The 56863-nt window shown below is 72.3% G+C and carries 53 protein-coding genes (2 of these 53 only partly in view); 35 read left to right on the forward strand and 18 right to left on the reverse strand.

All coding sequences use genetic code 11. The features are described 5' to 3' along the window. Positions 1–350 carry the end of a DNA polymerase III subunit alpha gene (gene dnaE, locus ACIBLC_RS21360; RefSeq protein ID WP_399212635.1) on the forward strand. The gene continues 3187 nt to the left of window position 1, outside the view, so only the last 350 of its 3537 coding nucleotides appear in the window; its start codon lies off the left edge, out of view; the stop codon is at positions 348–350. Between the two features lie 155 nt (positions 351–505). Here dnaE and ACIBLC_RS21365 read toward each other — a convergent pair whose 3' ends face one another. Then, on the reverse strand, positions 506–685 hold the full coding sequence (locus ACIBLC_RS21365) for a hypothetical protein (RefSeq protein ID WP_399212636.1): 180 nt from the start codon (positions 683–685) through the stop codon (positions 506–508). A 223-nt stretch (positions 686–908) separates the two neighbouring features. On the opposite strand from ACIBLC_RS21365, the gene ACIBLC_RS21370 reads away from it, so the two are divergent. The 4 genes from ACIBLC_RS21370 to ACIBLC_RS21385 all read left to right on the forward strand — a co-directional run bounded on the left by ACIBLC_RS21370 (position 909) and on the right by ACIBLC_RS21385 (position 4919). Next, positions 909–2126 (forward strand): NYN domain-containing protein, encoded by a 1218-nt coding sequence (locus ACIBLC_RS21370; RefSeq protein ID WP_399212637.1) that lies wholly within the window; start codon positions 909–911, stop codon positions 2124–2126. A gap of 205 nt (positions 2127–2331) precedes the next feature. Next, positions 2332–3306: an ABC transporter ATP-binding protein gene (locus tag ACIBLC_RS21375; RefSeq protein WP_399212845.1), complete on the forward strand. Its 975-nt coding sequence runs from the start codon at positions 2332–2334 to the stop codon at positions 3304–3306. Positions 3307–3415: 109 nt separating this feature from the next. Then, positions 3416–4237: an ABC transporter permease gene (locus tag ACIBLC_RS21380; RefSeq protein WP_399212639.1), complete on the forward strand. Its 822-nt coding sequence runs from the start codon at positions 3416–3418 to the stop codon at positions 4235–4237. 34 nt (positions 4238–4271) lie between these two features. Continuing rightward, positions 4272–4919 carry an AAA family ATPase gene (locus tag ACIBLC_RS21385; RefSeq protein WP_399212640.1) on the forward strand — a complete coding sequence of 216 codons (648 nt, stop codon included), beginning with the start codon at positions 4272–4274 and terminating at the stop codon, positions 4917–4919. Between the two features lie 271 nt (positions 4920–5190). Here ACIBLC_RS21385 and ybaK read toward each other — a convergent pair whose 3' ends face one another. The 4 genes from ybaK to ACIBLC_RS21405 form a co-directional block, all read right to left on the reverse strand. Continuing rightward, positions 5191–5691 carry a Cys-tRNA(Pro) deacylase gene (gene ybaK, locus ACIBLC_RS21390; protein ID WP_399212641.1) on the reverse strand — a complete coding sequence of 167 codons (501 nt, stop codon included), beginning with the start codon at positions 5689–5691 and terminating at the stop codon, positions 5191–5193. Positions 5692–5708: 17 nt separating this feature from the next. Continuing rightward, the gene (locus tag ACIBLC_RS21395; protein WP_399212643.1) at positions 5709–6449 is read right to left on the reverse strand and encodes an LON peptidase substrate-binding domain-containing protein; all 741 of its coding nucleotides are present in this window, start codon (positions 6447–6449) and stop codon (positions 5709–5711) included. Between the two features lie 11 nt (positions 6450–6460). Beyond that, positions 6461–7480: a hypothetical protein gene (locus ACIBLC_RS21400; RefSeq protein WP_399212644.1), complete on the reverse strand. Its 1020-nt coding sequence runs from the start codon at positions 7478–7480 to the stop codon at positions 6461–6463. A 170-nt stretch (positions 7481–7650) separates the two neighbouring features. Beyond that, positions 7651–9231: an oxidoreductase gene (locus ACIBLC_RS21405; protein WP_399212645.1), complete on the reverse strand. Its 1581-nt coding sequence runs from the start codon at positions 9229–9231 to the stop codon at positions 7651–7653. Between the two features lie 212 nt (positions 9232–9443). Between ACIBLC_RS21405 and hisD the strand changes: the two genes are divergently transcribed. The 11 genes from hisD to ACIBLC_RS21460 all read left to right on the forward strand — a co-directional run bounded on the left by hisD (position 9444) and on the right by ACIBLC_RS21460 (position 20829). After that, complete coding sequence (gene hisD / locus ACIBLC_RS21410; RefSeq protein ID WP_399212646.1) at positions 9444–10766, forward strand: histidinol dehydrogenase; 1323 nt, start codon at positions 9444–9446, stop codon at positions 10764–10766. Next, positions 10745–11872, forward strand: a complete 1128-nt coding sequence (locus ACIBLC_RS21415; protein ID WP_399212647.1) for a histidinol-phosphate transaminase — start codon at positions 10745–10747, stop codon at positions 11870–11872. Before hisD ends, ACIBLC_RS21415 begins: the two co-directional genes overlap by 22 nt. Further along, on the forward strand, positions 11869–12462 hold the full coding sequence (gene hisB, locus ACIBLC_RS21420) for an imidazoleglycerol-phosphate dehydratase HisB (protein ID WP_399212648.1): 594 nt from the start codon (positions 11869–11871) through the stop codon (positions 12460–12462). Before ACIBLC_RS21415 ends, hisB begins: the two co-directional genes overlap by 4 nt. Beyond that, positions 12459–12623, forward strand: coding sequence for a hypothetical protein (locus tag ACIBLC_RS21425; protein WP_383687021.1), 165 nt, complete (start codon positions 12459–12461; stop codon positions 12621–12623). Before hisB ends, ACIBLC_RS21425 begins: the two co-directional genes overlap by 4 nt. Next, complete coding sequence (hisH, locus tag ACIBLC_RS21430; protein ID WP_399212649.1) at positions 12614–13261, forward strand: imidazole glycerol phosphate synthase subunit HisH; 648 nt, start codon at positions 12614–12616, stop codon at positions 13259–13261. Before ACIBLC_RS21425 ends, hisH begins: the two co-directional genes overlap by 10 nt. A gap of 3 nt (positions 13262–13264) precedes the next feature. Continuing rightward, a complete protein-coding gene (gene priA, locus ACIBLC_RS21435) occupies positions 13265–13993 on the forward strand; it encodes a bifunctional 1-(5-phosphoribosyl)-5-((5-phosphoribosylamino)methylideneamino)imidazole-4-carboxamide isomerase/phosphoribosylanthranilate isomerase PriA (protein WP_399212650.1) in 729 nt (242 codons plus the stop codon). Next, entirely contained in the window at positions 13990–14388 is a 399-nt protein-coding gene (locus ACIBLC_RS21440; RefSeq protein ID WP_399212651.1) for a RidA family protein, read from the forward strand. Before priA ends, ACIBLC_RS21440 begins: the two co-directional genes overlap by 4 nt. Continuing rightward, positions 14385–15140, forward strand: a complete 756-nt coding sequence (gene hisF, locus ACIBLC_RS21445; protein WP_399212653.1) for an imidazole glycerol phosphate synthase subunit HisF — start codon at positions 14385–14387, stop codon at positions 15138–15140. Before ACIBLC_RS21440 ends, hisF begins: the two co-directional genes overlap by 4 nt. 368 nt (positions 15141–15508) lie before the next feature. Then, positions 15509–16471, forward strand: a complete 963-nt coding sequence (locus ACIBLC_RS21450; protein ID WP_399212654.1) for an alpha/beta hydrolase family protein — start codon at positions 15509–15511, stop codon at positions 16469–16471. A gap of 573 nt (positions 16472–17044) precedes the next feature. After that, positions 17045–19297 carry a LuxR C-terminal-related transcriptional regulator gene (locus ACIBLC_RS21455; RefSeq protein ID WP_399212656.1) on the forward strand — a complete coding sequence of 751 codons (2253 nt, stop codon included), beginning with the start codon at positions 17045–17047 and terminating at the stop codon, positions 19295–19297. Between the two features lie 122 nt (positions 19298–19419). Beyond that, positions 19420–20829 (forward strand): PucR family transcriptional regulator, encoded by a 1410-nt coding sequence (locus ACIBLC_RS21460; RefSeq protein WP_399212657.1) that lies wholly within the window; start codon positions 19420–19422, stop codon positions 20827–20829. A gap of 439 nt (positions 20830–21268) precedes the next feature. Here the strand turns inward: ACIBLC_RS21460 and ACIBLC_RS21465 are convergent, their stop codons facing one another. After that, positions 21269–21904 (reverse strand): TIGR03085 family metal-binding protein, encoded by a 636-nt coding sequence (locus tag ACIBLC_RS21465; protein WP_399212658.1) that lies wholly within the window; start codon positions 21902–21904, stop codon positions 21269–21271. 154 nt (positions 21905–22058) lie between these two features. On the opposite strand from ACIBLC_RS21465, the gene hisI reads away from it, so the two are divergent. From hisI to lgt, 11 genes are all read left to right on the forward strand, one after another. Further along, positions 22059–22472, forward strand: a complete 414-nt coding sequence (gene hisI / locus ACIBLC_RS21470; protein WP_399212659.1) for a phosphoribosyl-AMP cyclohydrolase — start codon at positions 22059–22061, stop codon at positions 22470–22472. 11 nt (positions 22473–22483) lie between these two features. Then, positions 22484–23962, forward strand: a complete 1479-nt coding sequence (locus ACIBLC_RS21475; protein WP_399212660.1) for an anthranilate synthase component I — start codon at positions 22484–22486, stop codon at positions 23960–23962. A 52-nt stretch (positions 23963–24014) separates the two neighbouring features. Beyond that, positions 24015–24668 carry a TIGR02234 family membrane protein gene (locus ACIBLC_RS21480; protein ID WP_399212661.1) on the forward strand — a complete coding sequence of 218 codons (654 nt, stop codon included), beginning with the start codon at positions 24015–24017 and terminating at the stop codon, positions 24666–24668. A 180-nt stretch (positions 24669–24848) separates the two neighbouring features. Continuing rightward, entirely contained in the window at positions 24849–25088 is a 240-nt protein-coding gene (locus tag ACIBLC_RS21485) for an HGxxPAAW family protein (protein ID WP_399212662.1), read from the forward strand. 92 nt (positions 25089–25180) lie between these two features. Further along, positions 25181–25636, forward strand: a complete 456-nt coding sequence (locus tag ACIBLC_RS21490; RefSeq protein WP_399212664.1) for a DUF2752 domain-containing protein — start codon at positions 25181–25183, stop codon at positions 25634–25636. A 175-nt stretch (positions 25637–25811) separates the two neighbouring features. Further along, positions 25812–26621 (forward strand): indole-3-glycerol phosphate synthase TrpC, encoded by an 810-nt coding sequence (gene trpC / locus ACIBLC_RS21495; protein ID WP_399212665.1) that lies wholly within the window; start codon positions 25812–25814, stop codon positions 26619–26621. Positions 26622–26811: 190 nt separating this feature from the next. Beyond that, the gene (gene trpM / locus ACIBLC_RS21500; RefSeq protein ID WP_399212846.1) at positions 26812–27003 is read left to right on the forward strand and encodes a tryptophan biosynthesis modulator TrpM; all 192 of its coding nucleotides are present in this window, start codon (positions 26812–26814) and stop codon (positions 27001–27003) included. Between the two features lie 210 nt (positions 27004–27213). After that, positions 27214–28500 (forward strand): tryptophan synthase subunit beta, encoded by a 1287-nt coding sequence (trpB, locus tag ACIBLC_RS21505; RefSeq protein ID WP_399212666.1) that lies wholly within the window; start codon positions 27214–27216, stop codon positions 28498–28500. Further along, a complete protein-coding gene (gene trpA, locus ACIBLC_RS21510; RefSeq protein WP_399212667.1) occupies positions 28497–29312 on the forward strand; it encodes a tryptophan synthase subunit alpha in 816 nt (271 codons plus the stop codon). Before trpB ends, trpA begins: the two co-directional genes overlap by 4 nt. A gap of 102 nt (positions 29313–29414) precedes the next feature. Beyond that, positions 29415–30191 (forward strand): DsbA family protein, encoded by a 777-nt coding sequence (locus ACIBLC_RS21515; protein WP_399212668.1) that lies wholly within the window; start codon positions 29415–29417, stop codon positions 30189–30191. Positions 30192–30310: 119 nt separating this feature from the next. Next, positions 30311–31360 (forward strand): prolipoprotein diacylglyceryl transferase, encoded by a 1050-nt coding sequence (lgt, locus tag ACIBLC_RS21520; protein ID WP_399212669.1) that lies wholly within the window; start codon positions 30311–30313, stop codon positions 31358–31360. Between the two features lie 374 nt (positions 31361–31734). On the opposite strand, the gene ACIBLC_RS21525 is transcribed toward lgt, so the two are convergent. Genes ACIBLC_RS21525 through ACIBLC_RS21555 form a run of 7 tightly spaced genes read right to left on the reverse strand, consistent with a single transcriptional unit; the run spans position 31735 to position 39773 of the window. Further along, positions 31735–32568, reverse strand: a complete 834-nt coding sequence (locus ACIBLC_RS21525) for an HpcH/HpaI aldolase/citrate lyase family protein (protein ID WP_399212670.1) — start codon at positions 32566–32568, stop codon at positions 31735–31737. Next, positions 32565–33767: a CaiB/BaiF CoA transferase family protein gene (locus ACIBLC_RS21530; protein ID WP_399212847.1), complete on the reverse strand. Its 1203-nt coding sequence runs from the start codon at positions 33765–33767 to the stop codon at positions 32565–32567. The genes ACIBLC_RS21525 and ACIBLC_RS21530 overlap by 4 nt, the downstream gene beginning before the upstream one ends. Beyond that, on the reverse strand, positions 33764–34675 hold the full coding sequence (rbsK, locus tag ACIBLC_RS21535) for a ribokinase (protein ID WP_399212671.1): 912 nt from the start codon (positions 34673–34675) through the stop codon (positions 33764–33766). Before rbsK ends, ACIBLC_RS21530 begins: the two co-directional genes overlap by 4 nt. After that, positions 34672–36051, reverse strand: coding sequence for an ADP-ribosylglycohydrolase family protein (locus tag ACIBLC_RS21540; RefSeq protein WP_399212672.1), 1380 nt, complete (start codon positions 36049–36051; stop codon positions 34672–34674). Before ACIBLC_RS21540 ends, rbsK begins: the two co-directional genes overlap by 4 nt. Next, positions 36048–37202 carry an ADP-ribosylglycohydrolase family protein gene (locus tag ACIBLC_RS21545; RefSeq protein ID WP_399212673.1) on the reverse strand — a complete coding sequence of 385 codons (1155 nt, stop codon included), beginning with the start codon at positions 37200–37202 and terminating at the stop codon, positions 36048–36050. The genes ACIBLC_RS21540 and ACIBLC_RS21545 overlap by 4 nt, the downstream gene beginning before the upstream one ends. Before the next feature lie 7 nt (positions 37203–37209). Beyond that, positions 37210–38508 carry an ADP-ribosylglycohydrolase family protein gene (locus ACIBLC_RS21550; protein WP_399212675.1) on the reverse strand — a complete coding sequence of 433 codons (1299 nt, stop codon included), beginning with the start codon at positions 38506–38508 and terminating at the stop codon, positions 37210–37212. Continuing rightward, a complete protein-coding gene (locus ACIBLC_RS21555; protein ID WP_399212676.1) occupies positions 38505–39773 on the reverse strand; it encodes an ADP-ribosylglycohydrolase family protein in 1269 nt (422 codons plus the stop codon). The genes ACIBLC_RS21550 and ACIBLC_RS21555 overlap by 4 nt, the downstream gene beginning before the upstream one ends. Positions 39774–40074: 301 nt before the next feature. On the opposite strand from ACIBLC_RS21555, the gene ACIBLC_RS21560 reads away from it, so the two are divergent. The 3 genes from ACIBLC_RS21560 (at position 40075) to ACIBLC_RS21570 (ending at position 47255) form a co-directional block, all read left to right on the forward strand. After that, positions 40075–40806, forward strand: a complete 732-nt coding sequence (locus tag ACIBLC_RS21560) for a VIT1/CCC1 transporter family protein (protein WP_399212678.1) — start codon at positions 40075–40077, stop codon at positions 40804–40806. A 400-nt stretch (positions 40807–41206) separates the two neighbouring features. Further along, positions 41207–45802 carry a glutamate synthase large subunit gene (gltB, locus tag ACIBLC_RS21565; RefSeq protein WP_399212679.1) on the forward strand — a complete coding sequence of 1532 codons (4596 nt, stop codon included), beginning with the start codon at positions 41207–41209 and terminating at the stop codon, positions 45800–45802. Continuing rightward, on the forward strand, positions 45795–47255 hold the full coding sequence (locus ACIBLC_RS21570) for a glutamate synthase subunit beta (RefSeq protein WP_399212680.1): 1461 nt from the start codon (positions 45795–45797) through the stop codon (positions 47253–47255). Before gltB ends, ACIBLC_RS21570 begins: the two co-directional genes overlap by 8 nt. A gap of 140 nt (positions 47256–47395) precedes the next feature. Here the strand turns inward: ACIBLC_RS21570 and ACIBLC_RS21575 are convergent, their stop codons facing one another. Both ACIBLC_RS21575 and ACIBLC_RS21580 read right to left on the reverse strand, forming a co-directional pair. Next, positions 47396–48235: a chitosanase gene (locus ACIBLC_RS21575; protein WP_399212682.1), complete on the reverse strand. Its 840-nt coding sequence runs from the start codon at positions 48233–48235 to the stop codon at positions 47396–47398. Positions 48236–48324: 89 nt separating this feature from the next. Then, the gene (locus tag ACIBLC_RS21580; RefSeq protein WP_399212683.1) at positions 48325–49236 is read right to left on the reverse strand and encodes a rhomboid family intramembrane serine protease; all 912 of its coding nucleotides are present in this window, start codon (positions 49234–49236) and stop codon (positions 48325–48327) included. Positions 49237–49457: 221 nt separating this feature from the next. On the opposite strand from ACIBLC_RS21580, the gene ACIBLC_RS21585 reads away from it, so the two are divergent. After that, positions 49458–50177, forward strand: a complete 720-nt coding sequence (locus ACIBLC_RS21585; protein ID WP_399212684.1) for a vWA domain-containing protein — start codon at positions 49458–49460, stop codon at positions 50175–50177. Continuing rightward, positions 50174–50719: a HutD family protein gene (locus ACIBLC_RS21590; RefSeq protein WP_399212685.1), complete on the forward strand. Its 546-nt coding sequence runs from the start codon at positions 50174–50176 to the stop codon at positions 50717–50719. The genes ACIBLC_RS21585 and ACIBLC_RS21590 overlap by 4 nt, the downstream gene beginning before the upstream one ends. Before the next feature lie 34 nt (positions 50720–50753). Here the strand turns inward: ACIBLC_RS21590 and ACIBLC_RS21595 are convergent, their stop codons facing one another. Together ACIBLC_RS21595 and ACIBLC_RS21600 are read right to left on the reverse strand one after the other, a co-directional pair. Beyond that, entirely contained in the window at positions 50754–52118 is a 1365-nt protein-coding gene (locus ACIBLC_RS21595) for an acyl-CoA dehydrogenase family protein (RefSeq protein WP_399212687.1), read from the reverse strand. Next, on the reverse strand, positions 52118–53263 hold the full coding sequence (locus ACIBLC_RS21600) for an acyl-CoA dehydrogenase family protein (protein WP_399212688.1): 1146 nt from the start codon (positions 53261–53263) through the stop codon (positions 52118–52120). The genes ACIBLC_RS21595 and ACIBLC_RS21600 overlap by 1 nt, the downstream gene beginning before the upstream one ends. 73 nt (positions 53264–53336) lie before the next feature. Here ACIBLC_RS21600 and ACIBLC_RS21605 point away from each other — a divergent pair, with 73 nt between their 5' ends. Genes ACIBLC_RS21605 through ACIBLC_RS21615 form a run of 3 tightly spaced genes read left to right on the forward strand, consistent with a single transcriptional unit; the run spans position 53337 to position 55975 of the window. Further along, positions 53337–54128 (forward strand): SDR family oxidoreductase, encoded by a 792-nt coding sequence (locus ACIBLC_RS21605; protein ID WP_399212689.1) that lies wholly within the window; start codon positions 53337–53339, stop codon positions 54126–54128. Between the two features lie 30 nt (positions 54129–54158). After that, positions 54159–54785, forward strand: a complete 627-nt coding sequence (locus tag ACIBLC_RS21610; RefSeq protein WP_399212690.1) for a TetR/AcrR family transcriptional regulator — start codon at positions 54159–54161, stop codon at positions 54783–54785. 32 nt (positions 54786–54817) lie between these two features. Further along, on the forward strand, positions 54818–55975 hold the full coding sequence (locus tag ACIBLC_RS21615) for an acetyl-CoA C-acetyltransferase (protein WP_399212691.1): 1158 nt from the start codon (positions 54818–54820) through the stop codon (positions 55973–55975). Here the strand turns inward: ACIBLC_RS21615 and ACIBLC_RS21620 are convergent. Further along, on the reverse strand, positions 55959–56863 hold the 3' portion of the coding sequence (locus ACIBLC_RS21620; RefSeq protein ID WP_399212692.1) for an NAD(P)H-dependent flavin oxidoreductase. It continues 154 nt past the right edge of the window; only the last 905 of its 1059 coding nucleotides appear in the window; the start codon falls outside the window, past its right edge; its stop codon occupies positions 55959–55961. The genes ACIBLC_RS21615 and ACIBLC_RS21620 overlap by 17 nt on opposite strands.

The raw sequence follows: 56863 nt of genomic DNA on the forward strand, positions 1-56863 counted from the left end.
TGTCGACCCAACTCGTCGAGGACGCCGTGGTGTTCGTCAAGGGGCGCCTCGACAAGCGCGAGGACGTGCCGCGGCTCGTCGCGATGGAGCTCCAGGTCCCCGACCTGTCGAACGCGGGCACCAACGCGCCGGTGATCCTCACCATCCCGTCCGTGAAGGTCACCCCGCCGATGGTGAGCCGGCTCGGTGAGATCCTCAGTCACCACAAGGGCGAGAGCGAGGTCCGCATCAGGCTCCAGGGCCCGCTCAAGACGACGGTGCTGCGGCTCGACCGGCACCGGGTGAAGCCGGACCCGGCACTCTTCGGTGACCTGAAGGTGCTCCTCGGACCGGCCTGTCTGGCCGGCTGACACAACGGGCGGAGAACAGGCGGACAACAGACGGACATTGGCGGGCGACCTGCCGACCGACGTACGCGAGGGGCGCATCCGGATCCGGATGCGCCCCTCGGCGTGTGCACGGGCCTCGACGGCCCGTTCGGGCTTCAACAGCCCGGCGCCGGGTTCTAGTTGTGGCCGAAACGCTTCTGGTGCTTACGGGCGACATCCGCCGGGCTGCCCTGGATCTGCGGCATCGGCGACTGCTGTGCCTCTGTCGAGGACCGGTCGGCCTGCTCCTGCGCACGCTCGGCCTGCGAGGAACGGTCCTGTTGGCCGCCCTGCTTGCGGTTCTTGTTCTTGGCCATGGTGATTGCCTCCCGCGGGGGTTCTAGGGGCCAGGGCCGGAATCAGATTCACATAGGCTGAGAAGTAGCGCATTTCGGAGAATTACCGTGCGTAATAAGCCCTGTCGGAGGGTGATCCCCGGATACGCCACGCCGAAGATCGAGTTCCGGCCGTTAACCTCCGCGTGGTCGGGCAGACTCGAAGGAAGCCCGTAGCAAACCTCCCGGAAAGAGGGTGGACCGCGTGGACCGCTGCATCGTCCTGGTGGACGCCGGGTATCTGCTCGGGGCTGCCGCCAGCCTCCTCGCCGGGGACTCCTCCCGATCCCGGATCACCGTCGACCACGCCGCCCTCATCCAGGGCCTGCGCGAGCGCGCCGAATCCGACACGGAGCGGCCGCTGCTGCGCATCTACTGGTTCGACGGTGCCCCCGACCGCGTACCACAGCCGGAGCACCGCAGACTGCGCGTGATGCCACGTGTCACGGTGCGGCTGGGCGCTCTGACCCGCAGCGACGGGCGGTGGGCCCAGAAGGGCGTCGACGCCGCCATGCACGCGGAGCTGACCGAGCTGGCCCGCAACCGGGCCTGCTCCGACGTGGTCCTGGTGACCGGCGACGGCGATCTGCTGCCGGGCATGATGGCGGCCAAGGAGCACGGGGTCGCCGTACACCTGTGGGCCGTGCAGGCGGCCGACGGGGACTACAACCAGTCCGAGGACCTGGTGGCCGAGGCCGACGAGCGCCGGGTGCTCGACCGGGCCTGGATCACCAAGGCCGTACGCGCCAAGGAACTCGGCGGGATCTGCGCGCCGTCGCCGGTGCCGCGCCCCGAGATCGCCGCGATCCTCTCCGCGCCGCTGCCCGAGTCGGCGCACGCCGCCGCGGCCGAGCGGTCCGCGCCGGAGACGGAGCACACCTCGGCGGACACGTCCGCGAACGGCGCCGAGGAGCGGACGCCCGCGTCCAAGGGCGTACCCACCCCTAAGGATCTGGCCGCGCTGCGTGGGCCCGGCACACAGCCCGCCCAGCACCCCGCGAGCGCGACCCTGCGCTGGTCGTCCGACAAGGGCTGGGTCGAGCGCCCCGGCGGCGCCGCCGAGTCCGCGGAGGCCGCCTCGCTGCCCACCCTCGCCCAGCTCACCTCCGCCGAGCAGCGCTGGGCGGACCGTGAGGAGGACATCACCACGGTCGGCGGCGATCCCTACGAGGTGGGGCAGGTCTTCGCGCGCCGCTGGATGGGCCGGCTCACCGACCAGAGCCATCTCCAGAAGCTGTCCACGATGTACCCCCGCGTTCCGCACCGGGTGGACGGCGAACTGCTGCGCTACGCGGCCCGCTTCGGGCTGCTCGCGCACAAGGACGACCAGATCGACGAGCACGACCGGTACGCGATCCGGGCGGGCTTCTGGCGCGAGATCGACGTGCGGACGGCGGCGGAACACGCGCCGGCGGGGGACTGAGCGCGAGACGGTGGGCCGCCCCCGCGACGAGTGGGCCACGGGCGCGGAACGGGCCTCCCGTGGGCCGGTCACAGGCCCGCGAGCGGTCTCGCGGCGGGGTGAGCCGAGGCCCCGGGCTCATATCGGGGCATCGGACCCCGTAGTCTCGTCCTTCGTGAGTACGCGCAGGGCAGGGGCAGTCCGCAACGGGCACAGGGGTGATGTCGTGTGCGCGGTGCGCGGGCTCACCAAGACCTACCCGGCCGTGCGCGGCCGGCGCGGTACCCCCGCCACCCCGGAGATACGGGCCACCGACGGGGTACGTCTGGACATCCGGCGCGGTGAGATCTTCGGGCTGCTCGGGCCGAACGGCGCGGGCAAGTCCACCGTCGTACGGCAGCTGACCGGGCTCCTGCGTCCCGACAGCGGCAGCGTGGAGATCCTCGGGCACGACATCGTGCGCCACCCCGAGCGGGCGGCGCGGATCCTCGCGTACCTCGGCCAGGAGTCCACCGCCCTCGACGAGATGACCGTGTCGCTCGCCGCGGAGACGACCGCGCGGCTGCGCGGGCTCGAACTCCGCGCGGCGCGGACCGAGCGGGACGCCGTTCTGGAAGAGCTGGGTCTCACCTCGATCGCCGCCCGGCCTCTGAAGAAGCTGTCCGGCGGACAGCGGCGCCTCGCCTGCGTCGCCGCCGCACTGGTGGGGGAGCGGCCGCTGCTCGTCCTCGACGAGCCGACCACCGGCATGGACCCGATGGCCCGCCGCGCAGTCTGGGCCGCCGTCGACCGGCGCCGGGCGGAGCGCGACACGACCGTGCTGCTGGTCACCCACAACGTCATCGAGGCCGAGACCGTCCTCGACCGGGTAGCCGTCCTCGACCGGGGCCGGGTCATCGCCTGCGACACCCCGGCCGGGCTGAAGGAACAGGTCGCCGGGGAGGTGCGCGTCGAGCTCGTCTGGCGCGAGCGTGCCCCGCTGCACGTCCCCGAGGTCGCCGCGCTGCGTGAGCGCGCCGTCGAGTCCGGCCGGCGCTGGACCCTGCGGCTGGGCCCCGAGGAGGCCCGCGCGGCCGTCGCCACGGTCACCGGCGGAGCCGCCTTCGCCGCCCTGGACGATTTCACCCTGGCCACGCCGAGCCTGGAAGATGTGTATCTGGCGCTGGGCGGCGCCGCCACGCAGGGACTGGTGAAGGCGTGAGCGACCTGAGTGTGCGGAGCGACCTGAGTGTGCGGAGCACGGAATCCGTACGGACTGTCATGGGCCGTGAGAGCAGGACTGCTGCCGGAGTGAAGAGGAGCAGCTCGACGTGAGTGTCGTACCCGCTGAGGTGCTGCCGGGCAGTGTGCTGTCCGTGGCCGAGGACGTCTCCGATGCCGCGGAACTGGGGCCTCGGGCGCGGCTGTGGCCGTCGCTGGCCGCCGTGTACCGGGCACAGCTGTCCCGGGCGCGCGTCGCGCGGATCCCGCTGCTGTTCGTGGCCACCTTCCAGTCCGTCGGGATCATGATCCTGATGCGTGGCGTGGTGGACGGCGGGGGCGAGGCCCGGGCCGTGGTGGCCGGGTCGTCGGTCCTCGTGGTGGCCTACGTCGGCCTCAACCTCCTCGCCCAGTACTTCGGGCAGCTCCGCGCCGACGGCGGGCTCGACCACTACGCGACACTGCCGGTGCCGCCGGCCGCCGTCGTGCTCGGCGCGGCGGGCGCGTACGCGTCCTTCACGGTGCCGGGGACCGTCTTCACCGCCGTGTTCGGCTGTGTGCTCTACGGGCTGCCCCTGACCAACCTCTGGGTGCTCGTCCTGGTGATCCCGCTCGCGGGAGCCGCGCTCGCCGGGCTCGGCGCGGCGTTGGGGCTGCTCGCGCCGCGCCCCGAACTCGCCACGCTGCTGGGGCAGTTGGGCATGTCGGCGGCGCTGCTGCTGGGGGTGCTGCCGGCGGACCGGCTGCCGACGGTGGTGCAGTACGGGCGTGACCTGGTGCCCTCGACGTACGGGGTGGAGGCCTTCGCGCGGACCTTCGGGGACCATCCCGACTGGGCCGCCGTCTTCGGGAACCTCGCCGTCTGCGCGGGCGTCGGGGTGGCCTCGCTGGCTCTGGCGACCTGGGCGTACCGCCGGGCGGCCGTCCGGTGACGCGGCCGACAGGCGGGCCTGGCACGATGTCAGGGTGACCGCTCCGCTGACTCCGCCTCCGCCGCCGCACCATCAGCCCTCGCACGACGCCTGGCAGGTTCCGCCCGCCCATGGCGCGGCGGGGGCGTCCGAGTACGACCAGGACGGCCCCGGGATGAAGACCGAAGTGCGTGAGGCCGCCGTGATCGCGGTGGCCGTGGCGCTCGGCGGGGTGCTGCTCGGGCTGCTGTGGTGGTGGCTGGCGCCGTCGGTGCCGCTGATCGCGGACGACAGCGCGGTGTACCTCAAGGACAGTGAGGGCGAGCAGGCCATCGGAGTCGACGGAACGTTCACTCTGCTGGCACTGGCGTTCGGGGCGGTGAGTGCGCTGGTGGTGTTTCTGCTGCGGCGGCGTGGGGGTGTGCCGCTGGTGGTCGGTCTCGCGGTCGGGGGGCTGCTCGGGTCGTTGCTCGCGTGGCGGATCGGGATGTGGCTCGGGCCCACGTCGGATGTGGTCGCGCACGCCAAGGAAGTGGGGAAGGGGGTTGCCTTCTCCGCGCCGTTGAAGCTGGGGGCCAAGGGGGCGTTGCTGGCGTGGTCGTTGGCGGCGCTGGTGGTTCATCTCGGACTCATGGCGCTGTTCGGGCCGCGGGATCCTGATCCGTTTCTCAGCCCTTACGAGGATGCGCCGCCGGCCGTCTAGGGGCCGCGGGTGGGGCGGGCCTTGTTTCCTTCGCCCCCTCCGCCCCTTCCCGTCCCGTTCCTGGGGGCTGCGCCCCCAGACCCCCTGTCGCGCTTCGCGCTCGTCCTCAAACGCCGGACGGGCTGAAAGAGCTCCCCGGACGCGCTGAAAGATCTCTACGCCGGGCGCCTCCCGTGGTTCGCTCGGCCCTTCCTGGTGCGCCACTTGCGTTTCCGGGTTCTCTTCGACATGTCTCTCGTGCTTAACCGAGGACGGGGGAAACGTCGAGGGGTCAGGCACGGCCGATGGGGGCGGAGACCGCGTCGGTGAGGGTGCGGAGGTCGTCGGGGGCGAGTTCGACCTCCAGGCCGCGGCGGCCGGCGGAGACGCAGATCGTGGGGTGGGCGGACGCCGAGGCGTCCAGCACCGTGGGGAGTTTCCTGCGCTGGCCCAGGGGGGAGATGCCGCCGCGGACGTATCCCGTGGTGCGTTCGGCCGCCGCCGGATCCGCCATCGTCGCGCGTTTGCCGCCCACCGCGGTGGCCAGGGCCTTCAGGTCGAGGGTGCCCGCGACGGGGACGACCGCGACGGTCAGCGTGCCGTCCACGTCCGCCACCAGCGTCTTGAAGACCCGCTCCGGGGAGACCCCCATCGCCTCGGCGGCCTCCTCGCCGTAACTGGGGTGGGCGGGGTCGTGCTCGTAGGCGTGCACCGTGAACGGGACGCCCGCCGCGGTGAGGGCCACGGTCGCCGGGGTGCCCCCGGCCTGCTGCTTCTTCGACTTCTTCGCCATCGGCCTTCTCGGATGCGTCAGTTGAGACTCGTCGGGCCGCGTGTCAGTTCCGCCGCGGGCAACGACGGCAGGTTGCGGATGATCGCGGTCTCCGTGCGCAGGAGTTTCAGCTCCTCGCGCAGCCGGGCGGCCGTGTCGGGGGCCTGGAGCAACTGCTGCTTCGCCGGGATGTCCAGCATCGCGGCGGCCGCGACGAGGTAGGAGACGACCGACGGCTCGTCCGGAAGGTCGGCTCCGGTGGTCAGGGAACGCTCCCGGGCCCCCGCCAGTCGCTTCTGGTACTGCCGGAAGGCCCGCAGGACGCCCTCAGCGAGCGCGCCGGCCTCCTCGCCGGGGTCCTCGGGCAGTTCCTCCAGTTCGGCCGTGAGGAACGCGCCGGTGGCGTCGACCGAGAGCAGCCGCACGCGGGTCGTCCCCGTCGCCAGCACCTCGAAGCTGCCGTCGTCGCGCTCCCGGACGGTCGCCGCGTCCGCGATGCAGCCCACCTCGTGGAAGGCCTTGGCCGGGTCGTCGCCGAAGCCGGCCCCGGGCCCGCGCTGGGGTTCCGCGGTCTGGTCCGGCATGCCGGGTGCGGTGGGCGCGACCTCGTGGCCGTCGCGGATGGCGACGACGGCGAACCGGCGCGGTTCGTCCTCCGGGGTCTTGAGCAGGTCGCGCATCATGGCGCGGTAGCGCTCCTCGAAGATGTTCAGAGGAAGCACGAGCCCCGGGAACAGAACCGAGTTCAGGGGGAAGAGCGGGAGCCGGACGGTGGTCACGACGGGAGAGCCTAATGGTCGCCGGAGCGAGCGCGTCCGCCGCGCTCACTCCGTGGATGCAGGGGCATACCCGAAGCGACCTCGAGACGGACCCCGTCACGCAGCTCCAGGAACTGCCCCAGGGGGTCGTCCGAGACCCGGTCCCAGGGGAACGAGGTCGCGTACGGGCCGATCGCGCGCAGCTGTTCCAGGGCGTCCTCCCAGCGTTCCAGCCTGACCAGGACGTACGTGAGGAGGTTGCGGACCTCCGCGGGCCAGGCGTCGCCCGCGCCGTACGTCGCCGAGACCCCGATCGCGAGGCCGGCCGCCGCGTCGAGGCGCTCGCGCGGCACCGGGGCGCCGCCGCCCTCGGTCAGATACGCGAAGGCGGCCCGCACCGGCAGGGCCTGCACCAGGGAGCCGGGCAGCGCGTCCTGGGCGGCCCGCTCGGCGAAGTCGAAGCACTCGCGGTGCGAGCCGTACCAGGCGGCCGACAGATACCGCAGGGCGGCCACATGGCAGCCGTAGTGGTGCGGGGAGCGGCGTACTGCCTCGCCCCACAGCTGCTCGAACTCGGTGTGCCCGGCGTTCGTGCCGCGGGCCTGGTCGAGCGCGATCCGCCAGGGCACCGGGTCGCGCGGGTCGCCCTCGGCGGCGGCGGCGATCAGCGGGCCCACCTCGCGCAGCAGTTCGACGCGGGCCGGGGACTCCCAGCCCCGGGACACCGCGAGCTCGGCCTTGACCAGCAGGGCGTCCGGGTCGTGCGGGGAGGCGGCCTGCCATTCCCGCAGCCACTCGTCGCGGGAGCGCGCGAAGAGGGCGAGGCGCGTCGCGTACCGGTCGCGGTTCTCCCACTCGGCCGCCTCGCGCGTGGTCGTGAGCAGTTTGGCCGCGGGGGCGTACTCTCCGCGGCCCGCCGCCACCAGCGCGGGACCGAGCCGCTCGTCCGGGACGTCGAGCAGCACCTCCTCGTCGGCCGGCAGCCCGGCAGCGAGGCGCGAGGTGTGTGCGGCCATCCGGGCGGCCCGGATGAACGCGCGTAGCATTGCCATGGTGGAGACCATTGAAAGCAGCGTTTCGGGGCGGTGACAGGGAGACGCGGTGAAGCTTTCGTAACCCCCGATTGGTTGTACGCCCCTTGGTCAAGGGGAAGTAAAATGTGACTGTTGTTCTACTGTCGGTCAGCTGTCGGGCCGGCCGACCGGGTACGGCGCGCGGCCCGTCAGCCGCGCCGCAGCAGCCGGGTCGCCCCCGCCGCGACCGTCGTCGCCAGGATCCAGCCCAGCAGGATCACCACGGCGGCCAGCCACTGCCAGCCGCCGCGCAGCTGCCAGAAGCCCACCTGGCCCAGGTCGATCACCGGAAGCAGCAGGTCCAGGGCGAACAGCGACGGGTTCCACGGCGGGTGCTCGCCGTTCTTGAGCGGGGGATGGTCGGCGTGCCGGAAGGCGATGGACGTCGCCGCCCACAGCACCGCCATCCACAGGGCGGCCCGCCCCGGCCGGTACCCGTAGGCGACCGTCCAGTCCTGCGCGTAACCCCAGAGCTTGGCGGCGAGCGGCAACGTCTCGCGCCGGCGGCGCTGCTTGGCGAGCAGTACCTCGCGGGCGTCCTCGTCCTCGCCGGAGTTGCGCAGCACGGTGGCCAGCCGCTCGTACGGCTCCGGGTTGTACTCGGCGGTCGCCGCGGCCACCCACTCCAGGCGCCGGGTCAGCGGGAACGCGCCCTGCGGCACGAGGTTCTCGTAGCCGAAGCCGCCCATGTGGAGGCCGCCGGGCCCCGGCCAGCTGGCCGCGCTGTCGACCAGGTTGACCACTTTGGCGCCCGACAGCACCACCTTGCCGCGCTCCGGTCTCTCCCCGAGGAAACGCAGCTCGGGCGTCTGGACCCGGCGCAGCGACAGCTCCTGGTCGTCGTCGAAGGTGAAGCGAGCCCGCTCCAGGTCGAGCGCGTCGCCGAACCGCCCGTCGTCCAGGCGTATCCCGCCCCGGCACTCGAACCGCTGCACCACCGTGCCGCGCGCCGGGGTCGTGCCGCTGGTCAGCGGCGGATTGCTGACGCCCGCCGGGGTCATGTAGAGCGTGCGGTTGACGGTCAGCTGGGGCGCGTTCAGCGCGAGGCGGGTGTAGGGGTTGCTCAGCCTGCTGCCGCGCAGGCTGAGCGAGACGCCGACGCTGGCCCCGCGCAGGCTCAGCTCGCCGTGCGATTCCAGCATCTCCGCCTGGAGGTCCTGCCCGACGGTCATGCCGTCGCCGGTGATCGAACGCCCGCGCCGGTCCCGGTAGACCACGGCCTGGTTCAGCAGCAGGTCCGTGCCGATGTGCGCGTCGGTGAGGCGTACGCCGTTGTGGAAGCGGCAGCGCGGCAGATGCAGGTCGCCCTCGGTGTGCAACCGGGCCGCCTCCAGCCGCGGCACCGAGCAGTTCACCAGCCGTACGGTCCGGAACCGGGCCTCCGGCAGCAGGACCTCCTTCTCGAACCGGCACTCCTTCAGCTCGACGTACGGCTCGACGCTGCCGCCCGCGAGATCGAGCACGTCGGTGATCTGCACGCCGGTCAGCTTCAGGGAGGCGACGCGGCCCTGGAGGGCGGGCGGTCCGTCGAGCAGCAGCCACGCCACGATCCGGGCCCGCACACTGCGCTCGGGACCCCAGGGATGGCCGCCGTGCGGATCGTCGGCGAGCGTGTCCCCGCCCCGCAGGTCGTACACGCTGCCGTTGCGGAAGGACTGCCACATTCCGGCCTCGGCGGCGGTCAGCTCGTCCGGCAGTTCCCCGCCTCGGATGCCGGCACCCTCGCTCACGGCTCTTCCCTTCCTCCCCGGCTACTGGCGTCATCCCCAGCCACTCGCGGGTTTCGGACAACCGTTCAATGCCCGCTCGGTGACGTCCCGAACGCTAACGGTGCTGTGGTCTCCGGGGGGACACCTCCCGGACCCCCCTGATCTTCCATGGCTTGTATCAGCCATTGATACGGGCGTCCGACGCCCATTCGCAGTCTGAGAGAATTGGCCCCGTGATCTCCCGAATCGACCTGCGCGGCGACGCCCTCCCCGAGGGTGCCGCCCTGCGCGACCTGCTGCCCCGAGCCGACTTCGACGTCACGGCCGCCCTGGAGAAGGTGCGTCCGATCTGCGAGGCCGTCCATCATCGGGGAGACGCGGCACTGATCGACTACGCGGAGAAGTTCGACGGCGTACGGCTGGAGTCCGTACGGGTTCCGGCGCGGGCGATCACGGACGCGCTCGATCAGCTCGACCCGGCCGTGCGCGCGGCACTGGAGGAGTCCATCCGCCGGGCCCGCCTGGTCCACCGCGAACAGCGCCGCACCACGCACACCACCCAGGTCGCGCCCGGCGGCTCGGTCACCGAGAAGTGGGTGCCGGTGGAGCGTGTGGGGCTCTACGCGCCCGGTGGCCGGTCCGTGTACCCCTCGTCCGTGATCATGAACGTGGTCCCGGCGCAGGAGGCGGGCGTCGAGTCGATCGCCCTCGCGTCCCCGGCGCAGTCGGAGTTCGGCGGTCTGCCGCACCCGACGATCCTCGCCGCCTGCGCGCTGCTCGGCGTCGACGAGGTGTACGCGGCAGGCGGCGCGACCGCCGTCGCGATGTTCGCCTACGGCACCGAGTCCTGCCCGCCCGCCAACATGGTCACCGGCCCCGGCAACATCTGGGTCGTCGCCGCCAAGCGCTACTTCACCGGCAGGATCGGCATCGACTCCGAGGCCGGCCCCACCGAGATCGCCGTCCTCGCGGACGAGACCGCCGACCCGGTGCACGTCGCCTCCGACCTGATCAGCCAGGCCGAGCACGACCCGCTGGCCGCCGCCGTCCTCGTCACGGACTCCGTGGCGCTGGCCGACGCGGTCGAGAAGGAACTGGAGCCGCAGGTCGCGGCGACCAGGCACATCGAGGACCGGATCGTCCCGGCGCTGGCGGGCAGGCAGTCCGCGATCGTGCTGGTCGACGGCATCGACGAGGGTCTGCGGGTGGTCGACGCGTACGGAGCCGAACACCTGGAGATCCAGACGGCCGACGCGGCTGCCGTGGCCGACCGGGTCAAGAACGCCGGCGCGATCTTCGTCGGCCCCTGGGCGCCGGTCTCCCTCGGCGACTACGCGGCCGGCTCCAACCACGTACTGCCCACCGGCGGGTGCGCCTGCCACTCCTCGGGGCTGAGCGTCCAGTCCTTCCTGCGCGGGATCCACATCGTGGACTACACGCGCGACGCCCTCGCGGACGTGGCCCACCACGTGGTGACGCTCGCGGAGGCCGAGGACCTGCCCGCACACGGGGCGGCGATCAAGGCACGGTTCGGATGGAAGGTGCCGGGTCAGTGACCTTCGGAATCGACGACCTCCCCGTACGCGACGAGCTGCGCGGCAAGACCCCGTACGGCGCGCCCCAACTCGACGTCCCCGTACGCCTCAACACCAACGAGAACCCGTACCCGCTGCCCGAACCGCTCGTCGAGCGGATCGCCGAGCGGGTCCGCGAGGCCGCCCGGAACCTCAACCGCTACCCCGACCGCGACGCGGTCGAGCTGCGCACCGAGCTGGCCGCATACCTGACGAAGACCGGCAAGCACCCGGTCGGCGCCGAGAACGTCTGGGCGGCGAACGGCTCCAACGAGGTCATCCAGCAACTGCTCCAGACCTTCGGCGGACCCGGCAGGACCGCGATCGGTTTCGAGCCCTCGTACTCGATGCACGCGCTCATCGCGCGCGGCACCGGGACGGGCTGGATCTCCGGCCCGCGGAGCGCGGACTTCACCATCGACCTCGCCGCCGCCGAGCAGGCGATCGCCGCGCACCGGCCTGACGTCGTCTTCATCACCACCCCCAACAACCCCACGGGCAACGCGGTCCCGCCCGAGACGGTCCTCGCGCTGTACGAGGCCGCGCAGGCGGCCAAGCCGTCCATGGTCGTGGTCGACGAGGCGTACATCGAGTTCAGCCACGGCGACTCGCTGCTGCCGCTGATCGAAGGTCGGCCGAATCTCGTCGTCTCCCGGACGATGTCGAAGGCGTTCGGCGCGGCCGGACTGCGCCTCGGCTATCTCGCCGCCCACCCCGCGGTCGTCGACGCCGTCCAGCTCGTACGGCTGCCGTACCACCTGTCGGCCGTCACCCAGGCGACCGCGCTGGCCGCCCTGGAGCACACCGACACCCTGCTGGGATACGTGGAGCAGCTCAAGGCCGAACGGGACAGGCTGGTCGCCGAACTGCGCGCGATGGGCTACGAGGTGACCGAGTCGGACGCCAACTTCGTACAGTTCGGGCGGTTCGCCGACGCCCACGAGGCCTGGCGGAAGATCCTCGACCGGGGCGTCCTGGTCCGGGACAACGGCATCCCGGGACGGCTCCGGGTCACCGCCGGAACTCCCGCCGAAAACGACGCGTTCCTGGACGCGGTACGTGAACTGAAGAAGGAGCAGAGCGCATGAGCCGCGTCGGAAGAGTGGAGCGGGTGACCAAGGAGACGTCGGTCCTCGTCGAGATCGATCTCGACGGAACCGGCAAGGTCGACGTGTCGACAGGGGTCGGGTTCTACGACCACATGCTCGACCAGCTCGGCCGGCACGGTCTGTTCGACCTGACCGTGAAGACCGAGGGCGACCTGCACATCGACTCGCACCACACCATCGAGGACAGCGCCCTCGCGCTCGGCGCCGCCTTCAAGCAGGCGCTCGGCGACAAGGTGGGGATCTACCGCTTCGGCAACTGCACGGTCCCGCTGGACGAGTCGCTCGCCCAGGTCACCGTCGACCTCTCCGGCCGCCCCTACCTCGTGCACACCGAGCCCGAGAAGATGGCGCCGATGATCGGCGAGTACGACACGACGATGACCCGGCACATCCTCGAGTCCTTCGTCGCGCAGGCCCAGGTCGCGCTGCACGTGCACGTCCCCTACGGGCGCAACGCGCACCACATCGTGGAGTGCCAGTTCAAGGCGCTGGCCCGCGCCCTGCGGTACGCCTCCGAGCGCGACCCGCGCGCCGCCGGCATCCTCCCCTCCACGAAGGGCGCGCTGTGACCGGCCTGTCGAGCATCCTGATCGTCGTCGGACTCTTCCTGCTCGGCGGGGTGTACTCCTTCGTCAAGCAGAAGATGCCGGCGAGCCTCATCGTGCTGGTCTCGATCGGCGCCGCGATGTGTCTCGTCGCGGGTGTGATGCGACTGGCGGTGTGGAGTTGACCGCCCCCAAGAAGGTCGTCGTCTTCGACTACGGCTTCGGAAACGTGCGTTCCGCCGAGCGGGCCCTCGCGCGCACGGGCGCCGAGGTCGAGATAACGCGTGACTACGACAAGGCCATGAACGCCGACGGGCTGCTGGTCCCCGGTGTCGGCGCGTTCGCCGCCTGCATGAAGGGCCTGCGAGCGGCGCGCGGCGACTGGATCATCGGCCGGCGGCTGGCCGGCGGCCGCCCGGTGATGGGCATCTGCGTCGGCATGCAGATCCTCTTCGCGCGCGGCATCGAGCACGGCGTGGAGACCGAGGGCCTCGACGAGTGGCCCGGCGCGGTCGAGCCGCTCCAGGCCGACATCGTGCCCCACATGGGCTGGAACACCGTCGAAGCCCCGGCGGGCTCCCGGCTCTTCGCCGGGCTCGACACGGACGCGCGCTTCTACTTCGTGCACTCCTACGCCGTCCACGACTGGTCCCTCGAGGTCGGGAACCCGGCGCTGCGGGCGCCCCTGGTGACCTGGTCCACGCACGGCAAGCCCTTCGTGGCGGCGGTCGAGAACGGCGCCCTGTGGGCCACCCAGTTCCACCCCGAGAAGTCCGGCGACGCCGGAGCCCAGCTGCTCACCAACTGGATCGGAACCCTGTAGACAATGGCCAAGCTCGAACTCCTCCCCGCCGTCGACGTCCGTGACGGCCAGGCGGTCCGCCTCGTCCACGGCGAGTCCGGCTCGGAGACCTCGTACGGTTCCCCCTTGGAGGCGGCCCTCGCCTGGCAGCGGTCGGGCGCCGAGTGGCTGCACCTCGTCGATCTCGACGCCGCGTTCGGGACCGGTGACAACCGCGAGCTGATCGCCGAGGTCGCCGGCGCCATGGACATCAAGGTGGAGCTGTCCGGCGGCATCCGCGACGACGGCACCCTCGCCGCCGCCCTCGCCACCGGCTGCACCCGCGTCAACCTCGGCACCGCCGCCCTGGAGACCCCCGAGTGGGTCGCCAAGATCATCACCGAGCACGGCGACAGGATCGCGGTCGGTCTCGACGTACGCGGCACGACGCTGCGCGGCCGTGGCTGGACCCGCGACGGCGGCGACCTCTACGAGACGCTGGAGCGCCTCGACTCCGAGGGCTGCTCGCGGTACGTGGTGACGGACATCGCCAAGGACGGCACCCTCCAGGGCCCGAACCTGGAGCTGCTGCGCGGTGTGTGCGCGGCGACCGACCGTCCTGTCGTCGCCTCGGGAGGCGTTTCCTCCCTGGACGACCTGCGCGCCATCGCCGAGCTGGTGCCGCTCGGCGTCGAGGGCTCGATCGTCGGGAAGGCGCTGTACGCGAAGGCGTTCACCCTGGAAGAGGCGCTGGAAGCGGTGGCTGCCCTGTGAGCGGCGTACGACGTATCCAGACCGGCGCGCCCTGGGAGGAGGCCTTCGGGTACTCCCGCGCGGTGGAACTGCCGAACGGCCTGGTGCTGGTCGCCGGATGCACCTCCGTGATCAACGGGGAGATCGCCGCCGGCGACCCGTACGAGCAGACGGTCAACTCCTTCAACGTGGCGTTCGCGGCGCTGGAGCAGCTCGGTCTCGGGCGCGACGACGTCGTCCGTACGCGCATGTACATCACCCACGCCCGGGACGTGGAGGACATCGGCCGCGCGCACAAGGAGCTGTTCGACTCCGTGCGCCCCGCGGCTTCGATGATCATCGTCTCCGGTTTCGTGGACCCGAGTCTGGTCGTCGAGGTCGAGGTGGAGGCGTTCCGGGGGGAGTCGGCGTCATGACCCTGGCGGTTCGAGTCATCCCCTGCCTGGACGTCGACAACGGCCGGGTGGTCAAGGGCGTCAACTTCCAGAACCTGCGCGACGCGGGCGACCCCGTCGAGATGGCCAAGGTGTACGACGCCGAGGGCGCCGACGAGCTGACCTTCCTGGACATCACGGCGTCCTCCGGCAACCGCGGGACCACGTACGACGTGGTGCGCCGTACGGCCGAGCAGGTGTTCATCCCGCTGACCGTGGGCGGCGGTGTCCGCACCGCCGAGGACGTGGACAAGCTGCTGCGGGCGGGCGCCGACAAGGTCGGGGTCAACACCGCCGCGATCGCCCGGCCCGAGCTCATCCGGGAGATCGCGGAGCGGTTCGGGCGGCAGGTGCTGGTGCTGTCGGTGGACGCGCGCAGGACCGGGAGCGGCTCCTTCGAGGTCACCACCCACGGCGGGCGCACCGGCACCGGCATCGACGCCGTCGAGTGGGCGCACCGGGCCGCCGAGCTGGGCGCGGGGGAGATCCTGCTCAACTCGATGGACGCGGACGGCACGAAGGACGGCTACGACATCGAGATGATCGAGGCCGTACGCAAGCACGTGACCGTTCCGCTGATCGCCAGCGGCGGTGCCGGCCGGCTCGACCACTTCCCGCCGGCCATCGCGGCGGGCGCCGACGCGGTGCTGGCCGCTTCCGTCTTCCACTTCGGCGATCTGCGGATCGGCGAGGTGAAGGAGACACTGCGGGGGGCGGGGCATCCCGTCCGCTGAGCTTTCCGCGCCACCGTCCACGGCCCGCCCCCGGCAGCTTTCGTCTCCGGGGGCGGGCCGTGTTCTGTGTGCGGGGGTGCTTCGCGGGTGCTTCGTGTGTGGTGCCGGGGGTGCTTCGCGTGTGGTGCCGTGTGGGCGGTGCGGCGGTGCTTCGTGTGTGGTGCCGCGTGGGGCGGGGGTCCGGGGGTGTCGGGGCGACACCGGTGATTTTGCCGATGTACGGGGTCGGGGTCGGGACGGACAGTTGCCAACGCAACCACCGAGACGGACCCCGCCGCTTCGCAGCGTGCGTCTTCCACCCTCATGCCATGGCGGCGTTACGGCCGCGGCGCGGGTCCGTCGCCCCTCACCGAGAGGATGCACCCGCCGTGCAGCAGTCGAACCCCGCAGTCCCCGCCACACCCACCCCCCACCGCCCGCACCGGCTCACCGGCCGTCTGGCGCGGGCCGGCCTCGCGACCCTGCTGGCCGCGGGCGGTCTCGTCGCCGCGCAGGCCGCCGGAGCGCAGGCGATCACCGCCCCGGTCACCAAGGCGCAGGCCGCCGCGAACCCCTACGAGCGTGGCCCCGCCCCCACGGTGTCCAGTATCGAGGCGTCCCGTGGGTCCTACGCCGTCTCCCAGACCAGCGTCTCCTCGCTGTCCGTGAGCGGGTTCGGGGGCGGCACGGTGTACTACCCGACCTCGACCAGCGACGGCACGTTCGGCGCGGTGGTCATCTCGCCCGGGTACACCGCGTACCAGTCGTCCATCTCCTGGCTCGGGCCCCGGCTGGCCTCCCAGGGCTTCGTCGTGTTCACCATCGACACCAACACCACCCTCGACCAGCCCGACAGCCGCGGGCGGCAGTTGCTCGCCGCGCTCGACTACCTGACCCAGAGCAGTTCCGTGCGGACCAGGATCGACAGCAGCCGGCTCGGCGTGATGGGTCACTCGATGGGCGGTGGCGGCACGTTGGAGGCCGCGAAGAGCCGCCCCTCGCTCCAGGCGGCGATCCCGCTCACCGGGTGGAACCTGGACACCACCTGGCCGGAGGTCAGGACGCCAACCCTGATCGTGGGCGCCGACGGCGACACGATCGCACCGGTGGCCTCGCACTCCGAGCCGTTCTACCGGAGTCTGCCGAGCTCGCTCGACAAGGCGTACCTGGAGCTGAGGGGCGCCACCCACTTCACGCCCAACAGCTCGAACACCACGATCGCGAAGTACAGCATTTCGTGGCTCAAGCGATTCATCGACAATGACACCCGCTACGAGCAGTTCCTCTGCCCGCTGCCGCAGGCGTCGCTGACGATCGCCGAGTACCGGGGCAACTGCCCGCACACCTCCTGACCGCGCGCGGCACGGTCTGATCCCGTGCGTGAGTGACGGCCGCCGTTCTGGCGGCCGTCACCTGCGTGCGGGTTGCGGCTCCGGCTTGTGCGGGCGCACAAGCCTTGCCCGCCGAGTCTGGGAGCCCGCCCATCCGCTTCCTCCGTGAGGGCGGTCTTCGCGCTGGTCACCGGGGGTGCCGGGGTGTGCGGGGGCATGCGAACGCAGGGCTTCCGCCTTCGTTTACGCGGAAGTAACCTGACGGTCGTGACGGGAAACGCGACTGTGCGAAGTCCACTCCGGACGGTGCCCCGGAGCGCATCACCGCCGCCCTCCCGGGGGGTGTCGACCGAGCAGGGCCGGAGCCGCGCGCCCGCTCGGCCACCGTCCCCGGGACGCGCGCCGGACACCCTCCCCGCAACGGGTTCCGCGACTCTGCCGCCTGCCCCGACCGGATCAGCGGCGGTCCCCGGAACCGACCCGGTCGGCGACGGGAGTCCGGGCCGGCGGCTGAAGAGGCTGGAGTATCCGGAGGCCGGGGACGGCGGCGACGCCGGGATCGTCGTATACGACGTTGGTGCGACGGACGTCGGTGTGACGGGCGCCGGCGTGACCGGCATCGGGGTGACCGACACCGAGGTGACGGACGTCGGTGTGTCCGGCGTCGGCGGCGCGTGGGTGTCGCAGGCCGGGGAAGGGGCGGGGCCCTGCGGGGCGCCCGCTCCATCGTCCGGCGCCGGTGAGTACCCGGTCGGTACGCCAGCTGTCCTTCAGCCGTCCAACTCGGCGGGCCACGGCGGCGGTTCGCCGGGATCGGGGTCGGGGTCGGGGTCGGCGACGGCGCAAGTCGCGGCCGACCTGCTGCTGTTGGTGGCGGTCGAGCGGGAGCGGGATGCGAGGGGTGTCGGGGCGGACGCCGCGGTGGTGCTGCGGGCGGCCGGGGCGGGCGGAGTCGACGCGGGGGCACTCGACGCCGCCGAGGCCGCTGGGCTTCTCCGGCTCACCGGAGGCCGGATCGGCATCGTCGACGCCTACCTGGCCCGCACCCTCTACGGAAACGCCCCGCGCGCTCGACGACGTGCGGCCCACCGGCTGCTGGCCGACGCCCACACCGGTGACCCGACCGCCCTGCCCGCACTGTTCCACCGGGCCTCGGCGGCCACGGCTCCCGCGCCCGGTCTCGGCGACGCACTCGCCACCGCCGCCGCGGCATCGACGCGGGGGAGCGGGCCGACCCCCGCGGAGCGTTCGGCGGCCTGGGCGCGGTCCGCCGAACTCGCCGCCGACCAGGGGCTGCGAGCCGTCCGCCTGATCAACGCCGCCGATCAGGCCAGGCTGGCGGGACTGCCGTACCGCGCACGGGAGTTGCTCGCGCAGGCCGGGTGCGAGGGTGTGCAGGACGCCGTGCGCGGAGCGGCCCAACTGGTGAGCGGGCAGCTCGCTCTCCAGGACGGCCCGGTCGCCGACGCCCGCGAAGCGCTGCTGCTGGCCGCCGAGTTGCTGGCCCCGGCCGACGCCCCGCGGGCGCTGGCCGCACGGCTCGCCGCCCTGGACGCGGCCTGGGCGATGGGCGACGCGGCGGCGTACCTGGAAGCCCTGGATCACACTCCGGAGCAGCCGGAACCGGACACGCGGCTCGCGGCCTACCGGGCGGGGATGTCCGCGGTGATGCACGGCCGGCTGGACAGCGGACGACAGCTGTTGCGGGAGGTGGTCGCCGGGGCGGGGGCGGAAGGAGTCCCCGACGGTCCGGACGTCCTCCTGCGGGCCGGGGGTGCCGCCCTCGTCGCCGGTGACCTCCCCGCCGCGGGCCGGGCCAACTCCCGTGCGCTCGCCGTCGCCAGAGCCCGTGGCCCGTACGTCCTGGTCGCCCAGGCGTTGGAACGCCTGGCCTACGGAGAACTGCGCGCCGGCCGGCACGCCCGTGCCCGCGCCCACGCCGAGGACGGCCTGCGCACCGCCCTCGGCGCGGGCCAGCACAACCTCGCCGCCCACCACCACGCGATCCTCGCTCTGGTGGCGTCGGTCGAGGGGTCCTCGGAGGCGGTCGCGGAGCACGCGACCGCCGCCGAACGCGTCGCCGCGCCGCACGGCCTCGCGCAGGCGGCCACACTGTCCCAGTGGGCGAGGGCCCGTGCCGACCTGGCCCGCGGCAGACTCCCCGAGGCCGCCGCCCGGCTCGGCCCGCTGGTCGGTGCCGGCCCGCGCGGAGGGCACTTCGCGGTACGGATGCTCGCCGTTCCCTGCTTCGTGGAGGCGGCGGCCCGCACCGGCCAGGCGGCGGCCGCACGGTCGGCGGTGGCCGAGTTCGCCCACTGGGCCGCGCAGGGCGCCGATCCGCAGGCCCCCGCCCAACTCGCCCGCTGCCGTGCGCTGTTGAGCGACCCCGAGGACTGCGAGGCGCTGTTCATCACCGCGCTCGCCCGCCACGACGACGCGGCCGGGGACTTCGAACGCGGCCGCACCCAACTCCTGTACGGCGCCTGGCTGCGGCGGCAGCGCAGACCGGTCGAGGCCCGCGGCCGGCTGCGCGACGCGCTGATGTCCTTCGAACGCGGCGGCGCCCTCGGCTGGGCCACCCAGGCGAGGGCCGAGCTGCGGGCCTCCGGGGACGCCGGAGCGGCTGAACCGGCCGGTCCGCTGCGGCTCCTGACGCCCCAGCAGCTGCGCATCGCCCGCTGCGTGGCCGAGGGAGCCACCAACCGAGAGGTGGCGCTGCGCCTGTCCGTGAGTACCCGCACCGTGGACCATCACCTGCGGAATGTCTTCGCCGCGCTCGGGGTCCGCTCCCGTGTCGAGCTGTCCCGTTGGGTGGACCGGGCGGAGAAGACCGACGCACACCCCTAGGTACCGACTGGGCGGTATGTCATCCTGCGGGATCAGGAGGTCCGGAGTGCCCTGTGTGCCGCGCGTCCGCGCGTCGGCCGACCGGGCCGGCCGGATTGAGCCGACTCCGGTGGAGGACAGCGATGCAGCACCTCGTACCCGCCCATGTCCGTACCCTGCCCGGACCGCGGCCCCTGGTACCGGCCGTCCGTCCGGCCGTCGACGCGGAGGCCCTCTTGGTCCTGCACCGCGCCGCCCGGGCGCTGATGGCGGGGCTGCCCGAACTCACCGAGCGGCTGATGGTCCTCCTGAGGGAGCGCGAACCGGCGTACCGCACCGCCATGGAGGCCGACGTCGACAGCGTGCGCGACGAGGTGCAGCGCTCGCTGCGGCTCAACGTCGGCTCCCTGATCCGGCCCGGTGAACTGCGCGAGGCGGCGCACCGCTGCTCCTGGGCCATCGGCAGGGCCAGGGCCGAACGCGGCCTGCCGCTCGACGCGTTGCTGCGCGCCTTCCGGCTGGGCGGCGGCATGGTCTGGCAGGGACTCGTCGACGAGACGACCCGACGCCACCCCTCCGACGCGCGGCTGCTCATCCATGTGGCCGCCGACGTGTGGAACTTCGTCGACGACCACTGCACCGTCGTCGCCGACGCCTACCGGCAGACGGAGCGCGAGCTGATGTGGCGCCGGGAGAACCGGCTGCGGCTGATGACGGCCGCGCTGCTCGACGGCACCGCGCGTATCGCCGACCTGCCGGCCACCGCGGCCGCCCTCGGGCTGCCCGAACGGGGCCGGTACGCGGTCGTGCTGGCCCGGCTGCCCGTCGGCCAGGCGTTCACGGACGCGCGGAGTCAGGTGCACCTCTCCGGCCTGCGGGTCCTCTGGTACCGCGACGCCGACCGCGACAGCGGCGGGAGCTACGGCATCGTGCTGCTCGGCGGTCACCCCCATGACGGGGACGAGCCCGGGCACGGCCACGAGAACGGTCTCGTCGATGAAGGCCTCGGCCTCGGCGCCGGTGCCGAACCGGTGACCGGCGCCGACGGCCGTGAGGGGGAGCATCCCAGGACGCACGGGTTCGACCTGGACGCCGGGGAGATCGCCCGCCGGCTGACCGCCCCGTCCGTGGCACGGGTCGGCGTGAGCCCGGTGGTGGACGGGCTCGCGGCGATCGGTGACGCCCGCCGCCTGGCGGACACGGCGCTGCGGGCCTGTCCGCGGTCCGGGGGGACCGTCGTACTGGAGGAGCATCTGCCCGCCGCGCTGGTCGTCTCCGCTCCGGTCCTCGGGGCGGCGCTCGCCGAGCGGGTGCTCGGGCCCCTGCTCCGGCTCGACCCGTCCGACCGGGACGTCATGGTGGACACGCTGACGGCCTGGCTCGCCTGTGACGGTTCCGCCCAGCGGGCCGCCGGGCGGCTCTACTGTCACCGCAACACGGTCCTGAACCGGCTGCGCCGCTGCGAGCAGCTCACCGGCCGCTCGCTCACCCGCCCCGCGGACGTGGTGGAACTGTCGCTCGCCCTGGCCGCCCATTCCCTGCTCGACCTGTAACCGCCCGGCCGCGACGTCCGGCCGGACGTCGCGGAAGAGAAGTTGCGCGAGACCGGCGCCGCCGTCCTCACGGTGGCCGCGCCACTGTTCGCGACCGCGCGGTGGCGATCGGGGCGCTCGTGTACGTCACCACGGTCGCCGTCGGGGTCGCCCTCCGCGTCGGACTGCCGGCGGGACTCAGCGGAGCCCTGTGCGCCGCGTTGCTCCAGACCTACGTGCACCCCGCCCACCTCGGGCGGGTCAGCTCCGTGTCCGGCATCGTCAGCTTCGGCCTCGCCCCGCTGAGCATGCCGCTGACCGCCGCCGGGATCGGCTGGTGGGGCACCGGGCCCGTCTTCGCCGCCGGCGCGGTCGTCCGAGGCCTCGGCGGGGTGCTCGCCCTGTGCGTCGCCCCGCTGCGCCGCGCCGGACTCCCGGCGCGGCGATCAGATCGCGGTGATCAGAGCCCGAGCTGCTTCGTCTCGTGCAGCTTGGCGATCGCGTCCTTGTCGCCCTCCAGCTCGACATCGGCCGCGCTCTGCCGCCCGAACGCGAACATCAGCAGCTCCGAGGGCTCGCCGGTCACCGTCACGACCGGTGTCCCCTTGTGCGCGACCGCCGTCTGGCCGTCCGGCCGGCGCAGCACCAGGCCGGTCGGCGCCCCCCGCCCCGTCAGCCGGGCCGTGCGCTCCAGCCGGGACCACAGGGCGTCCTGGAACACCGAGTCCAGCACCCGGGGCGTCCAGTCGGGCCGCGCACGGCGTACGTCCTCGGTGTGGACGTAGAACTCGACGGTGTTCGCCGCCTCGTCGATCTGCTTCAGGTTGAACGGGGAGAAGCGCGGCGGCCCCGTACGGATCAGCTGGATCAGCTCCTCGTACGGCTTCTCGGCGAACTCCGACATCACCCGCTCGAGCCGCGGCGCGAGCTGTTTGATCCACGTCCCGCCGGCGGCGTCGGCGCGGCGCTCGCGCACCACCACGTGCGCGGCGAGATCACGGGTGTTCCAGCCCTCGCACAGGGTGGGGGCGTCCGGTCCCTCGGCCTCCAACAGGTCGGCGAGGAGAAGTCGTTCACGCTTTGCATGGGTCGACATACCAGCAAGCGTACGACCGCCCCACCCGTCCGCCCAGTGGACGTCGGCCAGTAGGGCCGGGCGGCCCGCCCCTGTGGACAACGGCCGGACCGTACCCGGTCCGGCCTGTGGACAACCGCGGGGCGTGTCCCACCGGCGCGGCACAATGGACCGCATGACCAGTACGCCCCCGCCCAGCAGGCCCAGCAGCCTGGACCCCGAGATCGCCGCGCGCCTCAAGCGCGGGGCCGACGGGCTCGTCCCCGCCATCGCCCAGCAGTACGACACCGGTGAGGTGCTCATGCTCGGCTGGATGGACGAGGAGGCGCTGCATCGCACGCTCACCACTGGCCGCTGCACGTACTGGTCGCGCAGCCGCCAGGAGTACTGGGTCAAGGGCGACACGTCCGGCCACTTCCAGCACGTGAGGTCCGTCGCCCTGGACTGCGACGCCGACACCGTCCTGGTGAAGGTCGACCAGGTCGGCGCGGCCTGTCACACGGGCGCCCGCACCTGCTTCGACGCCGACGTGCTGCTCGACGTACGCCTCGAGGACGCCGATTCCGGCGTACCCGCACTGGATCAGTAAGGTCAGCCGCCATGGACCTCGAGACGTTCCGCAAGCTGGCCACCGACCGCCGTGTGATCCCCGTCAGCCGCAAGCTCCTCGCGGACGGCGACACGCCGGTCGCGCTCTACCGCAAGCTGGCCGCGGAGCGCCCTGGCACCTTTCTGCTGGAGTCCGCGGAGAACGGCCGGTCCTGGTCCCGCTACTCCTTCGTGGGCGTCCGCTCGGCCGCGACGCTCACCGAGCGGGACGGGCAGGCGCACTGGCTCGGCACCCCGCCCGTCGGCGTCCCCGTCGACGGGGACCCGCTCGCCGCGCTGCGCGCCACCATCGAGGCCCTGCACACCCCCCACGGCGAGGACCTGCCCCCGTTCACCGGCGGCATGGTCGGCTATCTGGGGTACGACATCGTGCGCCGGCTGGAGAAGATCGGCCCCGGCGAGCGCGACGACCTCAAGCTCCCCGAGCTGACCATGCTGCTCACCAGCGACCTGGCGGTCATGGACCACTGGGACGGCTCGGTCCAGCTGATCGCCAACGCGATCAACCACAACGACCTCGACACGGGGGTCGACGAGGCGTACGCGGACGCCGTCGCCCGCCTGGACGCCATGGAGGCGGACCTCTCGCGCGCGGTCTCCCAGCCGCCCGCCGCGCTGCCGCCCTCCGAGCTCCCCGAGTACACCGCGCTCTGGGGCGGCCCGGACTACCAGGACGCCGTCGAGGACATCAAGGAGCGCATCCGGGCCGGGGAGGCTTTCCAGGTCGTCCCCTCCCAGCGCTTCGAAACGCCGTGCACGGCAAGCGCGTTGGACGTGTACCGAGTCCTGCGGGCGACCAACCCCTCCCCGTACATGTACCTCTTCCGCTTCGACGGATTCGACGTCGTCGGCTCGTCCCCCGAGGCCCTCGTCAAGGTCGAGGACGGGCACGCCATGGCGCACCCCATCGCGGGCACCCGGCCGCGCGGCGCCACCGTCCAGGAGGACCAGGCCCTCGCCGACGAGCTGATCGCCGACCCCAAGGAGCGCGCCGAGCACCTCATGCTCGTCGACCTGGGGCGCAACGACCTGGGACGGGTCTGCGAACCGGGCTCCGTCGAGGTCGTCGACTTCATGTCCATCGAGCGGTACTCCCACGTGATGCACATCGTCTCGACGGTGACCGGCCGGGTCGCGGCGGGACGTACCGCCTTCGACGTCCTGACCGCCTGCTTCCCCGCGGGCACCCTCTCCGGCGCGCCCAAGCCTCGCGCGATGCAGATCATCGACGAGCTGGAGCCCTCCCGAAGAGGGCTGTACGGCGGCTGCGTCGGCTATCTCGACTTCGCGGGCGACTCCGACACCGCCATCGCCATCCGTACGGCGCTGCTGCGGGACGGCACCGCCTACGTACAGGCCGGGGCGGGCGTGGTCGCCGACTCCGACCCGGTCGCGGAGGACAACGAGTGCCGCAACAAGGCGGCGGCGGTGCTCCGCGCGGTGCACACGGCGAACCGGCTCGGGCAATAGGACAAGACTCACGTGAACCCCGGGTGACGTATCGCCCGGGGTTCAGGCGATAGTGGAGTACGTGACTGCTGTTCCGCACCCCCGATCCGAAGCCGCGGGACCCACCGGGTCCGGCCGCCGCAGCCTTGCCGCAGCCCTGCTCAGCGGCGCCCTCGGCGCGGCCATGGCGCTGCTGTCGACCCGGCAGAACTGGGCGTCGGGCACCGCCTCGGTGGCCGGTGGCGACTTTCCGCTGACCGCCTCGGGCAGCGACGTCACGGGCGTGCCCGCGGCGCTCGCGATAGTGGGCCTCGCCGCGCTCGTCGCCGTCTTCGCGGTCCGCCGCTCCGGCCGCTCCCTCGTCTCCGCGCTGCTCGCGCTCGTCGGAGCGGGCATCGTCGTCGCGGCCGTGCTCGGCGCCGGTGACAGCTCGGCCCTCGACGAGAAGGCCGCGGCGGCCTCCGGCGACACCGCCGCCACCGCCGCCGCGCTCAGCCACACCGCCTGGCCCTACGCCGCCGCCGCGGGCGGCGTCCTCATCCTCCTCGCGGGGCTGCTGGCGCTGCGCTACGGCCGGCTGTGGCCCACGATGTCGGGCCGCTACGAGCGCGACGGGACCCCCCGGCCGCGCAAGGCCAAGCCGGTCGACCCGGACCGCCCGGAGGACATCTGGAAGGCGCTCGACCGCGGCGAGGACCCGACGGGACCGGACCCGGCAGGGACCTGAACTCCGCGCGGACCGGGCCCCCGAGGGCCTTCGGCCCCGGGACCTTCGTCAGGGATCCGGCGCAACCGACGCGCAGGAGTGACCCCCGCTCACGGCCGTCCCGTGAGTACGGGACAATGGCCCCAGAGCCTCCGACCCACCACACGTACGCAGCACATACACAGCAACGAGGAGCAAGTCATGGCGGGCAGCAGCCACGGTCACACCCCGGCCGCCTGGACCGGTGTCACAATCGCCTTCATCGGTTTCTGCGTCTCCGGTGCCTTCACGGTGCTGGCCGACCCGCTGGGCTTCTGGGCCGGTCTCGTCATCGTCGCCCTCGGCGGCGTCGTCGGTCTGGTCATGCAGGCGGCGGGCCTTGGCAAGTCGAAGACCAAGCCCGCGCACCCGGTCCGCGAGACCGTGGGCGTCGAGGGCTGAGCAGTCCCGTAGAGCCTGTGGGAGGCGGTTCCGGCGCGTTCGCCGGGGCCGCCTCTCGCGCGTACGGGCGTTCCGGGCGGGCGGGGGGCACAATGCGTGGGGTGAACGCCGAATCCCAGAGGGTGACACAGGGCGCCGAGTCCGGAGCGGGCACCGTCCTACGCCGGGTCGCCGTACCCGGCGGGGTGCTCGCGGCCGTCGTCGGCGCCTTCGCCTACGTCGGGGCCGTCGACCCCAACCAGCCGGGCCACTACCCCGTCTGCCCGCTGCTGCGGCTCACGGGTGCGTACTGCCCCGGCTGCGGCGGTCTGCGCAGCGCGCACGCCTTCGTGCACGGTGACTTCGCGGCGGCGCTCACGGACAACGCGCTCGCCGTCGTGGCGTTCCTGGGCTTCGCAGTGGTGTGGACCGTCTGGGTGGTCCGGTCGGCGCGCGGGCGCCCGGCACGGATCGAACTGGGACGAGTCCACCTGTGGACCATCGGCACATTGGTGCTGGTCTTCACGGTTGTCCGGAACCTGCCCTTCGGTGGCTGGCTGCACCCTTGATCAAATGGCAAAGGTCCAGGTAGTGGGACCGGCGTCAACCGGATGCGAGGTCCAGGCCTTCCTCCGGATACCATCGCAGTGACGCGTCTGACACGTCCCAACCGTCCGAGGCGGTGAACCCGGGTCAGCCGCTCGACCGCTTCAACTCTTCACCGCAGGGAAGGGGGCCGCTCGCGTGAGTGTGCTCGACGAGATCATCGACGGAGTCCGGGCCGACCTCGCGGAGCGGCAGGCGCTCGTCAGCCTCGACGAGCTCAAGGAGCGCGCGGCGAAGGCTCCGGCTGCCAGGGACGGCGTGGCGGCCCTGCGTGGCGACGGCGTCAAGGTCATCTGCGAGGTCAAGCGCTCCAGCCCGTCCAAGGGCGCGCTCGCCGCGATCGCCGACCCGGCCGGGCTCGCCGCGGACTACGAGGCGGGCGGCGCGGCCGTCATCTCGGTCCTCACCGAGCAGCGCCGCTTCGGCGGTTCGCTGGCCGACCTGGAGGCCGTCCGGGCCAAGGTCGACATCCCCGTACTGCGCAAGGACTTCATCGTCACGTCGTACCAGCTGTGGGAGGCCCGTGCGTACGGCGCCGACCTCGCGCTGCTGATCGTGGCCGCCCTCGACCAGCCCGCCCTGGAGTCCCTCATCGAGCGTGCCGAGTCCATCGGGCTCACGCCGATCGTCGAGGTGCACGACGAGGACGAGGCCGAGCGGGCGGTGGGCGCCGGCGCGAAGGTCATCGGTGTCAACGCGCGGAATCTGAAGGACCTCAAGGTGGACCGCTCCACCTTCGAGCGCGTCGCCCCCGAGATCCCGGCCGGCGTCGTCAAGATCGCCGAGTCCGGCGTCCGGGGTCCGCACGACCTCATCGCGTACGCCAACGCCGGCGCCGACGCGGTGCTGGTCGGCGAGTCGCTCGTCACCGGCCGCGACCCCAGGACCGCCGTCTCCGACCTGGTCGCGGCGGGCGCCCACCCCGCCCTGCGCCACGGACGGGGCTGACCCGCCGGTGCCCGCCTCGCCCCACGCTCCCGCCGCTCTCCGTCCGGGCCTGTGCCCCGACGGGGGCTCGGCGCGCGTGGGGCCGGCCGTGCCGCCGGCGGACCGGGGTGACCTCCCCGTCGCGCGCCCCGGCCGGGGGACCGCTGTGCGGCTCCCGGGCCGCGTCGGCTCGCACGCCGTGCCGGCCTGTGTGCGGTCTGCCGCGCCGCTCCCGGTTGCCTCCGCGGCCAGGGACGCCTACGCCCGCCTCGCCCGGGGCTGCCGCCCGCGCGGCTGCCGGGCACCCGCGCGCCGGGTCCACGGCCGCCGGGTCCGCTATGTGATCGGCGATGAGCCGGGCCAGGTCAACGGCATGCGATGGCGCCTCGCCCACGCACGCTGACGCCGTCTCCCGCCGGTTCCGCCCTCCGGGCGACCTGCCACCCGGCACGGCCGGATCACGCCGGGGCTCTCCGCCTTCACGGCTGAGGAACTCCGGCTCCGGCAAAGGGCTTCCCCGCGCGGCCAGTTGCCGCGGGCGTGCGTGCGTACGCGGATAACGTGACCTCTGTCCGACCTGTAACCGGGGCCGACGCCCCTGCGAGGTAGCAGCATGCCCAGCGAGTTCTTCATTCCCGACCCCGAGGGTCAAGTTCCCAGCGCCGAGGGGTACTTCGGCGCGTACGGCGGCAAGTTCATCCCGGAGGCGCTGGTCGCCGCCGTGGACGAGGTCGCCGTCGAATACGACAAGGCGAAGTCGGATCCCGAGTTCGCCCGCGAGCTCGACGATCTGCTCGTCCACTACACCGGGCGGCCCAGCGCACTGACCGAGGTGCCTCGGTTCGCCGAACACGCCGGTGGCGCAAGGGTGTTCCTGAAGCGGGAAGACCTCAACCACACCGGATCCCACAAGATCAACAACGTCCTCGGGCAGGCACTGCTCACCCGGCGGATGGGCAAGACGCGCGTCATCGCGGAGACCGGGGCGGGCCAGCACGGCGTCGCCACCGCCACCGCCTGCGCGCTGTTCGGCCTCGAATGCACCATCTACATGGGCGAGATCGACACCCAGCGGCAGGCACTCAACGTCGCGCGGATGCGCATGCTGGGCGCCGAGGTCGTCGCCGTGAAGTCCGGCAGCCGCACCCTCAAGGACGCCATCAACGAGGCCTTCCGCGACTGGGTGGCCAACGTCGACGGCACCCACTACCTCTTCGGGACCGTGGCCGGACCGCACCCCTTCCCCGCGATGGTCCGCGACTTCCACCGGGTCATCGGGGTCGAGACACGCCGGCAGATCCTGGAGCGCGCCGGACGCCTCCCCGACGCCGCCGTCGCCTGCGTCGGCGGCGGCTCCAACGCCATCGGGCTCTTCCACGCCTTCATCCCCGACACCGGCGTACGCCTGGTCGGCTGCGAGCCCGCCGGGCACGGAGTGGAGACCGGGGAGCACGCGGCGACTCTCACCGCCGGTGAACCCGGCATCCTGCACGGCTCGCGGTCCTATGTCCTCCAGGACGAGGAAGGGCAGATCACCGAGCCGTACTCCATCTCGGCCGGACTCGACTACCCCGGCATCGGACCCGAGCACGCCTACCTCAAGGACAGCGGCCGCGGCGAGTACCGCGCGGTCACCGACGACGCGGCGATGCAGGCTCTGCGCCTGCTCTCCCGCACCGAGGGCATCATCCCGGCGATCGAGAGCGCCCACGCGCTGGCCGGCGCCATGGAGGTCGGCAGGGAGCTGGGCAAGGACGGCCTGATCGTCATCAACCTGTCCGGCCGCGGCGACAAGGACATGGACACGGCCGCCCGCTACTTCGGCCTGTACGACACCGACGCGTCCGTCGCCGCGGACGCCGAGGCCGAGAACGCCGAGATCGAGGGGGACGCCAAGTGAGCGGCAACATCGGGCTGTTGAGCGACACGCTCGCCGGCACCAAGGCGGAGGGCCGGGCCGCGCTCATCGCGTACCTGCCCGCCGGGTTCCCCACCGTCGACGGCGGGATCGCCGCCGTCAAGGCCGTCTTCGACGGGGGCGCCGACATCGTCGAGGTCGGTCTGCCGCACAGCGACCCCGTCCTGGACGGTCCCGTCATCCAGACCGCCGACGACATCGCCCTGCGCGGCGGAGTCAAGATCGCCGACGTGATGCGGACGGTCCGCGAGGCGCACGGGGCCACCGGCAAGCCGGTGCTCGTGATGACGTACTGGAACCCGATCGACCGCTACGGCGTCGAGCGCTTCACCGCCGAACTGGCCGAGGCGGGCGGCGCCGGGTGCATCCTGCCCGACCTGCCGGTACAGGAGTCGGCGCTGTGGAGGGAGCACGCGGAGAAGCACGGGCTCGCGACCGTCTTCGTCGTGGCGCCCAGCAGCAAGGACCACCGGCTCGCCGAGATCACCGCGGCGGGCTCCGGCTTCGTGTACGCCGCCTCGCTGATGGGCGTCACGGGCACCCGGGCGTCGGTGGGCGCGCAGGCGCAGGACCTGGTGGCGCGCACCAAGGCCACCACCGGACTGCCCGTCTGTGTCGGCCTCGGTGTCTCCAACGCCGAGCAGGCCGCCGAGGTGGCCGGCTTCGCCGACGGAGTGATCGTCGGGTCCGCCTTCGTGAAGCGGATGCTGGACGCGCCCGACGAGCCGGCGGGCCTCGACGCCGTACGCGCGCTCGCCGCCGACCTCGCGAAGGGTGTGCGAGGAGCGCGGTAACAGACGGCGTCTATATGTACGAAGGGGACAATCCACTCACTCGAACGGGTGGACCTGGGACCGGGGAGGCGCGCTGCGCCTCCCCGGTTCGTTCTGCCGGATGTGAGCGAGAAGAACCGTGACGGAAAGCGCAATGCCCGCGAGCGGCTGGCAGTCGAGCGAGAGAAGCAGAAGACCGCGGAGAAGCGCCGGCGCGCGCTGATCGTGGGGGCTTCGGTGGTCTGTGTCCTTGGCCTGGCCGCGGTGGTGGGCGTCGTCGCCGCCAACTCCGGCAAGGACAAGAAGAGCGATGCCTCCGGCCCGGTCGTGACGCCCTCGGGCGCGACCGGCAAGAACAGCCTCGCCATCCCCGTGGGGAAGGACAGCGCCAAGTCGACCCTCACGGTGTGGGAGGACTTCCGCTGCCCGGCGTGCAAGTCCTTCGAGAGCGCCTACCGTTCGACGATCCACGAGCTGGTGGACGCCGGCCGGCTGAACGTCGAGTACCACCTCGTCACGATCATCGACGGGAACATGGGGGGCAGCGGCTCCCGCAAAGCCGCCAACGCCGCGGCCTGCGCCCAGGACGCCGGAAAGTTCACCGCGTACCACGACGTGCTGTACGAGAACCAGCCCGAGGAGACCGACGACGCCTTCGCCGACAACGGCAAGCTCATCGAGCTGGCGGGCAAGGTCGACGGTCTGGACACACCCGCGTTCCGGAAATGCGTCAACGACGGAACGCACGACAGCTGGGTCGCGAAGTCGAGCGCCGCTTTCCAGACCAGCGGTTTCAACGGCACGCCGACCGTGCTCCTCGGCGGCACGAACATCTACGCGGACCAGTCGATGACCCCGGCGAAGCTGAAGCAGATGGTGGAGGCGGCGAACAAGGGCTGAGCCCTTCCCGCGGCGCGGGTGCCCCCGGCTTCTCGCAGGCCGGGGGCACCGCTCGTTATGGAGCCGTTGCCGGGCCGCCCGCCGTGGGCCGCGTTCGGCACGGTAGCGTCGACCCTGCCATGGAAATTGCCTTCATTCCCAGTCCGTCGCAGGGTGTGCTGCATCTCGGCCCCATTCCGCTGCGCGGCTACGCGTTCTGCATCATCATCGGCGTCTTCGTAGCCGTCTGGCTCGGCAACAAGCGCTGGATCGCCCGCGGCGGGCGGCCCGGCACGGTGGCCGACATCTCGGTCTGGGCCGTGCCGTTCGGCCTGGTCGGCGGCCGGCTCTACCACGTGATCACGGACTACGAGCTGTACTTCAGCGAGGGCCGCGACTGGGTGGACGCCTTCAAGATCTGGGAGGGCGGGCTCGGGATCTGGGGCGCGATCGCACTCGGTGCGGTGGGTGCGTGGATCGGCTGCCGCCGGCGCGGCATCCCGCTGCCCGCCTGGGCGGACGCCCTCGCTCCCGGCATCGTCTTCGCGCAGGCCATCGGACGCTGGGGCAACTGGTTCAACCAGGAGCTGTACGGCAAGGCGACGGATCTCCCCTGGGCGCTGAAGATCACCTCGGGGACGGACGGGCGGCTGCCGGGCACGTACCACCCGACCTTCCTGTACGAGTCCCTGTGGTGCGTCGGTGTCGGCTTCCTGGTCATCTGGGCGGACCGCCGCTTCAAGCTCGGGCACGGACGGGCGTTCGCGCTGTACGTCGCGGCGTACTGCGTCGGCCGTTTCTGGATCGAGTACCTGCGGGTGGACGACGCCCACCACATCCTGGGCCTGCGTCTGAACAACTGGACCGCGATGGTGGTGTTCGTCCTCGCGGTGGTCTACCTCGTGCTGTCGGCCCGCATGCGGCCCGGACGCGAGGAGGTCGTGGAACCTCTCGCCGAGGGCGAGGGCGAGGGCGACGCGGCGGACGCGGTCGACCTGGAGAAGGGCGAGCCCGCGGAGTCGGCCGACACCGAGGCCGAGGCCGCGGAGCCGGTGGATTCCGAGGAGTCGACGAAGCCCGGGAAGCCCGCGGAGATCGCGGATCCGGAGGAGTCCTCCGACTCCCCGGAGTCCGGCAAGGTCTCGGAGGCCGAGGCCGAGGCCGAGGCGGAGTCGGCCAAGAAGGCCTGACGGGTTTCTGTACGACGAGAAGGGCGCCGAATCCAGGATTCGGCGCCCTTCTCGTCGTGCGGGCGACGAGTTCCGGCAGGCCCCGCCGGAACCCAGCGCGGGGGTGCCCGCTGTCGCGGCGGGAGTCGGAGGTGCCGCCGTTCGCCGTGGTGGGTGGAGTCGGCGGCGCCGCCGGAGTGAGCCGGGACCTGCCGTGGGAGTGCGCGCGGGTTCGGCGGACTCGGCGGTCCCGCCGGAGCCCGCGGGTGGCGTCTTCGGGGTCGCCGGTTCGGCGTCGGCGGCTCCGTCGGGCATCCGCCGCGCGAGTGCTCGACGGTGCGGCGGGCTCGGTGAATCCGCCGAAGCCCCGCGGGTGGCTGCTTCGGGGCGCCGGTTCAGCGGCGGCGGGCCAGGGTCAGGGTGCGGTGGGCGGCGGCCACGACCGCCGCGTCCACGAAGCTGCCGTCGGGGAGGGCCTGGGCGCCCGGGTCGGCGGCGGCTGCTTTGAGGATGGCCTCAGCGGTCTCGATCTCCTCCGGGGCCGGGAGGTAGGCCCGCTCGATGACCGGGAGCTGGCGGGGGTGGATGGCCGTGCGGCCAAGGAAGCCGAGGTCGCGGCCGTGGGCGCAGGAAGCTGCGAGGCCTTCGAGGTCGCGGATGTCGGGGTAGACGGACTGGGCGGGCGGGGCCAGACCGGCGGCGCGGGCGGCCACGACCACCCGGGCGCGGGACCAGTCCAGGCCCGCGTCCCCCCGTACGCCCAGGTCCGCCCGTAGGTCCGCCTCGCCGAGCGCGATGCCGCGCAGCGCCCGGTGGGAGGCGGCGATGGCGAAGGCCTGTTCCACACCGAGGGCCGTTTCCAGGAGGGCGTACAGCGGGATCGCACCTCCGCCGGAGGAGGGCGCGCCCTCCGCGACCCGTACGACCTCGGCCGGCGAGGTCACCTTGGGCAGGCGGAGTCCCGCCAGGCCGGGCAGCGGGGAGAGGGTCCTGAGGTCGGCCTCCGCGTAGGGGCTGTCCAGGGCGTTCACGCGGACGTGGACCGGTACCGGCGGGGAGTCGGAGAGGAGTTCCGCGGTGGCCGCGCGGGCGTACTCCTTGCGGTCCGGGGCGACCGCGTCCTCCAGGTCGACGAGGACGACGTCCGAGCCGGACACCAGCGCCTTGGCGACGGTCTCCGGACGGTCGCCGGGAACGTACAGCCAGGTCAGCGGGAGGGGGGCGGTCACAGGGCGCCCTCCGATCGCAGGGTGTCGATCTCCCCTTCCGTCAGGCCGAGTTCGGTGAGGACCGTCTCCGTGTCGGCGCCGTGCGGGCGGCCCGCCCAGTGGATCGCGCCGGGGGTGGAGGAGAGCCGGAAGAGGACGTTCTGCATGCGGAGGGGGCCCAGCTCGGGGTCGTCGACGGTGGTGAGGGTGCCCAGCGCCTCGTACTGCGGGTCCGTCATCACGTCCCGTACGTCCTGGATCGGAGCCACCGCCGCCTCCGCCTTCTCGAAGGCCCCCAGGACCTCCGCGCGGGTGCGGCCCGCGATCCACGTGCCGACCGCCTCGTCCAGGACGTCCGCGTGACGCGCGCGGTCCGCGCCGGTCGCGAACCACGGCTCGTCGATCAGCTCCGGGCGGCCGACCAGCCGCATCAGGCGTTCCGCGATCGACTGGGCGGAGGTGGAGACCGCGACCCAGGAACCGTCCGCCGTCCGATAGGTGTTGCGCGGCGCGTTGTTCGCGGAGCGGTTGCCGGTGCGGGGCTGGACGTGGCCCAACTGGTCGTACCAGAGCGGCTGCGGGCCGAGGACGGTCAGGATCGGTTCGATGATCGCCATGTCGACGACCTGGCCCTCGCCGGTGCGCTCGCGAGCCGTCAGCGCGGTCATCACGGCGTACGCCGTCGCCAGGCCCGCGATCGAGTCGGCCAGGCCGAAGGGCGGCAGGGTCGGCGGTGCGTCCGGCTCGCCGGTGATCGCGGCGAAACCGCTCATCGCCTCCGCGAGCGTGCCGAAGCCGGGGCGGTGCGCGTACGGGCCGAACTGGCCGAAGCCGGTGACCCGGGCGAGCACGAGACGGGGGTTCGCCGCCGAGAGCTCCTCCCAGCCGAGGTCCCACCTCTCCAGCGTGCCGGGGCGGAAGTTCTCGATGACCACGTCGGCGGTGGCGGCGAGGCGGAGCAGGGTCTCGCGGCCGCCCGGCTTCGACAGGTCGAGGGTGATGGTGCGCTTGTTGCGGCCGAGGAGCTTCCACCAGAGGCCGACGCCGTCCTTCGACGGGCCGTGCCCGCGCGACGGGTCGGGCTTGGCCGGATGCTCGATCTTGATGACCTCCGCGCCGAAGTCGCCGAGCATCGTCGCGGCGAGCGGGCCGGCGAAGAGGGTGGCGAGGTCGAGAACGCGCAGGCCGGTGAGGGGTGCCTGCCCCGGGTGCGCGGTCATGAGGCGGGCCACGGATGCAGCGCGGCCTGGGCCTCGATCTCGGAACGGTAGGGCATCGAGGACGAGGCCCCGATCCGCTGCACCGACAGGGCGGCGGCCACCGACGCCCAGGCGAGGGCCTCCGGCATCTCCCGGCCCTCGGCGAGCGCCACCGCGAGGGTGCCGACGAAGGTGTCGCCCGCGCCGGTCGAGTCCACGGCGGTCACCGAGGGCGCGGGCACGCTCAGGGGCTCAACGCCCCGGGCCGCGTACAGGCTGCCCGCCGCTCCCAGGGTGATGACGACCTCCGGGACCTGGTCGAGCAGCGCGACGGCCGCGGCGCGGGGGTCGGTGGCGCCGGTGAGTGCGGCGGCCTCGTGTTCGTTGGGCACCAACAGGTCGATGGCGGAGAGGAGTTCGGGTGGCAGTGGCTGGACGGGGGACGGGGTCAGGATGGTGCGTACGCCGTGGCTGCGCGCGGCCTCGGCGCCCGCGAGGACCGCGGAGCGCGGGATCTCGAGCTGGAGGAGAAGCGCGTCGGCGGTGGCGATGAGCCCCTCGTCGCCGGGGGCGAGCGCGGTGACCGTGCTGTTCGCGCCGGGGATGACGACGATCGCGTTGCCGCCCTCGTCGTCGACGACGATGTGCGCGGTGCCGGACGGGCCCTCGGTGGTGCGCAGATGATCGGTGTTCACCCCCGAGTGCTCCAGCGTGGAACGGAGTTGGCTGCCGAAGGCGTCGACGCCCACCGCGCCGATCAACGAGACGTCGGCACCCGCGTGCACCGCGGCCACCGCCTGGTTGGCGCCCTTGCCGCCGGAGATCGTCCGGAACTCCCGTCCGGTCACGGTCTCTCCGCGCTGCGGGGCCTTGGCGACGTATGCGACGAGGTCCATGTTCGTGCTGCCGAGCACGGCGATATGGGTCATGGGCGGGGTGCCTCCCGGCGGGTGAGCAGGTGCGTCAGTCGGGCGAGGTTGTCGAAGCCGGTGCCGTCGAAGTCGGCGACCGAGGTGGCCAGACGGTTCTTGAGCGGGCTGGTCCAGCGGTCGGGCAGTGCGGCGGGGTCTCCCGCGAGCAGACCCGCGACGCTTCCGGCCGTCGCGCCGTTCGAGTCCGTGTCCCAACCACCCGACACCGCACGGCAGATGGAGCCGGAGAAGTCGCCGTCGGCGTGGGTGAGGGCCGCGGCGATCAGGGCGGTGTTGGGGATGGCGTGGACCCAGTGGTAGGTGCTGTGGACGCTGTGGAGTTCGTCCACGACCGCGTCGAAGTCGTCGGTGGTGCAGGCGAGTTGGACGGCGTGGTGGATCGCCTTGGCCAAGCGGGAGGCGGGGGGTACGACGGTGAGTCCGGTGCGGAGACAGGCGTGGATGTCGCTCGTTCCGGTGGCCGCCTCGGCGATGGTGGCGGCCGTGAACATCGCCGCGTAGACGCCGTTCGCGGTGTGGGTGAGGGTGGCGTCGCGGTACGCCTGGTCCGCGGCGGTCGCCGGGTCGCCCGGGTTGGTCCAGCCGTGTACGTCCGCGCGGATCAGGCCGCCGATCCATTCGCGGAACGGGTTGCGGTGGCGGGCCGTCTCCGGCGGTTCGACGCCGGTGAGGAGGTTGCGGTAGGCGACGCGTTCCGCGGTGAACGTACGGCCCGCGGGGAGTTCGTCCAGCCAGAGCCGGGCGACGTCCGCGGTCGTGAAGTCCCTGCCGTTCCGCTGGAGCAACAGGAGGTTCAGGAGCGGGTAGTTGAGGTCGTCGTCCTCCGGCATGCCGTCGATGTTCTCGGCGAGGGAGGTGGGGGCGGAGCGCCTGTTCCAGGGGTGGGCGCGGGTGAGCTCCCCGGGGACGCCCCGGGCGGTGAACCAGGTGCGCAGCGGCCAGTTGCCGGCGGCTCGGGCGAGGTCCCGGATCCCTCGCAGGGGGAGCTTCTCCACCGGTTTGCCGAGCAGGCAGCCTGCGGCTCGGCCCAGCCAGGCGGCTTCCAGGCGGGCCTGGGCGGGGGCGGGCGCGGGCACGGCGGGGGAGGGCCAGTTCGGGCAGAGGGCCTTGATCTCGGCCGGGCCCGTGGGTTCTGTGTCCCCCAACTCGCCCGGCAGGCGCGCCAGTTCGTCCAGTAGGTCTTCCGCCAGTGCCCGGAGGCGCGGTGCAGCCGGAGACGGGGACGCTCCCGCCCGGGACGGGGCTTCCGCACCGCCCGCCGCGCGCCAGCGTGCCGCGATCGCTGACGGGTCGCGGCCGTCCTGGGTGGCCTGGGCGAGTTCGTGGCCGAGGAGGTCCTCGGGCTGGACCCAGGTGAGGCGGAGGGCGGTCACCGTCGGTCCGCCAGCACGGCGTACGCCGACTCGTGCGCTCGCCTGCGCCGTACGTCCCGTTCGAAGATCTCCTGGGTCACCTCGGTGAGCGACCTCGCGGGAGCGTCGAGGTCGAGGCGGCTCGACTCCGCGACCGTCTTGGCCCAGTCGCGGGGGATCTCCGAGCCGAGGGCGCCGGCGATGGCGCCGGACATGGTGGCGATGGAGTCGCAGTCGCGGCCGTAGTTCACGGAGCCGAGGACCGCGTGGCCGTAGTCGCCGCCCGCGATGACCAACATGCCCAGGGCGATGGGGAGTTCCTCGATGGAGTGCAGCCGGGAGGGGCGGCGGGCGCCGAGGGAGGGGGACCGGTAGTCGGGGCCCACCGTGTCGTACGGGGCCACCGCCTCGCGGAGCGGGTCGAGCGCCGACTCGAAGTTGGTGTGGCGGGCGGCGACTTCGCAGACCGCCTCGATGGCGGTGCGCGTGCCGTCCTTCGCCAGTTCCAGACACGCGGCGACGACCGAGTCCGGCGTCGCGCCCGGTACGCAGGCCGCCGCCACCGCCGCCGCGAAGACGCCGGCGGCCTCGCGGCCGTACGACGACTGGTGGGCGCCCGCGATGTCGAGTGCCTCGGCGTACGCTCCCGCCGGGTTGGCGGCGTTGACCAGGCCGACCGGGGCCATGTACATCGCGGCACCGCAGTTGACGATGTTGCCGGTGCCCGCCTCCCGAGGGTCGATGTGTCCGTAGTGGAGGCGGGCGACCAGCCACTTCTCCGCGAGGAAGATCCGTTGGAGGGGGAGAGCCTCGGCCTCCAGCTCGGGGATCCAGCGCGGGGTGCCCATCAGGTCGGGGACCAAATGCTCGGCGACGGCGTACGCGTCGAGGTGGTCGCGGACCGTGGCGTACACACGTACCAGCGCGTGGGTCATCAGGGTGTCGTCGGTGACGTGTCCTTCGCCCTTGTGGTACGGCGCGATGGGGCGGGCGGTGCGCCAGGAGTCACCGTTCCAGGGGCCGACGATGCCGCGCACCCGGCCGCCGTGCCGTTCCACGATCTGCGCGGGGGTGTAGCCCTCGACGGGGCCGCCGAGGGCGTCACCCACGGCGGCACCGACGAGGCTTCCGGTGATCCGCTCTTCCAGACTTGCTGCTCCTTTGGGCGTCATGCCCGAATCATCCCTCTGGGGCGGCCAGTTCCGTCGCTTCGAGGAGATCGGCGAGTCCGATCAGATCGGTGCCGGTCAGCCGGGGCAGGGCGCAGCCGGAGAGGGTGCGGCAGGCGTCGCGCCAGGCGGCCGGGATCGCGGCCCCACCGCCGAGGGCACCGGTGAGTGCGCCGGCGAGGGCGGGGGCCGAGTCGGCCACCCGGGACAGACAGGCGGCGGCGGGCACCGCCTCGGCGATCCGGCCTCGCGCGGCGGTGGCGAGGGCGAGGGCGACGGGGACGGTTTCCGCCGCCGCGATGCCGTAGCTGTACACGTGATCGACGATCTGGTGTTCCAGTAGGGGGATCAGGGCGAAGGTGCCCTCGCTGGCGCGAGCCAGCTTCAGCGCGTGCCGGGCGTTGCGGCCGATCTCCGTCGACTCGGGGAGTTCGGCGAGTGCGGCGTCCGCGCAGGCGTCGACGTCGGCGCCTGCGAGGGCGAGCGAGATGGCGGCGGCCATCGCGCGGGCGCCGTGCACGCCGTCGCCGTCCTGGGTGTAGCGGGCGTCGAACTCGGCGAGTTCGGCGGCGATTCGGGGGTCGCCCGGGTGGGCGACCGCGAGCACGCAGGCCCGTACGCAGGCCGCGTCGTCGAAGTAGTGGGGGTTGTCGTGGCCGGTGGCGGGCGGGCGCAGGCCGGTGGCGAGGTTGCCGAGGCCGGCCCGTACGGAGATCCGGGCGCGGAGGGGGAGCAGGGCGGACTCGACCTCGGGGGCGCGGTCGGCCGCGGCGGCGACCTCGCTGGCGATCGCGTTCCACGACAGGTCGATGGACGCGCGCATCCGCCGCTCCCGGCTCAGGTCCCCGAGCGCGCTCGCGTCCCCGGCCCGCAGTACCGCCTCCGCCGCGAACGCCGCCCACTCCGCGTCGTCCGACGGACCGAGCCGGAGCGGCTCCGGCGGCTGGTTCAACGCGATCGGCACCGGCAGCGTCGTCGTCGCGTTCTGCTCCGCGAACGTGTCCAGCTCCCGTGTCAGCCGCCGCGTCCACTCAGGCATCCGCGCCGCCCGATGCCGCGCCGCGGGCCACCCCGCGGCGTCCCCCGCGGCAAGCCCGAGAAGGAGGCCTTCGATGCGGCGGGGGCGCCCCGAGGGGGCGGCGACTCTCGCGGCGCCGGGGACGGGAGCCGCCGTGGTGGCGGCAGCCGCCGGGTGAGCGGTGCTCGCGGAGCGGGCCGAGTCGGCGGCACCCGCCGCCTCGAGCTCCGTTGCCGTCGCCCCCTCGCCGGAGGCCTCGCTCGGGTCGTTCCCGAGCAGCCCGGGGCTCATCGCTGTGCTCCCTCTTCGCCGGAGGCGAGCGCGCGGGGATCCGGCGTCCTGTCGGCGACGAGCGCGGGGGAATCTGGCTCCCCGGCGTCGATGAACGCGCGGGGATCTGGCTCCCCGGCGTCGATGAACGCGCGGGGATCTGGCTCCCCGGTGGCGACGAGCGCGTAGGAATCCGGCTTCTCGGTGGTGGCGAGCGCGCGGGGATCCCGGGCCAGGGGCTGCCAGCCGGTCGCTGGATCTCGTACGCCGACCGCGCCCCACTTGCTGTCGTCTCCCGGGGTGAGGAGTTCCGCGATGTCCAGGACGTGGTGGCCCTCCATGGAGGGGAGGCAGCTGCCGCGGGCGGGGCCGATCGCCGCGGCCCAGGCGGCCGGGATCGAGGAGGCGCCCCGGGTCGCTCCCGCCAGGGCGCCCGCCACCGCGGCCGTGGTGTCCGCGTCGCGGCCCATGTTCACCGCGGTGAGGACGGACTCGGTGAAGTCGCCGTCGGCGGCGGCGTACGCGCCGAAGGCGAGGGCGACGGCCTCGGGGGCGAGGTCGGTCCACGGATAGCCGCCGATCACGACCGCGGAGCGGACCGCGCGCTCGCCGCGGTGGGCGACGGCGACCGCGCGGCGCAGCGAACGGGCGGTCCAGGAGTCGTCGGGGATGACGGCCAGTGCCGAGGCGACGACGGCGATGGCCGGGGCGCCCGCCATCGCCGCCGCGACACCCGCCGCGACCGCCTGGCCGCCGTAGATGCCCTCCCCCTCGTGGCTCACCGAGCCGTCGATCGCCACCAGCCGGGCCGCCTCGGCGGGGCGGCCCGCGGCGAAGACGCCGAAGGGCGCCGCGCGCATCGCCAGCCCGTCGCTCCAGGCATGCCGGTGCTGCGCGGAGATCGGCGCGGCGAGACCGCGGCGGAGGTTCTCCAGGGTGCCCCGTTCGCTGAAACCGGCGCCCCGGAACGGGCCCTCGTCCTGGTCCGCGATCCACTGGTGCCAGGCCGCCTCGACATGGGCCACGGTGAGCGCCGAGCCGTGCCGGGCCAGCAGCAGGCCCGAGAAGATCGCGTACTCGGTGTCGTCGGTCCCGGCCGGGTTCTCGGCGACGTACCCCGTGATCCGCCCCCACTTCGCACGGATCTCGGACGGTTTCATGTTCTCGGCGGGCGCGCCCAGCGCGTCTCCGACGGCGAGGCCGAGCAGCGCGCCGCGCGCCCGTTCGCGGAGTCCGGCGGCGTCGCCGGGGGCCGGGGCCGAGGGAATGCAGGCGATGGAAGCCATACGGTGCTTCTCCTCTCAGGGCTCCATCGCCGCGGTTCGCGACGAGTCGACGCGCAAGAGCCTGGGAGACCCGCGCGGAACCCTTTGCGGATCTGTCCCACTTCCGCGGTTCAGCAGAGCCTCACGCGCCTCAGCATCACCCGGTCGACATCTGGGCGTCACCTGGCACGGATGAGCGAAAAACCGTAAACGTGCAGCTAAGCGCAGCCTTTCCTTGCTGGCGAGCTCGAAATTATCGGCGTAGTTTGGGCGTTGTCAAAGAGTAGAACCAGTCCAAATCAAGTGACGCGAGGGGGCCGACATGGCCATCATCGAGACCGAGGCGACGCTGCACGAGGCGCACCGTGACAACCACACCCACCGGGACGTCAACGGCGGCTGGCTGCGCCCGGCGGTGTTCGGCGCGATGGACGGCCTGGTCTCCAACCTGGCGCTCATGACCGGCGTCGCGGGCGGTGCCGTCTCGCACCGGACGATCGTGATCACCGGACTGGCCGGTCTCGCGGCCGGCGCCTTCTCCATGGCGGCCGGCGAGTACACCTCCGTCGCCTCGCAGCGCGAACTCGTCGAGGCCGAACTCGACGTAGAGCGGCGGGAGTTGAGAAAGCACCCGAAGGACGAGGAACGGGAGCTCGCCGAGCTGTATCAGGGGCGCGGTGTCGAGGAGGGGCTGGCGCGCGAGGTCGCCCGGCAGCTGTCCCGCGACCCCGAACAGGCCCTGGAGATACACGCCCGCGAGGAGCTGGGCATCGACCCGGGTGACCTGCCCTCCCCGGGCGTCGCCGCGGTGTCGAGCTTCGGCGCCTTCGCGCTGGGCGCCCTGCTCCCCGTACTGCCCTACCTCCTCGGCGCGACCGCCCTGTGGCCCGCGCTGCTCCTCGCGCTGATCGGCCTCTTCGCGTGCGGCGCGCTCGTGGCCAGGGTGACGGCGCGGACCTGGTGGTACAGCGGGCTGCGGCAGCTCGCTCTCGGAGCCGCCGCGGCGGGTGTGACGTACGCCCTGGGCAGTCTGTTCGGCGCGGCCGTAGGATGACTTGGTCGGCCACTTATGCAATCGACTGCATAAGTAGTCGTTACTCGGCGGTTTCGAACGCTTAACCACTGGGCATGACCCGTAAGCGCTGTGGGTAATGGAGCCTGCTCCGCACAACCGTGGCGGGTGAAGTCGTCCGCCACGCTCCGGGTCGACGGACAACGATCTGTCCGCTTAGACCCCCCTTGAAACCACCGCTGCGCGGAACCCCGCCGCGACTCCCCGGTGTCCGCATGTTGGAACGTGGTATCCGGTTACCGAGAACCGCCCCATCATGTAACCTGCACGAAATTTTGCGCACATAAAGCAGAGGGCCAGAGTCGTCCCTCGGCACACGCACCCCCAGAGCCCTTGAACGCCTGGGAGGTGCCCCAAAGCCACGACGACGACGGGAGAGCCGATGCGTACGCCGCGCCAGCCGTCCCAGCACTCCACGAATGGCCAGAAGTGGTCCTTCATGGATGCTCGCCCTGCCGCGCAGGGTATGTACGACCCCCGCAACGAGCACGACGCCTGTGGCGTCGGCTTCGTGGCCACCCTCACCGGTGAGGCGAGCCACGCGCTGGTCGAGCAGGCGCTCACGGTTCTGCGCAACCTGGAGCACCGAGGAGCCACCGGCGCCGAGCCCGACTCGGGTGACGGCGCGGGCATCCTCTCCCAGGTGCCGGACGCCTTCTTCCGTGAGGTGGCCGGATTCGAGCTGCCCGCGGCCGGCGCGTACGCGGTCGGTATCGCCTTCCTGCCCGAGGACGGCATCACCGAAGCCGTCTCACGGATCGAGACGATCGCCGCCGACGAGGGCCTCACCGTCCTCGGCTGGCGCGAGGTCCCGGTCGCTCCCGGACTGCTCGGCGCCACCGCGCGTTCGACCATGCCCTTCTTCCGCCAGGTCTTCGTGACCGACGGCGTCTCGGAAGGCATCGACCTCGACCGCAAGGCCTTCGTGCTGCGCAAGCGTGCCGAGCGCGAGGCCGACGTGTACTTCCCGTCGCTCTCCGCCCGCACCATCGTCTACAAGGGCATGCTGACCACCGGCCAGCTGGAGCCCTTCTTCCCGGACCTGTCCGACCGCCGCTTCGCCTCCGCGATCGCGCTCGTGCACTCCCGGTTCTCCACGAACACCTTCCCGAGCTGGCCGCTCGCACACCCGTACCGTTTCGTCGCGCACAACGGCGAGATCAACACGGTCAAGGGCAACCGCAACTGGATGGCCGCCCGCGAGTCCCAGCTCGTCTCCGACCTCTTCGGCGACCAGGACAAGCTCGACCGCGTCTTCCCGATCTGTACGCCCGAGGCGTCCGACTCCGCCTCCTTCGACGAGGTGCTCGAACTCCTGCACCTCGGCGGCCGGTCCCTCCCGCACTCCGTGCTGATGATGATCCCGGAGGCCTGGGAGAACCACGCCTCCATGGACCCGGCCCGCCGCGCCTTCTACCAGTTCCACGCCACGATGATGGAACCCTGGGACGGCCCGGCCTGCGTCACCTTCACCGACGGCACCCAGGTCGGCGCGGTCCTCGACCGCAACGGCCTGCGCCCCGGCCGCTACTGGGTCACCGACGACGGCCTCGTCGTCCTCGGCTCCGAGGTCGGCGTCCTCGACATCGACCCCGCGAAGGTCGTCCGCAAGGGCCGCCTCCAGCCCGGCAGGATGTTCCTCGTCGACACCGCCGAGCACCGCATCATCGAGGACGACGAGATCAAGGCGGGCCTCACCGCCGAGAAGCCGTACGCGGACTGGCTGGAAGCCGGCGAGATCGAGCTCTCCGACCTCCCCGAGCGCGAGCACATCGTGCACACCCACGCCTCGGTCACCCGCCGCCAGCAGACCTTCGGCTACACCGAGGAAGAGCTGCGGATCATCCTCGCGCCGATGGCGAACACCGGCGGCGAACCGCTCGGCTCGATGGGCACGGACTCGCCGATCGCGGCCCTGTCCGAGCGCCCCCGGCTGCTCTTCGACTACTTCACCCAGCTGTTCGCGCAGGTCACCAACCCGCCGCTGGACGCCATCCGCGAGGAGCTGGTCACCTCGCTGCGCTCCTCCCTGGGCCCCGCGAGCAACCTCCTCGAGCCGACCGCCGCGTCCTGTCGCAGCGTCACGCTGCCCTTCCCGGTGATCGACAACGACGAGCTGGCCAAGCTCATCCACATCAACGCCGACGGCGACATGCCGGGCATGAAGGCCGCGACCCTGTCCGGTCTCTACCGGGTCTCCGGCGGCGGGGACTCGCTGGCCGCCCGGATCGACGAGATCTGCACCGAGGCCGACGCCGCCATCGAGAACGGCGCCCGGCTGATCGTCCTGTCCGACCGGCACTCCGACGCCGAGCACGCGCCGATCCCTTCGCTGCTGCTCACCGCCGCCGTCCACCACCACCTCATCGGCACCAAGCAGCGCACCCAGGTGGGCCTGCTCGTCGAGGCGGGCGACGTCCGCGAGGTCCACCACGTGGCCCTCCTCATCGGCTTCGGCGCGGCGGCCGTCAACCCGTACCTGGCGATGGAGTCCGTCGAGGACCTCGTCCGCGCGGGCACCTTCCTTCGGGGTATCGAGTCCGAGCAGGCCATCCGCAACCTGATCTACGCGCTCGGCAAGGGCGTCCTGAAGGTCATGTCCAAGATGGGCATCTCGACCGTCGCCTCCTACCGCGGCGCCCAGGTCTTCGAGGCCGTCGGCCTGGACCAGGCCTTCGTGCAGAAGTACTTCAGAGGTACGGCGACGAAGATCGGCGGTGCCGGTCTCGACGTCGTCGCCAAGGAGGTCGCCGCCCGGCACGCCAAGGCGTACCCCGCCTCCGGCATCGCGCCCGCGCACCGCGCCCTCGACATAGGCGGCGAGTACCAGTGGCGCCGCGAGGGCGAGCCGCACCTGTTCGACCCGGAGACGGTCTTCCGCCTCCAGCACTCCACGCGCTCCGCCCGCTACGACATCTTCAAGAAGTACACGAGCCGCGTGAACGAGCAGTCCGAGCGGCTGATGACGCTCCGCGGGCTCTTCGGCTTCACGTCGGACCGGCCCTCGATCCCCATCGACGAGGTCGAGTCGGTCGAGGAGATCGTCAGGCGCTTCTCCACCGGCGCCATGTCGTACGGCTCCATCTCCAAGGAGGCGCACGAGACCCTCGCCATCGCCATGAACCAGCTGGGCGGCAAGTCCAACACGGGTGAGGGCGGCGAGGACGCGGACCGGCTCTACGACCCCGCGCGCCGTTCGTCGATCAAGCAGGTCGCCTCCGGCCGCTTCGGTGTGACGAGCGAGTACCTCGTCAACGCCGACGACATCCAGATCAAGATGGCGCAGGGTGCCAAGCCCGGCGAGGGCGGCCAGCTGCCCGGCCACAAGGTGTACCCCTGGGTCGCCAAGACCCGGCACAGCACCCCGGGCGTGGGCCTCATCTCCCCGCCGCCGCACCACGACATCTACTCCATCGAGGACCTTGCCCAGCTGATCCACGACCTCAAGAACGCCAACCCGCAGGCCCGCATCCACGTGAAGCTGGTCTCCGAGGTCGGCGTCGGCACGGTCGCCGCGGGTGTCTCCAAGGCGCACGCGGACGTGGTGCTCATCTCCGGCCACGACGGCGGTACGGGTGCCTCTCCCCTCACCTCCCTGAAGCACGCGGGTGGTCCCTGGGAGCTGGGTCTCGCCGAGACCCAGCAGACGCTGCTCCTCAACGGCCTGCGCGACCGGATCGTCGTACAGACCGACGGCCAGCTGAAGACCGGCCGTGACGTCGTCATCGCCGCGCTGCTGGGCGCCGAGGAGTTCGGGTTCGCGACCGCGCCGCTCGTCGTCTCCGGCTGCGTCATGATGCGCGTCTGCCACCTGGACACCTGCCCGGTCGGCATCGCCACCCAGAACCCGGTGCTCCGCGAGCGCTTCGCGGGCAAGGCCGAGTACGTCGTGAACTTCTTCCGGTTCATCGCCGAGGAGGTCCGCGAGATCCTCGCCGAGCTGGGCTTCCGCACCATCGAGGAGGCCGTCGGCCGCGCCGAGCACCTCGACGTGGAGCGGGCGGTCACCCACTGGAAGGCGCAGGGCCTGGACCTGAGCCCCCTCTTCTACGTGCCCGAGCTGCCCGAGGGCACCCCGCTGCACCAGGTCATCCAGCAGGACCACGGCCTGGAGAAGGCGCTCGACAACCAGCTCATCAAGCTGGCCGCCGACGCGCTGGCCGCGGACTCCGCGACCGACGCCCAGCCGGTCCGCGCCCAGGTCGCGATCCGCAACATCAACCGTACGGTCGGCACCATGCTCGGCCACGAGGTGACGAAGAAGTTCGGCGGCGCGGGTCTGCCCGACGACACCATCGACATCACCTTCACCGGCTCGGCGGGCCAGTCCTTCGGCGCCTTCGTGCCGCGCGGTGTCACGCTGCGCCTGGAGGGCGACGCCAACGACTACGTCGGCAAGGGCCTCTCCGGCGGCCGGGTGATCGTCCGTCCCGACCGGGGCGCCGACCACCTCGCCGAGTACTCGACGATCGCGGGCAACACCATCGCGTACGGCGCGACGGGCGGCGAGATCTTCCTGCGCGGCCGCACCGGCGAGCGCTTCTGCGTCCGCAACTCCGGTGCGACGGTCGTGGCCGAGGGCGTGGGCGACCACGGCTGCGAGTACATGACCGGCGGTCACGCGGTCGTCCTCGGCGAGACGGGGCGGAACTTCGCCGCCGGTATGTCCGGTGGTATCGCCTACGTCCTCGACCTGGACCCCGTGAACGTGAACGTCAGCAGCGTCGGAGCCGTCGAGACCCTCGACGACGCCGACGTGCGATGGCTGCACGACGTGGTGCGGCGGCACGCGGAGGAGACCGCGTCGACGGTCGCCGGAAAGCTCCTCGCCGAGTGGCCCGCGTCGGTGGACCGCTTCAGCAAGATCATCCCCAGCACGTACAAGGCAGTGCTCGCCGCCAAGGACGCCGCCGAGCGAGCCGGACTCCCCGAGTCCGAGATCACCGAGAAGATGATGGAGGCGGCGACCAATGGCTGATCCCAAGGGCTTTCTGAACCATGGCCGTGAGGTCGCCAGGACCCGTCCGGTCGGCGAGCGCGTCAAGGACTGGAACGAGGTCTACGTTCCCGGTTCGCTGCTCCCCATCATCAGCAAGCAGGCCAGCCGCTGCATGGACTGCGGTATCCCGTTCTGCCACAGCGGCTGTCCGCTGGGGAACCTGATCCCCGAGTGGAACGACTACGTCTACCGCGAGGACTGGACCGCCGCCTCCGAGCGCCTGCACGCCACGAACAACTTCCCGGAGTTCACCGGCCGGCTGTGCCCCGCTCCCTGCGAGTCGGCGTGTGTGCTCGGCATCAACCAGCCCGCCGTGACCATCAAGAACGTCGAGGTCTCGATCATCGACAAGGCGTGGGACAGCGGCGACGTCGCCCCGCAGGCGCCCGAGCGGCTGAGCGGCAAGACGGTCGCGGTCATCGGCTCCGGCCCCGCCGGTCTCGCCGCCGCCCAGCAGCTCACCCGGGCGGGCCACACGGTCGCCGTCTACGAGCGCGCGGACCGCGTCGGAGGCCTCCTCCGGTACGGCATCCCCGAGTTCAAGATGGAGAAGCGGCACATCAACCGGCGTATCGAGCAGATGCGCGCGGAGGGCACCAAGTTCCGTACGGGCGTGGAGATCGGCCGCGACATCGACGCGGCGAAGCTGCGCAAGCGGTACGACGCCGTGGTCATCGCCGCGGGTGCGACGACGGCCCGTGATCTCCCCGCCCCCGGGCGGGAGTTGACGGGCATCTACCAGGCGATGGAGTACCTGCCCCTCGCCAACAAGGTGCAGGAGGGCGACTTCGTGGCGCCCCCCATCACCGCCGAGGGCAAGCACGTCGTGGTCATCGGCGGCGGCGACACGGGCGCGGACTGCGTGGGCACCGCCCACCGGCAGGGCGCGGCCTCGGTCACGCAGCTGGAGATCATGCCGCGGCCCGGCGAGGAGCGGAACCCGGGCCAGCCCTGGCCGACCTTCCCGATGCTCTACAAGGTCACCTCCGCGCACGAGGAGGGCGGCGAGCGCGTCTACGCCGTCTCCACCACCCACTTCGAGGGCGACGAGGACGGCAACGTCCAGTGGCTGCACCTCGTCGAGGTCGAGTTCGTCGACGGCAGGCTGAGCCAGAACCCGGGCACCGAGCGCAGGATCCCCGCCCAGCTGGTGACGCTCGCGATGGGCTTCACGGGTACGGACGTCGAGAACGGCCTGGTCTCCCAGTTCGGCCTGGAGCTGGACGCGCGCGGCAACATCGCCCGCGACGCCGACTTCGCGACCAACGTCCCCGGCGTGTACGTCGCCGGTGACGCGGGCCGCGGCCAGTCCCTCATCGTCTGGGCCATCGCGGAGGGCCGCTCGGCCGCCCGCGGCGTCGACCGCTTCCTGACGGGCGTCAGCGACCTGCCGGCCCCGATCCGCCCGACAGACCGCTCACTGATGGTCTGAGCCCCACCCCAACACACGTCCCGTACAAAGGCGTACGGAACTGAACGCGGCGCCTGCCTTGTCCCCGACCGGACGGTGGTGGGCGCCGCAGTGCGTCCGCCTCCTGGCGGGTGGGCCTCAGACGGGCTAGCCGGCGCTGCTCACGGCACCTTGTACGTCTCCCCGTACACCTTCCACTCCAGCGGGGTGTCCAGGTCCAGGTTTCCGTCGTACAGGAACTGTCGTTGGGCGGTGTCGATGCGGGTGGTGTCGCGGTGGGCGTTCTGGGATTTCATCGTCTTGCGGCGGATGTCGAGGAAGGCGTCGAGGTAGGACTTCTCGGAGCCGCCCTCGGCGGGGGTGTCGGCCTGGGCCATGGCGCGTTTCCGCAGGCCGTAGAAGCCGTTCGTGTGGGTGCCGGGGCCGTGCATGACCATGGCGTCGTAGTAGATGAACTGGCCCAGGGTGCCCAGGCCGTCGAGTTCGGCGCGGCGGACCGCGGGGTCGAAGTAGACGCGGTCGCGTACGGCGTCCTGGGCCTTGCGGAAGGCGGCCACCGAGGCCTCCTTGCGCCAGGCCTCGGTGAAGCCCGGGTCGAGGCCCTCGTGCGAGTCCGTGCCGTCGACCTCGCGCAGGGCGGGGAGATAGCGGGCGAGGCCGTTGTCCGGGTGGTCCTCGGTGTAGTCCTCGACCAGGACGAGCAGGTCGTGGGTGCCCGTGCAGAATCCGATGATGCCCGCCGTGTAGCCCTGGCCGTCGTCGATGTCCTCGATGTAGGCGTACGCGCTGCGCCAGTCCAGCGTGGAGTTCTCGGCGCTCGCCACGAGCTGCTGGGCCAGTTCCTTCTTCTCGGGGCTGCCGAGACCGGCGCCGCCCGGGCTCGACCGGCCGGTCCGCGAGGGTGCCGCGTCGTCCGGGTCGGAGAGGCCCGGCACGGAGAAGCAGGCGGCCGTGGCGACGAGGGGGAGGACCGCGAGCAGCAGGAGACCAGCACGTTTCATATGACCAGGGTAGGGAGCTGCCAGGCCTTTCCCGCGCAATCCGCCGGAAAGGCCTCAGACTCACAGGTTGTGCGGGTCGTGCGGGTCGCTCAGCTTGTCAGGGAGGACACCTTCACCACGGTCAGTACCAACAGCAGCACCAACAGGCCCACGCACACTCCCGCCTGTATCGGCGTGCGGCGCCGGTCGCGGGGCGCGTACGCGTACGCCAGGGTGACCGCGCCGCCCGCGAGAAGGCCGCCGAGGTGGCCCCGCCAGGAGGTGAAGGCGGCCGAGAGCAGCAGCCAGAGCAGCAGGCCGGCCATGAAACGGTTGACGTCGCGCATGTCGGCGCCGAGCCGGCGGGCCATGACGTAGTACGCCGCCCCGAGCCCGAAGATCGCGCCGGAGGCACCGACCGTGGCCGTGCCGGGCGCGACCAGCAGGACCAGGACGGAACCGCCGAGCGCGGACAGGAAATAGAGGGCGAGATAGCGGGAGCGGCCGAGCTGGGACTCCACGACACGGCCGATGTTCCACAGCGTGACCATGTTCATCACGATGTGCAGAATCCCGAACGTGCCCTCCGTGGGCGGCAGATGGAGGAAGGCTCCGGTCAACAGCCGGTACCACTCCCCGTCCACGACCCCCTCCGGTTGGAAGTCCGAGGGATGGACGGACTGCCAGACGTAGTGGAAGCCGTCCGGCCCCACCAGCCCCGCGCCCAGCATCTGGAACCGGTCCACGACCGCCGGACGCACCACCTCGGCGAGGTAGGCCAGCACGTTGAGACCGATCAGGACGTACGTCACCACGGGCGCCGTCGAGATCCGGCCACCGAACGCCGTACGGGCCTCCCGGACGGACCGGGCGCCCTCCCGCACACACTCGGGGCACTGGTGGCCGACGGACGCCTCGCGCATGCAGTCCGGGCAGATGTGACGGTCGCACCGGGTGCAGCGCACACGCGACTCCACCTGGGGGTGGCGGTAGCAGGTGGTGACGGTGGACTCGGGCTCCACGTCGGCTCCTCGGGAGGGGGTGTGCGGGGGACAGCGGGGTGGTGAGCCGGTGGGGCTGCGTGAGCCGGTGGGGCTGCGCGACCTGGTGGGGCTGCGGCGAACAAAATAGCGAACGCGGAGGTAGGCCGGTCCAGGCGGGGGACGGTACGGGCAAGTAGCGCCCGCGGTGGCTGCGGTGACGTACCCTCGGCCTCCGCAGCCTCGCCCGATGGGAGCCACGCATGGCCGGAATCAGCCTCACCAAGGTGGAGGAGACCGCGCCCGCGCTGGTCAGTCTTTACAAGAGCGCCGGGGTGTCCCTCACCAAGCACGGGCTGAGCGGCCGGCGAGCCGCCGTCTACCTGGTCGTCGACTACTCCGGCTCGATGAAGCCGTACTACCAGGACGGCAGTGTGCAGGCCCTGGCCGACCGGGTGCTCGGCCTGGCGGCGCACCTCGACGACGACGGGACAGTCCCCGTCGTCTTCTTCTCCACGGACATCGACGCCGTCACCGACATCGCCCTCGTCAACCACCAGGGCCGTGTCGAGCAGATCGTGTCCGGGCTCGGGCACATGGGCAAGACCAGCTACCACCTCGCCATGGACGCGGTCATCGACCACTACCTCGACAGCGGCTCCAAGGACCCCGCCCTCGTCGTCTTCCAGACCGACGGGGGCCCGATCAACAAGCTCGCGGCGGAACGGTACTTGTGCAAGGCGGCGAAGCTTCCGCTGTTCTGGCAGTTCATCGGGTTCGGGGATCCGAAGAGCAAGCAGTTCGACTTCCTGCGCAAGCTCGACGAGTTGGCGGTGCCGCAGAAGCGGGCCGTGGACAACGCCGGCTTCTTCCACGCCGGTTCGGATCCGCGGAAGGTGTCCGACAGCGAGTTGTACGACCGGATCGTGGGCGAGTTCCCGCAGTGGCTGACGGAGGCACAGGCACGGGGGATCGTGCGGTGACCCGGCTGTTCCCCGCCTCCGGACGCGGAGCGGTGCCCTGGAAGAACGGCGCCGGCGTCACCCGTGAGATCGCGGTCCGGCCCGAGGGCGCGGGCATGGACGACTTCGACTGGCGGGTGAGCCTCGCCGAGGTCGCCGCCGACGGGCCGTTCTCCGCCTTCCCCGGCATCGACCGCACCCTGACCCTCGTCGAGGGCGCGGGCATGGACCTGACGGTGGGCGGCGAGCGGCGGCTCGTCGACTCCCGTTACACACCAGGGGACTTCCGCGGCGACGTCCCGACCGACTGCCGGCTTCTCGACGGCCCGGTCGTGAACCTCAACGTGATGTGGCGCAGGGGCGGCGGCCGTACGCCCCCGACGGTCGCCGTCGTACGCGGCCGTCTCCCGCTCCCCGCCGCGCCCGCCCTGGTCGTCGCCCTCGACGGCCCCGCCGAGGTGGCGGGCCTGACAATCGGGCCGTACGACGCCGTGCTGTTGACGGGCGAGGGCGCGGTGTTGCACGCGGGCGGCAATGCGGTGGTGATCGGTCTTACGCGGTAGCGCCGCATCGGGCCGCGCCGCATCGGGCCGTGACTCACGGGCGCGGATCGCCGCCACCGGCTGCCGTACGGCCGGCGAGGACTTCGGCCCTGCACTCGGCCGGGCTGCCCCACGCGGTGTGCAGGGCACGGGACTTGGTGAGCCAGAGGGACAGGTCGTACTCGGCCGTGTAGCCGATCGCGCCGTGCGCCTGGAGCGCCGTACGGGCGGTGGCGTACGCCGCCTCACAGGCCGTCACCTTGGCCGCCGCGACGTCCGCCGGGTCCATGGACAGCGCCGCGCCGAAGAGCAAGGGCCGCGCGAACTCCAGGGCGACCTTCGCGTCGGCGAGTTGGTGCTTGACGGCCTGGAACGAGCCGATCGGAACACCGAACTGCGTGCGCCGCTTGACGTACTCCACCGTCATGTCGAGAAGGGCGAGTCCGACCCCCAGCGCCTGCGCGGCCGTCGCGAGCCGGGCCCAGGTGAGGGCCTGGGCGGCGGCACGGGTCACATGGGGTCCGGCGGCGAGGAGCTCGCCGCCGGGGCGGGGGAGGGTGAGCCGCCGGGCGCGGTCGAGGGAGGGGCGCGGGGCGGGGGCGTCAACTCCGGGCGTGATGGGGGTCGTTGGGCTGCTGCCGGTGCCGGTGCCGGTGCCGGTGCCGCTGTCGTGCGGGTGCGGGTGCGGGTGCGGTGTCTGTGTCAGGTGCAGCTGTGCGGGGGCGGCGCTGGTGTCGGGCGGGCCCGTGCCCGTGTTCTGTGTGCTGGTGTCAGGTCTGCTGGTATCGGGCACCCCCGCGTCTCGCGTCTCGGTGCCCTGTGTACCCGCGTCTCGCGTGCCGGTGCCGCGCGCCCCCGCGTCTCGCGGCCCGGTGTCGCTGATGCCCGGGTCGACCCGGCCCACGTCACGCGCCGTGTCGCGGGTGCCCGAGCCGCGCACCCCCGCGTCACGCCCAGCCGGATGCTCTCCACGGCCGGCCCCGGGATATGTCACCGTCAGACAGACTTCCGCCGCGTCCGCGTCCAGTACGAACGGCCCCCCGCCCGGCAGGGCCACCGTGGCCAGCGCCGCACCCGAGGCGAGCGCCGGCAGGAGGCGCTTGGCGGGGCCCGACTCGTCGAGCCGGGAGAGCAGCGCGGCCGCCGCCACCGTCTCGACCAGCGGGCCCGGGACCCCGTGGCGGCCCAACTCGACGAAGGCGACGGCCAGTTCCACGGGCAGGGGGCCCACCCCCTCGTAAGCCTCCGGTACCGCCAGCGCGAAGACGCCCGCGTCGGCGAGCCGGGACCACAGGGCGCGGCCCGCGGTGTGGTCGCCCGCGGCCCAGCCCCGGATGACGGCCGGGGTGTCCGCCGCGGTCAGCAGCGCGTTCAGGGAGTGGGCGAAGGCGCGCTGCTCGGGGTCGAGGAGGAAGCGCATCAGCGGCGGCCCTTCGGGAGGCCGAGGAGTCGCTCGGCGATGATGTCGCGCTGGATCTCGTTTGTACCGGCGTAGAGGGGTCCGGCGAGGGAGAAGACATAGCCCTCGGACCAGTCGGTGTCGGCCAACTCGCCCTCGGGGCCCAGGAGATCGAGCGCTGTCTCGTGCAGCGCGATGTCGTATTCGGACCAGAAGACCTTGTTCAGGCTGGACTCCGGGCCGATCGGCTCCCCGGCGGCGAAACGGGAGGCGCCCGCGTAGGCGAAGAGCTGGTACGCGCGGGCGCCGATCACCGCGTCGGCCACCCGGTCGCGCAGGGCCGTGTCCGCGGGGTCGGCGCGGGTGCGCCAGAGGTCGACCAGCCGGTCGGCGGCGGCCAGAAAACGGCCCGGTGACCGCAGGGTCAGCCCGCGTTCGTTGCCCGCTGTCGACATGGCGATCCGCCAGCCCTGGCCCGGCTCGCCGATCACGTCCGTGTCGGGGACGAAGACGGAGTCGAGGAAGAGCTCGGCGAAGGCCGGTTTGCCGTCCAGGCGGCCGATCGGACGGACCGTCACGCCCGGTGCGCGCAGGTCGAACATCAGGTAGGTGAGGCCCTGGTGGGGCTTCGGGGCGTCCGGTTCGCTGCGGAAGAGGCCGAACGCGCGGTCCGCGAAGGCCGCCCGCGACGACCAGGTCTTCTGCCCGCTCAGTAGCCAGCCCCCGTCCGTGCGCACCGCCCGGGAGGTGAGCGAGGCCAGGTCGGAGCCCGCCTCGGGCTCGGACCACGCCTGCGCCCAGATGGTCCCGCCCGTGGCCATCGGCGGCAGTACGCGCGCGCGTTGCTCCTCCGTCCCATGGTCGAGGAGGGTGGGGGCGAGCAGGCTGATGCCGTTCTGGCTGACCCGGCCCGGCGCGCCCGCCGCGTAGTACTCCTCCTCGAACACCAGCCACCGCACGATGTCCGCGCCCCGGCCGCCGTACGCCGTCGGCCACGACACCACCGACCAGCGGTCCGCGGCGAGTTCGGCCTCCCACGCGCGGTGCGCGGCGAAGCCCTCCTCGGTCTCCAGCGAGGGGAGGGGAGCGGACGGCACGTGGGCGGCGAGCCAGGCGCGGGCCTCGGTGCGGAAGGCCTCGTCGGCCGGGGAGTGGGCGAGATCCATGGGCAGCACCCTTCGGGGGAACCCTGCGGCGGCAACCTTCCCTAACAAGTGTTTGGTAGGTTAGCGTGAGGTCATGAACGACGTCGAGAGTCCGGCGTACGTATCCGGGCACGGGCTGCTGAAGGGGCGCACCGCCGTCATCACCGCGGCGGCGGGCGCCGGCATCGGCGGGGCCACGGCGCGCAGGTTCCTGGAGGAGGGGGCCCGTGTGCTGGTCAGCGACGCGCACGCGCGGCGGCTCAAGGAGAGCGCCGAGGTCCTGGCCGGCGAGTTCGGCGTCGAAAACGTCGCCGCGGCGCCCTGCGACGTAACCGACGAGGACCAGGTCCAGGCCCTCTTCGGCACGGCTCTGGAACGGCACGGCGGCCTGGACATAGTCGTCAACAACGCCGGTCTCGGCGGCACTTCGGACCTCGTCGACATGACCGACGACCAGTGGTCGCGCGTGCTCGACGTGACCCTCAGCGGCACCTTCCGCTGTACCCGGGCCGCCCTGCGACTGCTCAAGGAGCGGCGCGGCGGCGGTGTGATCGTCAACAACGCCTCCGTCGTCGGCTGGCGCGCCCAGGCCGGGCAGGCGCACTACGCCGCCGCGAAGGCGGGGGTCATGGCGCTCACCCGGTGCGCGGCGATCGAGGCCGCCGCGTACGGGGTGCGGGTCAACGCCGTGTCGCCGAGCCTCGCCATGCACCCGCACCTGGTGAAGGTGACCACGCCCGAGCTGCTGGAGGAGCTGACGGCCCGCGAGGCGTACGGGCGGTACGCCGAGCCCTGGGAGGTGGCCAACGTGATCGTGTTCCTGGCGTCCGGCTACTCCTCGTACCTCACCGGGGAAGTCGTCTCCGTCAGCAGTCAGCATGCGTAGGACAGGTGGCCGTATGACCACAATGGCCCGGTGCCTACCAAGAAGAAGCCCCCGGTGACCGCCTCGCCGGAGCGGCGCCGCGAACTGCTCGACACGGCCGCCGAGGTCTTCGCCGAGCAGGGCTACAACGCCACCACCGTCCGCACCATCGCCGACCAGGCCGGCATGCTCGCGGGCAGCCTCTACTACCACTTCGACTCCAAGGAATCGATGCTGGAGGAGATCCTGCGGACCTTCCTCGACGAGCTCTGGGGCGGCTACGACACCGTCCTGGACGCCGAACTGGGCCCCCGGGAAACCCTGGAGGCCCTGGTCACCGAGTCCTTCCGGGAGATCGACCGGCACCGCGCCGCCGTCGCGATCTACCAGAAGGAGTCCAGGCAGCTCGCCACGCAGCAGCGCTTCGCCTTCCTCGCCGAGTCCCAGCGCAACTTCGAGAAGGCGTGGCTGAGCACGCTGGAGCGCGGTGTCGCCGCCGAGGTATTCCGGGCCGATCTCGACATCCGGCTCACCTACCGGTTCGTGCGCGACACGGTGTGGGTCGCCGCGTCCTGGTACCGGCCCGGCGGGCACCACAGCCCGGAGGAGATCGCCCGGCAGTACCTGTCGATGGTCCTGGACGGGATCTCCGTACGCGAACAGCCCCCATTCCGCTAACCCCATACCCGGGTGTCCCCGAGGGAGTTGCCATGGCCGAGGCCTACATCGTCGAAGCGGTCCGTACGCCTGTCGGGCGGCGCAGGGGAGGCCTGAGCGGCGTCCACTCGGCCGACCTCGGCGCGCATGTCCTCAAGGCCCTGGTCGAGCGGTCCGGCGTGGACCCGGCCGCCGTCGAGGACGTCGTCTTCGGCTGCCTCGACACGGTCGGGCCGCAGGCCGGGGACATCGCGCGCACCGCCTGGCTGGCGGCCGGCCTGCCCGAGGAGGTGCCGGGCGTCACCGTCGACCGGCAGTGCGGCTCCTCCCAGCAGGCCGTGCACTTCGCCGCCCAGGGCGTCCTGTCCGGCACCCAGGACCTGGTGGTCGCGGGCGGCGTGCAGAACATGAGCCAGATACCCATCGCCTTCGCCTCCCGCCAGGCCACCGAACCGCTCGGCCTCACCCAGGGCCCCTTCGCGGGCAGCGAGGGCTGGCGGGCGCGCTACGGCGACCGGCCGGTCAACCAGTTCCACGCCGCCGAGCTGATCGCCGCCAAGTGGGGGATCAGCCGCCGTGACCAGGAGGAGTTCGCCCTCCGCTCCCACCAGCGGGCGATCCGTGCCATCGACGAGGGCCGCTTCGCGCGCGAGAGTGTCGCGTTCGGCGACGTCACGGTCGACGAGGGCCCGCGCCGGGACACCTCCCTGGAGAAGATGGCGGCCCTGAACTCCGTCATCGACGGTGGCACCGTCACCGCCGCCTGCTCCTCCCAGGTCTCCGACGGCGCCGCCGCCATGCTCCTCGCCTCCGAACGGGCCGTCCGGGAACACGGGCTGACGCCCCGCGCCCGTGTGCACCACCTCTCCGTACGCGGCGAGGACCCCATCCGCATGCTGACGGCCCCCATTCCGGCCACCGCGCACGCCCTCAAGAAGACCGGCATGTCCATCGGCGACATCGACCTCGTCGAGATCAACGAAGCCTTCGCCCCGGTCGTCCTCGCCTGGCTGAAGGAGACCGGCGCCGACCCGGCCAAGGTCAACGTCAACGGCGGCGCGATCGCCCTCGGTCATCCGCTGGGCGCCACCGGCGTGAGGCTGATGACGACCCTGCTGCACGAACTGGAGCGCACCGGGGGGCGGTTCGGGCTCCAGACCATGTGCGAAGGGGGCGGCCAGGCGAACGTGACGATCATCGAGCGGCTCTGAGGGCCTCCAGGCACTTCAAGGTCTCCTCGGCCTCGGTCATGATCCGGTTCACCAGCTCCTCGCACGAGGGCAGGTCGTCGATCACCCCGGCGACCTGGCCCGAGGCCATCACCCCGAGGTCCGTACGGCCGTCCACCATCGCGGATCTGAGCAGCATGGGGGTGTTGGCGGCGAGGAGGACCTGGCTCCAGGACAGGTTCTTGCCGTGCTTCATCGCGAGGCCGTCGCGGATCATCGCGGGCCAGGAGAGGCCGGACATTCTCCGGAAGCCCGCCGCCCTGCGGACGGCCTGAGCCAGCACCCTCGTACGGCCGGACCTCTCCAGGGAGTCCACGAGGTCCGTGCGCAGCATGCGGTGCGGGAGGCCGTCGACGGCCGTGGTGACCGTGACGTCCTTGACCGTCGCCGCCAGGTATCTCGCCTTCACCGCGGCGGGGACCGTCGAGTCGGAGGTCAGCAGGAACCGCGTGCCCATGGCGACGCCCGCCGCGCCCAACGCCAGCGCGGCGACCAGCCCCCGCCCGTCGTGGAAACCGCCCGCCGCCACGACCGGGACACCGACCGCGTCCACCACCTGCGGCAGCAGTACCGTCGTCGCCACCTCGCCGGTGTGACCGCCGCCCTCGCCGCCCTGCACGATCACCGCGTCCGCACCCCAGGCGGCCACTTTCTCGGCGTGCCGGCGGGCCCCGACGGAGGGGATGACGACCACGCCCGCGTCCTTCAGCTCCGCGATCAGCTCGCGGGAGGGGGCGAGCGCGAAGGACGCCACGCGGACGCCTTCGTCGATGATGATCCGCACTCTGTCTCGCGCGTCCCCCGCGTCGGCCCGCAGGTTCACACCGAACGGAGCGTCCGTGCGGGACCTGACCTCCCTTACGGCGCTCC

Source organism: Streptomyces sp. NPDC050535 (genome assembly GCF_044457665.1).
Lineage (GTDB): Bacteria > Actinomycetota > Actinomycetes > Streptomycetales > Streptomycetaceae > Streptomyces.

Coding starts and splice junctions, on each gene's coding strand:
- ACIBLC_RS21460 (WP_399212657.1), top strand. CDS start 19,420: ATGCAGCACCTCGTACCCGCCCATGTCCGTACCCTGCCCGGACCGCGG.
- ACIBLC_RS21490 (WP_399212664.1), top strand. CDS start 25,181: ATGCGTGGGGTGAACGCCGAATCCCAGAGGGTGACACAGGGCGCCGAG.
- ACIBLC_RS21585 (WP_399212684.1), top strand. CDS start 49,458: ATGGCCGGAATCAGCCTCACCAAGGTGGAGGAGACCGCGCCCGCGCTG.
- priA (WP_399212650.1), top strand. CDS start 13,265: ATGGCCAAGCTCGAACTCCTCCCCGCCGTCGACGTCCGTGACGGCCAG.
- ACIBLC_RS21530 (WP_399212847.1), bottom strand. CDS start 33,767: ATGACCGCGCACCCGGGGCAGGCACCCCTCACCGGCCTGCGCGTTCTC.
- ACIBLC_RS21570 (WP_399212680.1), top strand. CDS start 45,795: ATGGCTGATCCCAAGGGCTTTCTGAACCATGGCCGTGAGGTCGCCAGG.
- hisI (WP_399212659.1), top strand. CDS start 22,059: ATGACCAGTACGCCCCCGCCCAGCAGGCCCAGCAGCCTGGACCCCGAG.
- ACIBLC_RS21595 (WP_399212687.1), bottom strand. CDS start 52,118: ATGCGCTTCCTCCTCGACCCCGAGCAGCGCGCCTTCGCCCACTCCCTG.
- gltB (WP_399212679.1), top strand. CDS start 41,207: ATGCGTACGCCGCGCCAGCCGTCCCAGCACTCCACGAATGGCCAGAAG.
- ACIBLC_RS21555 (WP_399212676.1), bottom strand. CDS start 39,773: ATGGCTTCCATCGCCTGCATTCCCTCGGCCCCGGCCCCCGGCGACGCC.
- ACIBLC_RS21550 (WP_399212675.1), bottom strand. CDS start 38,508: ATGAGCCCCGGGCTGCTCGGGAACGACCCGAGCGAGGCCTCCGGCGAG.
- ACIBLC_RS21415 (WP_399212647.1), top strand. CDS start 10,745: ATGGAAGGTGCCGGGTCAGTGACCTTCGGAATCGACGACCTCCCCGTA.
- hisF (WP_399212653.1), top strand. CDS start 14,385: ATGACCCTGGCGGTTCGAGTCATCCCCTGCCTGGACGTCGACAACGGC.
- ACIBLC_RS21400 (WP_399212644.1), bottom strand. CDS start 7,480: ATGGCAATGCTACGCGCGTTCATCCGGGCCGCCCGGATGGCCGCACAC.
- ACIBLC_RS21485 (WP_399212662.1), top strand. CDS start 24,849: ATGGCGGGCAGCAGCCACGGTCACACCCCGGCCGCCTGGACCGGTGTC.
- trpB (WP_399212666.1), top strand. CDS start 27,214: ATGCCCAGCGAGTTCTTCATTCCCGACCCCGAGGGTCAAGTTCCCAGC.
- ACIBLC_RS21615 (WP_399212691.1), top strand. CDS start 54,818: ATGGCCGAGGCCTACATCGTCGAAGCGGTCCGTACGCCTGTCGGGCGG.
- lgt (WP_399212669.1), top strand. CDS start 30,311: ATGGAAATTGCCTTCATTCCCAGTCCGTCGCAGGGTGTGCTGCATCTC.
- hisB (WP_399212648.1), top strand. CDS start 11,869: ATGAGCCGCGTCGGAAGAGTGGAGCGGGTGACCAAGGAGACGTCGGTC.
- ACIBLC_RS21475 (WP_399212660.1), top strand. CDS start 22,484: ATGGACCTCGAGACGTTCCGCAAGCTGGCCACCGACCGCCGTGTGATC.
- rbsK (WP_399212671.1), bottom strand. CDS start 34,675: ATGACCCATATCGCCGTGCTCGGCAGCACGAACATGGACCTCGTCGCA.
- ACIBLC_RS21465 (WP_399212658.1), bottom strand. CDS start 21,904: ATGTCGACCCATGCAAAGCGTGAACGACTTCTCCTCGCCGACCTGTTG.
- ACIBLC_RS21575 (WP_399212682.1), bottom strand. CDS start 48,235: ATGAAACGTGCTGGTCTCCTGCTGCTCGCGGTCCTCCCCCTCGTCGCC.
- ybaK (WP_399212641.1), bottom strand. CDS start 5,691: ATGGCGAAGAAGTCGAAGAAGCAGCAGGCCGGGGGCACCCCGGCGACC.
- ACIBLC_RS21560 (WP_399212678.1), top strand. CDS start 40,075: ATGGCCATCATCGAGACCGAGGCGACGCTGCACGAGGCGCACCGTGAC.
- ACIBLC_RS21605 (WP_399212689.1), top strand. CDS start 53,337: ATGAACGACGTCGAGAGTCCGGCGTACGTATCCGGGCACGGGCTGCTG.
- ACIBLC_RS21600 (WP_399212688.1), bottom strand. CDS start 53,263: ATGGATCTCGCCCACTCCCCGGCCGACGAGGCCTTCCGCACCGAGGCC.
- ACIBLC_RS21365 (WP_399212636.1), bottom strand. CDS start 685: ATGGCCAAGAACAAGAACCGCAAGCAGGGCGGCCAACAGGACCGTTCC.
- ACIBLC_RS21545 (WP_399212673.1), bottom strand. CDS start 37,202: ATGACGCCCAAAGGAGCAGCAAGTCTGGAAGAGCGGATCACCGGAAGC.